Origin of the sequence: Calothrix sp. UHCC 0171 (genome assembly GCF_034931845.1) — a bacterium.
Classification (GTDB): Bacteria; Cyanobacteriota; Cyanobacteriia; order Cyanobacteriales; family Nostocaceae; genus Brunnivagina.
In genome coordinates, this window is sequence record NZ_JAYGHN010000002.1 from 1 (window position 1) to 57,671 (window position 57,671).

The 57,671-nt window shown below is 39.8% G+C and carries 48 protein-coding genes and 2 tRNA genes (1 of these 50 running past the window's edge); 18 read left to right on the top strand and 32 right to left on the bottom strand.

Annotated elements, in window-relative coordinates; translation table 11 throughout:
- Positions 1–569 precede the first annotated feature (569 nt).
- Positions 570–1,763: a Coenzyme F420 hydrogenase/dehydrogenase, beta subunit C-terminal domain gene (locus tag VB733_RS02030; RefSeq protein WP_323338448.1), complete on the bottom strand. Its 1,194-nt coding sequence runs from the start codon at positions 1,761–1,763 to the stop codon at positions 570–572.
- 229 nt (positions 1,764–1,992) lie between these two features.
- On the opposite strand from VB733_RS02030, the gene VB733_RS02035 reads away from it, so the two are divergent.
- Together VB733_RS02035 and VB733_RS02040 are read left to right on the top strand one after the other, a co-directional pair.
- Positions 1,993–3,117, top strand: a complete 1,125-nt coding sequence (locus VB733_RS02035; protein WP_323338449.1) for a site-2 protease family protein — start codon at positions 1,993–1,995, stop codon at positions 3,115–3,117.
- Between the two features lie 67 nt (positions 3,118–3,184).
- On the top strand, positions 3,185–3,334 hold the full coding sequence (locus VB733_RS02040; RefSeq protein WP_323338450.1) for a hypothetical protein: 150 nt from the start codon (positions 3,185–3,187) through the stop codon (positions 3,332–3,334).
- Between the two features lie 57 nt (positions 3,335–3,391).
- Here VB733_RS02040 and VB733_RS02045 read toward each other — a convergent pair whose 3' ends face one another.
- The 5 genes from VB733_RS02045 to VB733_RS02065 form a co-directional block, all read right to left on the bottom strand.
- A complete protein-coding gene (locus tag VB733_RS02045; protein ID WP_323338711.1) occupies positions 3,392–5,623 on the bottom strand; it encodes a transglycosylase SLT domain-containing protein in 2,232 nt (743 codons plus the stop codon).
- Between the two features lie 134 nt (positions 5,624–5,757).
- Positions 5,758–6,975: an NAD(P)/FAD-dependent oxidoreductase gene (locus VB733_RS02050; RefSeq protein WP_323338451.1), complete on the bottom strand. Its 1,218-nt coding sequence runs from the start codon at positions 6,973–6,975 to the stop codon at positions 5,758–5,760.
- A 146-nt stretch (positions 6,976–7,121) separates the two neighbouring features.
- Complete coding sequence (locus VB733_RS02055; RefSeq protein WP_323338452.1) at positions 7,122–9,755, bottom strand: DNA polymerase III subunit alpha; 2,634 nt, start codon at positions 9,753–9,755, stop codon at positions 7,122–7,124.
- Positions 9,756–9,929: 174 nt separating this feature from the next.
- Positions 9,930–10,364: a hypothetical protein gene (locus VB733_RS02060; protein ID WP_323338453.1), complete on the bottom strand. Its 435-nt coding sequence runs from the start codon at positions 10,362–10,364 to the stop codon at positions 9,930–9,932.
- Between the two features lie 238 nt (positions 10,365–10,602).
- Positions 10,603–11,088 carry a P pilus assembly/Cpx signaling pathway, periplasmic inhibitor/zinc-resistance associated protein gene (locus VB733_RS02065; protein WP_323338454.1) on the bottom strand — a complete coding sequence of 162 codons (486 nt, stop codon included), beginning with the start codon at positions 11,086–11,088 and terminating at the stop codon, positions 10,603–10,605.
- A gap of 225 nt (positions 11,089–11,313) precedes the next feature.
- Between VB733_RS02065 and VB733_RS02070 the strand changes: the two genes are divergently transcribed.
- Together VB733_RS02070 and VB733_RS02075 are read left to right on the top strand one after the other, a co-directional pair.
- Positions 11,314–12,522: a sensor histidine kinase gene (locus tag VB733_RS02070; protein WP_323338455.1), complete on the top strand. Its 1,209-nt coding sequence runs from the start codon at positions 11,314–11,316 to the stop codon at positions 12,520–12,522.
- Positions 12,523–12,560: 38 nt separating this feature from the next.
- Entirely contained in the window at positions 12,561–13,226 is a 666-nt protein-coding gene (locus VB733_RS02075; protein WP_323338456.1) for a response regulator transcription factor, read from the top strand.
- Positions 13,227–13,253: 27 nt separating this feature from the next.
- On the opposite strand, the gene VB733_RS02080 is transcribed toward VB733_RS02075, so the two are convergent.
- The 9 genes from VB733_RS02080 to VB733_RS02120 all read right to left on the bottom strand — a co-directional run bounded on the left by VB733_RS02080 (position 13,254) and on the right by VB733_RS02120 (position 20,286).
- On the bottom strand, positions 13,254–13,682 hold the full coding sequence (locus VB733_RS02080; protein ID WP_323338714.1) for a nucleoside deaminase: 429 nt from the start codon (positions 13,680–13,682) through the stop codon (positions 13,254–13,256).
- A 111-nt stretch (positions 13,683–13,793) separates the two neighbouring features.
- The gene (locus VB733_RS02085) at positions 13,794–14,066 is read right to left on the bottom strand and encodes a hypothetical protein (RefSeq protein ID WP_323338457.1); all 273 of its coding nucleotides are present in this window, start codon (positions 14,064–14,066) and stop codon (positions 13,794–13,796) included.
- Between the two features lie 178 nt (positions 14,067–14,244).
- On the bottom strand, positions 14,245–14,424 hold the full coding sequence (locus VB733_RS02090) for a hypothetical protein (RefSeq protein WP_323338458.1): 180 nt from the start codon (positions 14,422–14,424) through the stop codon (positions 14,245–14,247).
- Complete coding sequence (locus tag VB733_RS02095) at positions 14,411–15,469, bottom strand: hypothetical protein (protein WP_323338459.1); 1,059 nt, start codon at positions 15,467–15,469, stop codon at positions 14,411–14,413. Before VB733_RS02095 ends, VB733_RS02090 begins: the two co-directional genes overlap by 14 nt.
- 71 nt (positions 15,470–15,540) lie before the next feature.
- Positions 15,541–16,518 (bottom strand): GTP-binding protein, encoded by a 978-nt coding sequence (locus VB733_RS02100; RefSeq protein WP_323338460.1) that lies wholly within the window; start codon positions 16,516–16,518, stop codon positions 15,541–15,543.
- A gap of 117 nt (positions 16,519–16,635) precedes the next feature.
- Complete coding sequence (locus VB733_RS02105) at positions 16,636–17,544, bottom strand: alpha/beta hydrolase (protein WP_323338461.1); 909 nt, start codon at positions 17,542–17,544, stop codon at positions 16,636–16,638.
- 176 nt (positions 17,545–17,720) lie between these two features.
- Positions 17,721–18,146, bottom strand: coding sequence for a SufE family protein (locus VB733_RS02110; protein ID WP_096617673.1), 426 nt, complete (start codon positions 18,144–18,146; stop codon positions 17,721–17,723).
- A gap of 62 nt (positions 18,147–18,208) precedes the next feature.
- Positions 18,209–18,919, bottom strand: a complete 711-nt coding sequence (locus VB733_RS02115) for a polysaccharide deacetylase family protein (protein ID WP_323338462.1) — start codon at positions 18,917–18,919, stop codon at positions 18,209–18,211.
- Between the two features lie 254 nt (positions 18,920–19,173).
- On the bottom strand, positions 19,174–20,286 hold the full coding sequence (locus tag VB733_RS02120; RefSeq protein WP_323338463.1) for a glycosyltransferase family 2 protein: 1,113 nt from the start codon (positions 20,284–20,286) through the stop codon (positions 19,174–19,176).
- Positions 20,287–20,713: 427 nt separating this feature from the next.
- Here VB733_RS02120 and psaK point away from each other — a divergent pair, with 427 nt between their 5' ends.
- Entirely contained in the window at positions 20,714–20,980 is a 267-nt protein-coding gene (psaK, locus tag VB733_RS02125) for a photosystem I reaction center subunit PsaK (protein ID WP_323338464.1), read from the top strand.
- A gap of 191 nt (positions 20,981–21,171) precedes the next feature.
- Here the strand turns inward: psaK and VB733_RS02130 are convergent, their stop codons facing one another.
- Complete coding sequence (locus VB733_RS02130; RefSeq protein WP_323338465.1) at positions 21,172–21,522, bottom strand: hypothetical protein; 351 nt, start codon at positions 21,520–21,522, stop codon at positions 21,172–21,174.
- A gap of 418 nt (positions 21,523–21,940) precedes the next feature.
- Positions 21,941–23,029, bottom strand: coding sequence for a RuBisCO accumulation factor 1 (locus VB733_RS02135; RefSeq protein WP_323338466.1), 1,089 nt, complete (start codon positions 23,027–23,029; stop codon positions 21,941–21,943).
- A gap of 547 nt (positions 23,030–23,576) precedes the next feature.
- On the opposite strand from VB733_RS02135, the gene VB733_RS02140 reads away from it, so the two are divergent.
- Complete coding sequence (locus VB733_RS02140; RefSeq protein ID WP_323338467.1) at positions 23,577–24,521, top strand: response regulator; 945 nt, start codon at positions 23,577–23,579, stop codon at positions 24,519–24,521.
- 314 nt (positions 24,522–24,835) lie between these two features.
- Here the strand turns inward: VB733_RS02140 and VB733_RS02145 are convergent, their stop codons facing one another.
- Together VB733_RS02145 and VB733_RS02150 are read right to left on the bottom strand one after the other, a co-directional pair.
- A complete protein-coding gene (locus VB733_RS02145) occupies positions 24,836–26,983 on the bottom strand; it encodes a GumC family protein (protein WP_323338468.1) in 2,148 nt (715 codons plus the stop codon).
- Between the two features lie 89 nt (positions 26,984–27,072).
- Positions 27,073–28,473 (bottom strand): polysaccharide biosynthesis/export family protein, encoded by a 1,401-nt coding sequence (locus VB733_RS02150; RefSeq protein WP_323338469.1) that lies wholly within the window; start codon positions 28,471–28,473, stop codon positions 27,073–27,075.
- Positions 28,474–28,768: 295 nt separating this feature from the next.
- On the opposite strand from VB733_RS02150, the gene VB733_RS02155 reads away from it, so the two are divergent.
- The 5 genes from VB733_RS02155 (at position 28,769) to VB733_RS02175 (ending at position 34,012) form a co-directional block, all read left to right on the top strand.
- The gene (locus tag VB733_RS02155) at positions 28,769–29,812 is read left to right on the top strand and encodes an adenosine deaminase (protein ID WP_323338471.1); all 1,044 of its coding nucleotides are present in this window, start codon (positions 28,769–28,771) and stop codon (positions 29,810–29,812) included.
- Between the two features lie 234 nt (positions 29,813–30,046).
- Complete coding sequence (mutL, locus tag VB733_RS02160) at positions 30,047–31,936, top strand: DNA mismatch repair endonuclease MutL (protein ID WP_323338472.1); 1,890 nt, start codon at positions 30,047–30,049, stop codon at positions 31,934–31,936.
- Between the two features lie 146 nt (positions 31,937–32,082).
- Positions 32,083–32,163 (top strand) — tRNA-Tyr (locus VB733_RS02165).
- 97 nt (positions 32,164–32,260) lie between these two features.
- Positions 32,261–32,332 (top strand) — tRNA-Thr (locus VB733_RS02170).
- Between the two features lie 1,062 nt (positions 32,333–33,394).
- Positions 33,395–34,012: a TMEM165/GDT1 family protein gene (locus VB733_RS02175; RefSeq protein ID WP_323338473.1), complete on the top strand. Its 618-nt coding sequence runs from the start codon at positions 33,395–33,397 to the stop codon at positions 34,010–34,012.
- Positions 34,013–34,077: 65 nt separating this feature from the next.
- Here the strand turns inward: VB733_RS02175 and VB733_RS02180 are convergent, their stop codons facing one another.
- Positions 34,078–35,292, bottom strand: a complete 1,215-nt coding sequence (locus VB733_RS02180; protein ID WP_323338474.1) for a glycoside hydrolase family 10 protein — start codon at positions 35,290–35,292, stop codon at positions 34,078–34,080.
- Positions 35,293–35,626: 334 nt separating this feature from the next.
- On the opposite strand from VB733_RS02180, the gene VB733_RS02185 reads away from it, so the two are divergent.
- Entirely contained in the window at positions 35,627–36,124 is a 498-nt protein-coding gene (locus VB733_RS02185) for a hypothetical protein (protein WP_096618541.1), read from the top strand.
- A gap of 78 nt (positions 36,125–36,202) precedes the next feature.
- Here the strand turns inward: VB733_RS02185 and VB733_RS02190 are convergent, their stop codons facing one another.
- On the bottom strand, positions 36,203–36,748 hold the full coding sequence (locus VB733_RS02190) for a phycobiliprotein lyase (RefSeq protein ID WP_323338475.1): 546 nt from the start codon (positions 36,746–36,748) through the stop codon (positions 36,203–36,205).
- Positions 36,749–38,210: 1,462 nt separating this feature from the next.
- On the opposite strand from VB733_RS02190, the gene VB733_RS02195 reads away from it, so the two are divergent.
- Positions 38,211–39,317 carry a HEAT repeat domain-containing protein gene (locus VB733_RS02195; RefSeq protein WP_323338476.1) on the top strand — a complete coding sequence of 369 codons (1,107 nt, stop codon included), beginning with the start codon at positions 38,211–38,213 and terminating at the stop codon, positions 39,315–39,317.
- Positions 39,318–39,434: 117 nt separating this feature from the next.
- Here VB733_RS02195 and VB733_RS02200 read toward each other — a convergent pair whose 3' ends face one another.
- Both VB733_RS02200 and hoxU read right to left on the bottom strand, forming a co-directional pair.
- Positions 39,435–39,908: a peptidoglycan-binding protein gene (locus VB733_RS02200; RefSeq protein WP_323338477.1), complete on the bottom strand. Its 474-nt coding sequence runs from the start codon at positions 39,906–39,908 to the stop codon at positions 39,435–39,437.
- 107 nt (positions 39,909–40,015) lie between these two features.
- A complete protein-coding gene (hoxU, locus tag VB733_RS02205) occupies positions 40,016–40,732 on the bottom strand; it encodes a bidirectional hydrogenase complex protein HoxU (protein ID WP_323338478.1) in 717 nt (238 codons plus the stop codon).
- A 485-nt stretch (positions 40,733–41,217) separates the two neighbouring features.
- Here hoxU and VB733_RS02210 point away from each other — a divergent pair, with 485 nt between their 5' ends.
- Both VB733_RS02210 and VB733_RS02215 read left to right on the top strand, forming a co-directional pair.
- Entirely contained in the window at positions 41,218–41,766 is a 549-nt protein-coding gene (locus VB733_RS02210; RefSeq protein WP_323338479.1) for a hypothetical protein, read from the top strand.
- 324 nt (positions 41,767–42,090) lie between these two features.
- Entirely contained in the window at positions 42,091–43,107 is a 1,017-nt protein-coding gene (locus tag VB733_RS02215) for a GTPase (protein WP_323338480.1), read from the top strand.
- Between the two features lie 235 nt (positions 43,108–43,342).
- Here VB733_RS02215 and VB733_RS02220 read toward each other — a convergent pair whose 3' ends face one another.
- The 3 genes from VB733_RS02220 to alaS all read right to left on the bottom strand — a co-directional run bounded on the left by VB733_RS02220 (position 43,343) and on the right by alaS (position 46,501).
- On the bottom strand, positions 43,343–43,558 hold the full coding sequence (locus tag VB733_RS02220; RefSeq protein WP_323338481.1) for a type II toxin-antitoxin system HicA family toxin: 216 nt from the start codon (positions 43,556–43,558) through the stop codon (positions 43,343–43,345).
- Position 43,559: 1 nt separating this feature from the next.
- Entirely contained in the window at positions 43,560–43,787 is a 228-nt protein-coding gene (locus VB733_RS02225) for a type II toxin-antitoxin system HicB family antitoxin (protein ID WP_323338482.1), read from the bottom strand.
- A 68-nt stretch (positions 43,788–43,855) separates the two neighbouring features.
- A complete protein-coding gene (alaS, locus tag VB733_RS02230; protein WP_323338483.1) occupies positions 43,856–46,501 on the bottom strand; it encodes an alanine--tRNA ligase in 2,646 nt (881 codons plus the stop codon).
- 532 nt (positions 46,502–47,033) lie between these two features.
- Between alaS and VB733_RS02235 the strand changes: the two genes are divergently transcribed.
- Entirely contained in the window at positions 47,034–47,237 is a 204-nt protein-coding gene (locus VB733_RS02235; protein WP_323338484.1) for a heavy-metal-associated domain-containing protein, read from the top strand.
- A gap of 396 nt (positions 47,238–47,633) precedes the next feature.
- Positions 47,634–48,662: a diguanylate cyclase gene (locus VB733_RS02240; RefSeq protein WP_323338485.1), complete on the top strand. Its 1,029-nt coding sequence runs from the start codon at positions 47,634–47,636 to the stop codon at positions 48,660–48,662.
- A 36-nt stretch (positions 48,663–48,698) separates the two neighbouring features.
- Here VB733_RS02240 and VB733_RS02245 read toward each other — a convergent pair whose 3' ends face one another.
- From VB733_RS02245 to VB733_RS02270, 6 genes are all read right to left on the bottom strand, one after another.
- Complete coding sequence (locus tag VB733_RS02245) at positions 48,699–49,376, bottom strand: ATP-dependent Zn protease (RefSeq protein ID WP_323338486.1); 678 nt, start codon at positions 49,374–49,376, stop codon at positions 48,699–48,701.
- A 75-nt stretch (positions 49,377–49,451) separates the two neighbouring features.
- Positions 49,452–50,327: a formyltetrahydrofolate deformylase gene (purU, locus tag VB733_RS02250; protein WP_323338487.1), complete on the bottom strand. Its 876-nt coding sequence runs from the start codon at positions 50,325–50,327 to the stop codon at positions 49,452–49,454.
- Between the two features lie 965 nt (positions 50,328–51,292).
- A complete protein-coding gene (locus tag VB733_RS02255; protein ID WP_323338488.1) occupies positions 51,293–51,925 on the bottom strand; it encodes a DUF4340 domain-containing protein in 633 nt (210 codons plus the stop codon).
- A gap of 132 nt (positions 51,926–52,057) precedes the next feature.
- Positions 52,058–53,590: a GldG family protein gene (locus VB733_RS02260; RefSeq protein WP_323338489.1), complete on the bottom strand. Its 1,533-nt coding sequence runs from the start codon at positions 53,588–53,590 to the stop codon at positions 52,058–52,060.
- Between the two features lie 136 nt (positions 53,591–53,726).
- Positions 53,727–54,530, bottom strand: a complete 804-nt coding sequence (locus tag VB733_RS02265; RefSeq protein ID WP_323338490.1) for an ABC transporter permease — start codon at positions 54,528–54,530, stop codon at positions 53,727–53,729.
- Positions 54,531–55,559, bottom strand: coding sequence for an ABC transporter ATP-binding protein (locus VB733_RS02270; RefSeq protein WP_323338491.1), 1,029 nt, complete (start codon positions 55,557–55,559; stop codon positions 54,531–54,533).
- Positions 55,560–55,799: 240 nt separating this feature from the next.
- Here VB733_RS02270 and VB733_RS02275 point away from each other — a divergent pair, with 240 nt between their 5' ends.
- Positions 55,800–57,671, top strand: partial view of an S-layer homology domain-containing protein gene (locus tag VB733_RS02275; RefSeq protein WP_323338492.1) — the 5' portion only. It continues 210 nt past the right edge of the window; only the first 1,872 of its 2,082 coding nucleotides appear in the window; its start codon is at positions 55,800–55,802; its stop codon lies off the right edge, out of view.

Sequence of the window (57,671 nt, forward strand, 5' to 3'; positions counted from 1 at the left end):
CCCCCAGCTGCGATTGTAATTTGTGGTGCAGTCAAACGCAGCAAAATTCTCCAACTAACCAAACTCAATAAACTGAAGCTAGCAATACCAAGACTAATAAAAACTAATTTGGATATAGAATCAAGACTCTGAAAAAATTTCGGTAAAGTGGCAAAAGTCGGCTTTTTAAATATTGCCATATATTCACCTGTGGCATGTAAAAAATTTCCAGATAACTAATTAGTTATACCAAGTCCAGGTTAAGAAAAGGTTGTGCTGTGGATATTGCTATTTAAAATATCAAAGACACAGAAACACCTCCTTTTCTGCATCTTCCTCCAGGTTCGCCACTTTGACGGGACGGAAATCGACACCGTCAGTACAATTCGCAATTCGCAATACTCGCAGAGCGAGAAGCTAAAGCTACGCAATTCGCAATTAATGCCCACGGATAAATCCGGGGGCTTGTAGCTTGCTTATCCGCAGGAGTACCAAGCAATGTTTAAATATATCTGTCCATAAATTAATTTAGGGGCTTGTACCATTAAGGAATTATCAGTCAAGCGGAATCACTGCGTCTCTGCGTGAACCTATTCCGGTAACTTATACTGCTCGACAATTTTTTTGGCAAACTCTGGAACATGTGCTGCCAACTTCTCTGGATGATTACGTTTTACGTATAAATAATTACGGGTGAAGTGGGAATCTATGGAAAAACGCGCATACTCCAAACCCTTGGGACCAATTTTGTCAATGACTACACCCATGAGTTTTGCTGCCCACATTGGTAGAGTTACAGCTTTGTCGTAAGCAGGAATACTTTGCTGGACTGCTTCTTTGCGGTTTCCCTGGGAAGTGACAGGCTGTGTATCAATTTGCTCGTTGACTAAATCTAGCATTTCTTTACCTGTCTCGTTGCGAACAACAATCCACTGCCAACCGAAAGGTGCGCCCATATACCCAACTACTAAATCGGCTGTGGCATTGACATAGTCAAAACAACTCATACAGGATGGTGCAAAAACATCTTTGAGTTCTTTTGTATTTAAACCGAAGAAAGGGACTAGTTCAGTGGAACCATCTTCATGTTTGAAATGTACCCGGAAGTCTTGCATAAATTCGTAATACACGACTGTATCGGGTGATTTACTAGTTGTTTCCAGAAACTTTTGCAATCCAGCACGGGTGACATTATCGACGCAGGGTGTACCCAATACATACAGCTTTTCTAAGCCGAGTTTTTCTTCAACTGCCCGTAGCGCTTGAATTTGACAACCAACACCAATTACCAAAAGTCGCTTCATCCCGGATTTTTCAATTTCTTCTAAGACTGACAGGTTGGGGGATAAAGTTGGTTTATTTACTTTTGCTGCGAGTATTTCTTCGGGGGTTCTGGCAATTATTGGTTTGGGTTGAAATCTATCTTCTTTAGTATTTTGGACGCAGACAACTCCTTCCACGATGCCGCGATTGAGCATTTCAATGGCGATAGAACTGACTATACCCGTCCATTGCGCCCCTGCAATGGGTTGCTGCTTGCGTGCTGCCATCATTTCCTGATGTACACCAAAATATAACTCATCAGGACTTTCAATATTGCGATCGCGCCCGTGAACTTTTGTTTCTAACTCCTGAAATTGCTGGTTAATAAACGCGCAAGCTTCCTTGACATAGTGAACATAGTATGTATCACATAGCCCGCATTCGCTACATAATTCCTTGGCAGGACGACGGCTACCGGGTTTGAGGGCTTTCGCTTTGTTGTGAGGATAAACTGAGGTCATATTAACTAGATTTTCTTAACTAAGAAAATAAGATAGCTTAAGACGCTGCTTTGCACAAAGTTTAGAGCTATTTCTGGCTTTTAGGTGCTGCTGAGGTCGCATAACCGCACTCTTACGGACGGACACCACTACAGTTACAAATCTTAAAAATGCTTAACATTTCGTTACTATAAAGCTATCGAGAGAGGTGAGCAGAAGCCTCTCAATTTAGAAATTAAAGGTAAACGCCATGAATAGTACAATTCGTGTTGGCAACCTCTTCGGGATTCCTTTTTATATCCATCCGTCCTGGTTTTTAGTCCTGGGTTTGGTGACTTGGAGCTATGGTAGTGGACTAGGGGCGGCATTTCCTGGGTTAGGGAATGGATTAGCTTTGCTACTAGGCTTAATGACAGCCTTGATGTTATTCGCTTCCGTTGTTGCCCATGAACTGGGACATAGTTTTGTTGCCATTCGCCAAGGAATTGATGTCAAATCCATCACACTGTTCATATTTGGTGGTTTGGCAAGCTTAGAGAAAGATTCCAAAACCCCAGCAGAGGCTTTTTGGGTAGCGATCGCAGGTCCTCTAGTTAGCTTGTTGTTATTCACAGTCTTTACAGGTGTTGGTTTTGGGACTGGAGCATCTGGAGTCTTCTCGGCGATTTTGGGTGTATTAGCTTCTGTGAACTTGGCACTCTTCGCATTTAACCTGATTCCTGGCTTGCCTTTGGATGGCGGAAATATACTTAAAGCGATTGTGTGGAAAATTACAGGTAATCCCAATAAAGGAGTGGTTTTTGCCAGTCGAGTTGGACAAATCTTTGGTTGGGTAGCGATCGCTTCTGGTTTACTTCCACTACTATTAGTTGGTAGTTTTGGTAACTTCTGGAATTTGTTAATTGGTTTCTTCTTATTGCAAAATGCTGGAAATGCAGCCCAAGTTGCGCGGGTACAAGAACAACTCACAGGCTTAACTGCTGGTGATGCTGTAAGTAGTGTTAGCCCGGTTGTTTCTGCTCATCTGAGCCTCAGGGAGTTTGCTGACGAGCAAATTGTGAGTGGACAAAACTGGCAGCGATTTTTAGTCACCAACAATGATGGACAATTGGTAGGAGCGATATCTTTTGATAATATGCGTTCTATCCCCACGCAATTGTGGACAACAACTCAAATTCAAGATGTGATGCAACCAATTGCTGAATCTACCACAGTCCAAGCTGACAAACCTTTGTTGGAGGTGGTGCAGTTAATCGAACAACAAAAGCTGTCTGCACTAGCTGTGATTCGTGAGAATGGGGTATTGGTGGGAATCTTAGAAAAACCTGCAATTGTGAGTTTGCTTCAGAAAAGAACGCAACTAAACCCTGCCTAATCTCCAGTTAAGGAAATAACTTAATCACATAAGTTAAAGGTTAGAGATGTAGCGATGCTATGTCTCTATGTCTATTGAAATTTACACACAACCTGATAATTCCGGTGAGGAATCAATATACAAACAACGCCAAGATTATGATTTATCCATGCAGATTGATGTTGTGATTGAAAATCATAAATTTGGTAGTTTAAATGTAAGAGATTTGTTGCCTTAAGGGGACTGTTTGTAAAAAGGAGAAAGAATTAGTAAAACTTTCTCCTTCCTTTTAGCATTACTGCTGGGGTTTTGCAGATGGAGTTCCTGCTGTATCTCCTTGATGGGGTAATGTGGGATGTTTGCTGGAATATTTGGCAACAATCTGGGAAATTTCGGGATTGTACAAGCGCAAATAATTCCAATAGTTACCGAAAACTTGCCTCACATAGTTCTTGGTTTCATCAAAGGGTATGTTTTCCACAAAATCATCAGGATCGTCTTTTGGTAAACTAGTCAACCACTTGGAGACATTACCGGGTCCAGCATTGTAAGATGCGATCGCCAGTAATGAGTTCTCTTGGTATGAGTCGTGGGTATGTCCTAAGTACCAAGTTCCCAGCATAATATTGTCTTTGGGGTCTTCGAGGTTGATATTTTTGATATCCTGCTTAATCTGAGGTGCAATGAATTGTGCTGTTGATGGTATGACTTGCATTAAACCAGTTGCACCTGCGATCGATTTTGCTTTTTTCTCAAATCGCGATTCTTGACGGATTACTGCTGCGACTAACAGAGGATTGACTTTATGCACCTTTGACCATTTTTCAATTTCTTCGATATAGGGCAAAGGATAACGCGCTTGCCAATAAATCAACTGTTCGTGCAAAGCTTGATATTGCTCTGCGTCTTCAGGTGCGTCACGATCTTCTAATTTGGAAATGATATCAATTCCTTTGAGGTTTTCACCCTTTGCTAACCGCAATAATCCTTCAGTAAATTGTTCTGCTACTGTCGGTTGCATTTTATTCTGGAATTCAGTTTGCCATTGCAACCACGCATCCCGATCCTGTCCCAGTAGATATAACTCTTTGAAGGTTTCTGAACCTGCGGTGGGAACTGGACGCACCAATTCAACAATTTTGGGATTTAGTTGCCGGAGGTTGTTGAAGTTACCCACATCTAAGCCCAAAACGCCAGCCGATCGCCAAGCATAATAGGAGTATGGGTAATTACTCACTGTATACTCGTAGGCTTGTTTTGCTTCTGCCTGCTTACCAAGTTTAGTTGCCCATTTGCCGACCCAGAAGCCTGCACGTGGAGCTAAAATACTGTTGGGGTTATTAATGGCAATTGGTTCTGCCCACTGCCAAGCAGCTTTATAATCCTTGGCTTTAGCTTTATCCAGTGCAACTTTCCAGCGATATTCCGCAGCTTCTTTGCTATTCCCAAATTTGTCAATTAATAGTTTTCTTGCTGCTTCCACAGCCTTACTATCATTTTGCGCCTTGAGAAGTTCAATTTTTTTGACCAGTGCTGCTCCCGCACGTTCAGGGAATTTACTGACAACTGCATCAAGATAAGGTATGGCTTCTTGCTTACTCTTACTGGCTTCTGCCATCCGCAACCAGCCCATACCTGTTTCCCTGGCTTCTGGAAATTCTGTCACTAAGGCTTTATAAGCATTCAATGCATCTTCCCTTTGTCCCCCAACCTGCAAACCACGTCCAACACGATAGAGATTGCGGGGAGTCCGAGATGCCTTGCTATAAGCAGATGCAGCTTTACCAAATTCACTATTTTCCCAATATGCTGTTCCCAGAATTTCCCAATCTTCTGGTGTTAGCGTTGGTTCGCTAGCCAGTTGTTCTAATACAGGCACAATACCAGGTTGATCGAAGGCAAATTTTGCTAAAGCTAGCCGTAATTTTGGTTGGTTAGGATTTTGTTCGAGACGCTTACGAATTGTTTCCCAGGTGAGGGGATGGGAAGGAAATTGAGCGATCGCTTGATCCTGATATTCCTTAGTGCCAATCAAATATAAAGCTTTGGCAGTTGCTGGATGCTGGGGATAGTCCCTGACTACCTTTTGTCGTAAATCTGAAGCTTTGCCATCTTCACGCAAAAGTTCCTGGGCTTGCGCTTTCTTGAGCAAAACGTAAGGTGCAAGTAGCGGATAATCATTTTCCAGTCCGTCTAAGTATTTCAGAGCAGCTTTGGCATTCTTCTTTTCGAGCAAATCGCTGGCGAGAAGATACCTAGCACGGTTGTGATCGGCTGATTGTGAACCCTTGGCAATCGCTTCGAGCTTTGCGGCTCTTTCCTCCGGAGACTGTACTACCAAAGGCAATACAATTGATTTCGCTTTAGTTGCTTCGGTCAATAACTCGGTCTTATTTCTGCTCAATTTGAACAGATTACCCAAGTTTCTACCAATCTCCGGGGCTGAAACCATTGCTCCAGCCAGAAAGGCGCATAAACCAGCACCCACAATTAAAGAAATTTGCTTTTTTTGTAGCTTCTTCAGCATGATACCCGCTGAAAGTGACATGAATATCTTTGCAACTGTAGCATCACTAGGGGAAAAGAGAACCAATTCAATGATTGAGATTTTGTATGTATCAGAGATGGCTCATCCGAGTTGTGTAACTATACTGTGTGACTTTACTTTGATAGAGCTTCGATAATTGGACGTGCTAACCAATTAAAACCTACTTTCAATTGGTGGTCTAATGTGGGCATTCTATACAAGTAAGCCAGGCGACGTGCAAGGTATGCAAAATCACCATCTAGTTTTAACCCTAATCCAGTAAGTGTTGCATTATCAATGCCTAAAGCCATCATTTCGCCTAAGTGCTGATATCGAAATGGTAGCAAAGGACGATTGGTTAAACTTGCCCAGATATTCCAAGCTGTGTAATCTGCTTGTTGGAAAGCTGATTGGGCTGTTGCGGGAACTTGCTGTCCTTCAGCATCTTGACAGTCGGCGATGTCTCCCAAGGCAAAAATATGCGGGTAGTCAAGGACTTGCAGGGTGGGCTGAGTGCTGACTTGTCCGCGTTGATTTTGTTTGAGGGGTAAGTTGCGGACTATTTGATTGACACGGTTTCCTGCCGTCCAAATGACTAAATCGACGGGAATAGTATCGATTTGATTTTTGTATTCAAGGGAAATGTTGTCTTGGGTAATGGATTCGACTTTTGTTTCTAAATCGAGGAAAATACCCCGTTTATCCAGGGCTTTTTGAGCAGATTCGCGATTAAACTCTGGGGAGGTGCGTAAAATTTGGTCACTGACTTCGATTAGGCGAAATCTCCCTTTTTCACCAAGTCGATCAGATAATTTACATGCTAATTCGACACCACTGTAACCAGCACCAATAATCGCAATCCGAATTTTATCTAGATTTGATTGTGTGAGGATTCTCAGTCTTTCTTCTAATCGATAAGCATCAGTAATAGTTCGGAAGGGATAGGCATAGGAGGTTGCTCCGGGAACCATATCGAGGGGAGTTTCACCACCCAAGGCTAGAACTAGGCGATCGCAAGCAATATCAACTCCGTCGTGGAGATGCACATGCATGTTATCGATATCGATGCCGGAAACCGCAGCTTGGCAAAAGCGGATATTGGTATTTTGCAATATTTCGGCAAAAGGAGGAGCAATTTCCCAGGTTTGTAATTCTCCTGTGAGCAATTCGTATAAAAGCGGAGAAAACAGAAAGCGATCGCTTTGGTCAACTAAGACTATTTCTGGCTTTTGCTGTGATTGTGAATTGGATTCCCAAGGAAATTGGCTTAAGCGTAAGGCAGTATATAAACCGCCGAAGCCACCACCTAAAATACAAATTCGTGCAGGTTGTTGAGATAATGGTTGGGGCATTGGTAAATAATAGCTGTAGGGTGTAGGATTCAGAGGCTTGTGATTCCTATAACTAGTTTACTGATTTATCCTGGTCAGCTGCTATGAACAAGTTTTCTCAATTTTCTCTCTGGAACTTTTAATATTTGGCTGGGGTAAAAATTGGACTATGGCAGCCCATTTACTTGCAATAAATCTAATTGTCGCTCAAATATTTCATCTATTGGTAGCATTTGACCATCAACTGTCATAAATTTATGGTCTTTTGTGGCTCTAATTATCGAACCATTTTCTAATTCATAGGCAAATAGTTCTTGTTGTCCTCTATTGTGCCATTGGACAATTTCTTGCGTGTAGATATTGCCCAATTGATTCATAGTGTAAATAGAACAATGAATGCGCTTTTCCACGATTTCGCCAATGGGAATAAAGCCATATTCAACAGTGCAAATCTCCGTGTCATAGCTCAAACAATATTCAGCAAACTTCAGCATATCCTCAAATAATTTTTCCGCGACTTGTTTTTTTACTCCATTTTTGGTGGAACCGTCGATAAATTTTTCTTTCTGTTTCTGCATTTCCGAAACTTTCTTTTTACCCATTGCTCGACGCAACAAATCGGCTTCACCTAAGGAATACCCTGCCATATCTTGAGCAATTTTCATGATTTGCTCCTGATAAACCATAATGCCGTAGGTTTCATCTAAAATAGGTTCGAGAAAATTACTTTCATAATCAATTTCTTCGCGTCCATGTTTTCGATCAATAAAGTGGGGAATTAAACCAGCATCTAATGGTCCCGGTCTGTATAGTGCCAAAATTGAGGAAATATCTTCAATATTTGAGGGTTTCAAATCACGAACAATTTGTTTCATCCCCGAAGATTCTAACTGAAATACACCTTCTAATTCGCCTAATTCTAATAATTCATAGGTCTTTTTGACATCTTTGGGTAATTTTGCCGCATCTCCTCCTTTCGCCAGTATTTTCTGGGCTTTGCGTTCTTGGGCAGTAATATCATAAGGGTCGATGGGATAACCATGATTTTGTTCAATCAAATCGATTGCATTCTGAATCATGGTGAGATTTTTTAAACCCAAAAAGTCCATTTTTAAAAGACCAATTGAGTCTAAATCCTCCATATAATATTGAGTAATTACGGAACCATCATTATTTCTTTGTAAAGGAACAATTTCATCTAATGGTTCGGCAGAAATGACGACACCCGCAGCATGTACCCCAAAGGTTTTGTTAGTACCTTCAATCCGAATTGCCATATCTAGCCAATGCTTAACTCTGGGGTCATTATCATATCTTTCTTTAAATTCCGGTGCGGGAGTATCATCGGAAATCATTTTTTTCAAAGGCGCTGGTTTGCCCCTAGCAACGGGAATTAGTTTCGCCATTTTGTCAGCATCACCGTAGGGAACCCCTAACACTCTCGCCACATCTTTTAATACCGCTTTTGAAGTCATGCGGTTAAATGTGATAATTTGGGCAACTCGTTCTTTCCCATATTTCTTAGTGACATAATCAATGACTTTATCGCGTTGTTCAATACAAAAATCTGTATCAATATCCGGCATTGATTTTCGTTCTGGATTCAGGAAACGCTCGAATAATAATCCATGATGTACGGGGTCAATATTCGTTATTCCCATGGAAAAAGCAACTAGAGAACCTGCTGCACTTCCCCTACCTGGTCCCACAGGTATCTTATTGTCGCGAGCGAATTTGATGTAGTCCCATACTATTAAAAAATAGCCAGAGAATCCCATCTGTTGAATCATTTTTAATTCATATTCCATCCGCTCTTTATAAACTTGTTCGAGTTCGCTGCGATTTTTGCAACGTAGTTTTTCTAATAAACCTTGCCAAGCAACTTCTTCGACATAGGTATCTGTGGTATGACCTGCGGGAATCGGATAATTAGGAATACGAGGTTCCCCAAGGATATCCGTGTATGGTTCGACTTTATCAGCAACTTCTTCAGTATTACTAATGGCTTCTTCAATAACATCATTAGGTAAATGGTCGCGGAACAGTTTTCGCATTTCTTCTGCGGATTTTAAATATTCTGTTCCCGTATAACGCATTCGTTTATCTTCACTAATTAACGTTTTTGTTTGGATACATAATAAGGCATCATGTGCTTCCACGTCGTAGCAAGAGATAAAATGTGAATCGTTAGTTGCAACTAGTTTTATACCTAACTCTTTGGCTATTTTGACTATTTCAACATTAACAATCCGTTCTTCTTGTAAACCGTGGTCTTGAATTTCTAAATAGTAATCATCGCCAAATACATCTTTATACCATTGGGCAACTTTACGGGCTGCATCTGGTCTACCACTCATGATTGCTTGGGGTATTTCTCCACCCAAACATGCACTAGTGACAATCAAATCTTCGTGATATTTTTGTAGTAATTCTTTATTAATACAAGGGCGGGAAAATATACCTTTACCTTGCATCCCTTCCAGATGTGAAGTCGATGTTAATTTTACTAAATTTTTATAGCCTTGTGTATTTTTGGCTAATACAACTTGGTGATATTTAGGACGACGTTCCTGTTTGCTAATATCACCATTAATAATGTACATTTCATTGCCAATTATTGGCTTAATACTCTTACCACGACAAGTTTTAATTAATTCGACTGCACCATACATGACCCCATGGTCAGTAAGAGCGATCGCTTTCATTTCCAGAGCGATCGCACGTTCGATTAATGCAGGTAGCTGGCTCGCACCATCCAACAAACTGTAATCACTGTGAATATGTAAAGGTACAAATGACATGGCGATCGCATTATCCCAGTAAGAAACCTAAAGGTGAATAATACTACTTCCATTCTCCTTTAGGTCAACTAGTATATATGAATTAATGGAAGGATATAAGGCTGGGGAGATGAGGAGAACAATAGCCCAGCCTATTCCCAATCCTGCTGCCATCAGAGATTTGCTGATCTGAAATTATCGTTTACCGCTTTGACGGCTTTGTTGATATTGCTGAATTTCTTGTCTTTGTTGGCTTGTTAAAACATTATTAAAAATTTGCTGTTGCGAAGCGACAACAATTTGCCGGAGTTTTTGTCCTTGTTGCTGTGTCAATTTCAAGTCAGTGGTGATTTCCTGAGGGGTACGGCGTGCTTTCAAGGATGCTTCTAGTTGCTTACGCTGGGCAGGAGTTAAAACCTTATTGATGTCATTACGGACTTGCAGGTTAATTTTCTTAACTTGTTCTTGCTGTTGTGGTGTCAGTTTGATTTGGGGCGGTGGAGCAACAGTTGGTTGTTGATTTGCTTGGGCAATCTCCTGTGGTGCTTTGGCATGGGCTGTGTAAGGGACTACTGCTGTTAAGGAAAGTGCAAGAGCGCCTGCTAACAGTGATAGATTTTTAAATCTCATTATGTGCCTCGTGGATTTTTCCGACTTTGTTCTCACCATTATAGAAAGTGATTGACCAAAGCCATGTCAGAGAAAATCACTAATATATACTTTTTCGATGAAATTTATGACTATTTTTTGATGTTTCCGAAAATTGCATGATTTTGTGACTGCATTTAATAATACTTACGGTTCCTACTAATTCTCAGTAGAAACCGCAATCTCGAATTGATATTAAGGATTTACGCCATTATCGCCATTATTGTCCTTGACGTTGTTGGCGGCGATTACCTCTATTTTGACGTAATTGTTCTAATTTTTGCTTTTGTTCGGGGGTTAAAACACTATCCATTTGTGCTTTCGATGACTGCATAATCTGTTTGATTTGGGCTTTTTGCGCGTCGCTCAGGTTCAATTTAGCTTTTCCATTTCTTCTGCCTTCACGGTTTTGATATGCAGCTTGACGCTGTTGGCGTTGCTCAGGTGTGAGGACTTTATCAATTTCAGCCTTTGTATTTTGGCGAATCTGAGCCAGTTGAGATTTTTGGGAATCTGTCAATCCTAATTCTTGAGCAAACTTTTCAGAATAAGCTTTTTTATTTTTCTTGACAGGTTGTGCTTGAGCAACAGTTTGTGAATCGGAACGAGAGCGGAAGTTAAATACGTTAGCGTTAGCGGCAAAAGGAATAGCAGATAAACTAAAAGCAAATAAACCAGCTACGATAGATAAATTTTTGGTTTTCATTGGCTTGTCCTTGAGAAGTAGTTTGTTTGATGTCACAATCATAGATAGTTTGATGCAGATACAGCATTTGAGAAAAGTCACGAATATCACCGTGACTAATGTCATAGATACGAGAGTGACGAATTTGACTGGTAATTATTAGTAGTTATAAGTTATGAGTTATAAATTAGATATATATTTCAATCTAATAATTAAAATTTCTAATTTATCTTTTTACTATTTACTATGAGTCGTCCAATTCAATTTAATAATCATCCTTTTCGTTTTTTACTATATTTAGAGTGGATATTATTAGCGATCGCAGCTATTTCGGCAATTGTCCCCTATCCAATTTCGCGATATTCTAACTACACTGGATATCCTGGTTTAACAATTTTTTCCTTGATGATTTTTACAATTCTGGGGTTAAGATTACCAACCAATAAACAATTTCATAAAATCCTTTACACGGCGCTTCAAGTTATCCTCATTGTTGTCATTGCTTTATTTTGGGGAAAACCAGCACGAATATTTCCGGTGATTTTTTTAATTTTTGTGATTCGTAGTTGTTTGATTTTTGAGTTGCCGGGTAGGCTAGTAGTCACAAGTATTTCTTTCTCCCTATTTTTACTGACATTAAGGATACGTTTTTATCATTCACCGATACCAGCAATAGTCAATGAAAGGTTTAGATTTTTTGGATTAAATTTATCAATTTTATTTTTATTAACTTTAATTTTCACTTTGCTCTTAATGAATGCAGTTTTATCGGAAAGGCAAAGTCGAGAAAAACTAGCTGCTGCCAACAAGAAGCTACGAGAATATGCCCTCAGAATCGAAAATCAAGCAACCTTAGAAGAACGTAACCGGCTGGCAAGGGAAATTCATGATTCCTTGGGACATTCGCTAACAGCTTTGAATCTACAATTAGAAACAGGCTTAAAACTGTGGCAAGCGAATCCTACCAAAGCCGAGGGTTTTTTAACGCGAGCCAAAGAGCTTGGTTCCAAAGCGCTACAGGATGTGAGAGAATCAGTTTCGACTATGCGATCGCACCCGTGGCAAGGTGAATCACTTGAACAAGCAATCATTACTCTTTTAGAAGACTTAGAACACACAATTGGTGTCAAACCAACCTATAATATCAACTTTTCTGAGCAACTTTCCAGTGAAATTAGTGTTGCTGTTTATCGAATTATTCAGGAGTCATTAACAAATATTAGTAAATATGCCAATCCCCCAGAAGTCAAGTTAGAAATTTTAACTTCACCAACTGAACTATATTTACAAATTCAGGATACTGGGATTGGATTTGACTTAAACCAAAATACGACAGGATTTGGATTGCAAAGTATGCGCGATCGCACTGAAGCTTTAGGGGGAAAATTTAATATTGAAACTACCCCAGGTGAGGGTTGTAAAATACAAGTAAATATTCCAATTTATCATTTCTAATTATTTCTATTTATTAATCCTAAATTATCACTAAAAAAATGATTAAAGTCCTCATAGTTGATGACCAACATTTAATTCGTCAGGGGTTAAGAACATTACTAGAATTAGAACCTGATTTAGAAATTATCGGAGAAGCAGAAAATGGGCAAGAAGCACTGAATTTAATTAGGGAATTACAACCCGATGTTGTCTTAATGGATATGCGAATGCCAATTATGGATGGAGTGGCTGCAACACGAGAAATCCACAAAAACTTTGTCAAAGTCAAAGTATTAGTATTAACTACATTTGATGATCATGAATATGTGACGGCTGCTTTACAAAATGGGGCAATGGGTTATTTATTAAAAGACACTCCCTCAGAAGAACTAGCAGTCGCAATTCGGGCAGTATATAAAGGATATACGCAATTGGGACCAGGAATAGTCAAAAAACTCTTAACACAATTTCCAGCAAATTCTACAACTCCAGAAACATTACCACCGCCAAATTTAGCCGAATTAACTCCTCGCGAAAAAGATGTTTTAAAATTAATTGCCAGTGGTGCAAACAACCGTGAAATTGCCCAGCAACTATATATTTCTGAAGGAACAGTCAAAAATCATGTTACCAATATATTGAATCGGCTAAATCTGCGCGATCGCACTCAAGCGGCAATTTTTGCTAATTCTTATTTATCCTATTTAGGAGATACTTCTGAGTAATTAATACCCATTTTATTTAAACAAATATTATTTAAATAATTCCATACATTCTTTTCTCAAAATACCCGTTGTGACGCGAATATTCCTAAAACTTTGAGCAATCACCTCTTCACAGGAAATATGAATTTGCGATTGCTTGACTTCTACCAAATCTTGAATAGAAGCGCCATAAATTATTTCCGATATACCCGCCCAGACACATGCGGCGGCACACATTGGACAAGGTTCACCAGTAGTATAAATTTGATATCCTTCCAAAGAAGGATTTTTTAATTTGGCAGTTAATATGCGGATGGCGTTTATTTCTGCATGTGCCGAAGGATCATAATCCTGTCGTACTGTATTATGAGCAACAGCAACTATTTCACCATCTTTCACAATTACAGCACCATAGCTGGCATCACCTTTTTTCGCTGCTTCTAGCGCCACCCGCATAAAATATTCATGACTACTCATCACAATTACAGGTAAAAATTCGTAGAAAGTTAATAGCCAACTCAACTTACTTTGAGAGAGTTGCCAGATTATGAACAACGTTGTTCATAAGTTGATGATGGCTACTTCTTTTCACAAAAGGCTGGCTAGTGGCAATTTACCTGCTATTTGAAGTTTTGCTTTTACGCAAGTAGAACAACTACAACCCATACCATCAATAATTGGATTGGACTTGTTAAACATTCCTGGGGTAATAGTGGCAAAAATTGGATGTGCAGATACCAACTCTACACGTTGTGTGGGAGTGGAGTGCTGAACTATTCCTGCTGCTGCTGGGCTAACTATAAATAGCAGCGAAGCGAACATTACAGGCAAAGCAAATAAAATCTGTTTAGCTACCTTCATAATTAAACCCTAAAGAGGCATTTTTAAGATACGACTGGAACTTTTCCGATTGGAAAACAAAGGATTTGGAACTACTGTTGCTATCCTGTCTTAATAAACACTCAGCAACACTCTTCTGCGCTATTATAAACGCATTTTAACTGCTTCATGCAGTCTTACCCGGTTCAACCTCCAAGGCTTATGTGCCGACATTGAGAAAAAGCACATTGGCTACTTGCAGTTTTTCATCCCGGTGCTGTAATGTCAAATCCTCAGCATTCGCTAGTAGCGATCGCATTTTTAATGACAATGATTTGGTGTTATTGGGTTCCCTGGGAGCGACATTGGCAAGTGTGAAAATTTTTTCAACTTTTACCAAACCCTTTATTGCGTGATACTTTTGACCAAATGATGATTTCTCCGTTGTCTCCTCCAGCTGCCAGCAGTTTACCTTGAGGATGCCATGCTAAACAAGAGTAGCCATTGGAGATACCTGTGAGGACTTGGGAAACTGTTTTCGCTTTTTTCCACAGACATAACCAACCATCACTAGCGGCAGAGGCAAGCAGAAAACTACCTGGCGCAAAACCAATACCTTGAATAATATCAACGTGATTTGTTAAAACTCGCGCTTCCCAACCCAGAGATTCATCTGCCAACTTTTCCCAAACCACCATCCCTTCAACGCTGGAAGTTGCCAGCAACGGCGCGCCAATGGGTGCATTAATATCAGACCAAGCGATTTGACGAATTTTCCCAGGGAAACCGCGCATTACCCAAGGGTCGGGATTACCCCATTCCAGGACAGAAACCGACCGATCCATATTACCAGATGCTAAAAATCTACCATCAGCAGACCAGGCGATCGCCAGACTAACTGTGGGCATTGCCAATAAATATGGTTCCTCATCCCAATCTTCGCTAGTCCAAATTTTTACACCCTTGTTGCCACCGACAGCCAGGTGTTTACCGTCACCACTCCAATCTATTCCCAAAGGAGAGGAATCCTCAAAATTTAGAGTAGTAATCACTTCATTTTTTTCGGCATCCCAAATCTGTATATATGTTTTAATACAAAATGCCAATTGATTACCTTGAGGATTCCAAACCAGTTTATCAACCCAAGCGGGAGCATTGTCTAAATTCGCAATTAATTCGCCATCATGCCAAATCTTCACCCATCCATCCTGTCCACCAATAGCCAAAAATTTCCCATCATGGGAAAAGGCAACACAGTCAATAGATTTACTAGTGGCAGATTGTAAAATATTTAACTCTTCATTTTGCCACAAAGCCACCTCACCCGCCGCAGACACAGCAGCAAGTCTCGAATCCACAGGCGACCAAGCAACGGCTGTTACATAATCAGCAAGGGTTCCAAGATAATTTTGGGCAAATTCTAGATTAGTTGTGGAAGTAGTCATAGATTTTGGAGAGTGGGCTGTACTGAGTGGAACAGGTATATACAATTGCCCAACACCACTCAGCGATTCTTTTATGCCATACAACCAAGGAAATCAGCTTTTAGCTGTGCTTCGTCGAGGTTGCGTCCAATGAACACAAGTTCATTTTTACGGGTTTCGTTAGCTTTCCAGGGGCGATCGGGTTTACCTTCAAATAGCATGTGTACCCCTTGAAATACAAAGCGGGTATCCTCTCCGTCAATATGGAGAATACCTTTCATGCGGAAAATATCAGTTCCTTGGGTTTGTAATAATTCACCCATCCAAGTATTGAGTTTTTCACCATCAAGTGCCCCATGTTCCACCAACGCTACTGATGTTACAGTATCATCATGCTCGTGTTCGTGTTCTTCTTCCAAGAAACCAGGTTCAAGTTCTAAAGCACGTTCTAAGTCGAAAGCTTTTACACCCAATAACTCATCCATTGCCAATTCTGAATTGCGGGTGCGATAAATTTTTGCCATGATATTCATCGAACGAATCCGCTTTTCGAGTTCTTCCAATTCTTCTGGTTTAACTAAATCGGTTTTGTTCAACAAAATTACATCAGCAAAAGCAATTTGTTCCTGTGCTTCATCCGCATCCCAGTGTTGCCAAATATGCTTGGCATCAACAACGGTGACTACTGCATCTAGTTCTAATTTTTCCCGCATATCTTCATCAACAAAGAATGTTTGAATTACGGGCGCTGGGTCTGCAAGTCCAGTAGTTTCAATGACTAAATGGTCAAATTTATGACGGCGTTTCATCAAGTTGCCGATAATGCGAATTAAATCGCCGCGCACCGTACAACAGATACAACCGTTATTCATTTCAAATATTTCTTCGTCAGCGTCGATTACCAATTGGTTGTCGATACCAACTTCGCCAAACTCATTCACAATCACGGCTACTTTCTTCCCATGCTCGTGGGTAAGAATACGATTTAAAAGTGTGGTTTTGCCAGCACCCAGGTAGCCAGTCAATACTGTAACGGGAACTGTATTTGATATATCTGTTGTTGCTGTCATAAATATTTTCGCAGAGAAGTTTACTTTTTTGAGTTGAGATTTGATTTTCGCTCATTAATTATAGGAATGATTCCTAATCAATCATGATGTCTAGGTTTCCTGGCAACTATCCTGCAACTATATAGCTCGTAAAAATGGTGCGATCGCTGCAAATACTTCATGAGGATATTCCTCGTGCATTCCTAACGTACCCGGAAGTTTTACATCAATCACGTTATGTAATGCGGCTACAGCATCCATTTCTGCGCGCGATTTGGGGGGAGAGGATTCTCCAATAATGACCATCAGTGGTATCGCAAGACCACTTACAAGTTCTAAAAATTGGGATTGGCTGTGGACTGCATCGAGATTACCTGTCACAAATGCGGCAGGTGCATAACGTGCGCCAGGTTTTTGAGTATTGCGCCATTTATGTTGAATAAAATCCGGGGTGAGTTTACTAGTATTTACATATACGTGACGACTGTACATCCAACTGAGAAAAGATGGCAACGTGTTGAGTTTGTAAAGCAATTGTCCGATAATGGGAGTACGAATCAGGTTTTTACCACTTGTTGCCGTATCGCGACTTAATCCCATTGTTGGTAAAGGACCACGCCAAGTTGGGGCAATTAAGACAATACGAGAGAATAAATTGGGTCTTTTCTGAGCGAGTTTGAGGACATATGCGGAACTGTGCCCTGCTGCAACTACTGCAATGGGTTGATTACAAACAGATGTAATGAAATCTTCAAGAAACTGTTGATAAATAGCAGGTTGGTAGTCGAAAGGAAGACGGGAAGAGTCGCCAAAACCTGGGAAATCAACAGCAAAAGTTTGCAAGTAGGGAGATAGAAGTTTGGCGATACCAGCCATTTCCGATCGCATGGATACGGTGCTAAATGCTGGTAATAATAAAACAGGGGAACCGTTGCCAAGGGTTTCGTAAACTACGCGAACTTGTTGGTTTTCCCAGTTCCAAATGTATTCTTGAATATTTCCACCAATTTCCAGTTCGGTAGGTGCTGATAATAAATCGGTTGACATTAGGTATTTGTTAATTAGTTATTGGCTAGAGGTTATTTATTAACTAAACCTGAAGACTAAAGGAAGCGGTTTTTTAGGATTTAAGTATCTCAAATAATCACCACTTCTACCCGTCTCCATATCTTCGTATCCGCCTCAATCCTCTTAATTATTCTGCAACACCCTATTCTTTCCCCTTATCCTAATTCCAATGCTTTTTTTTGCATTGTTTTAAAAATATTGTAAAAACCATTGGCACGTGAGGGTGTGAGGCTAACATTTAAGCCTGTTTCTTGGATAAAATCCGGTGCTAGTTGGACTATTTCCTTAGGTGTTAACCCATTCAAGCCTTCAATTAACAACCCCACCAGTCCTTTGGTTAGTTGTGAGTCTGATTCTCCTTGATAGGTTACTTTGCCCTCTTCCAGTGTGGCTGTAACATAAACTTGGGAGACGCAACCAGCAACTTTGTTTTCGGGTACTTTGTCAGCTTCCGGAAATTCTTTGAGTTTGGTGCCATACCAGATTAGCTGTTCATAGCGCCGTTTCTGGTCTGTTGCACGTTGGAAGCGTTGGACAATTTTCGCCAGGTTTGGTGGCAATGATTCAATCGAAAACGACATAACAGCAGCGTTAACAGGTAATTAGATTGAGGACTATCACCTTGAGTTTAAATTATTTACTGCTAGTTTGTGTTGTTTCTCTGGGCAAGCATTTGCGAGACGGTGAGAAATTTGTAGCCTTGTGCTTGTAATTTGGTGATGATGATTTCTGTCGCGGCGATTGTGGCAGTGCGATCGCCTCCTCCATCATGTAACAATATAATTGCTCCGGGGGTAACATTCTCGACTACACGGTTAGCTATTAACTCTGGATTGTTTTCTTGGTAGTCTTTGGGGTCTAAATTCCACAATATATGTTTCTTGTGCATCCGATGGAGAATGTAAGGTAATGTAAACCGCTTATACCCAAATGGCGCACGAAAGAGGATTTCGTTTGTCACTCCTAATCTACGCAATAATTTATCTGTCTTCTTGATTTCTGCACTGACAAAAGCAGGTTGTTTCCAAATTAGTTGTTTATGGGAGTAGGAGTGATTTCCGATTTCATGACCACTCTCAACTAACATTTTTACTGTTTCTGGATGTGCTTCAATATTTTTACCGACTGTAAAAAAAGTTGCTTTGGCTTCTAATCTATTTAGGAGATTAATTAGCTGATTTGTATAAGGTGGATGGGGACCATCATCATAAGTTAAAGCCACCACCATTTCCTTTGTGTTTACTTTTAAGAAATATTCTCCAACTAATTGAATTTTTGCGGTTTTTGCGAGTTTATCTAATATATAAAGTGTCAATAATGTGATTACGATCAGACCAATAATGATGGTATGCATATAGCTTGATGATGTATTTATATGTATATCTGAAATTCTTCCAATTAAACAGAACTTACCCCAAACAAAAATAATTAAATTTTCCAGAGTGACTTTCATTATTTGTATTTTGCCCTGACTAGATAATGAATATTTTCAATTTTCTACGTCTTAATATGAGCAAATTTGAGATGTTTACTTGATAATTTTGAAAGAACTGGTTAATACATTTACATAGCAGGGTAAGTTCAGATTAAAGATTACCAATTATATTATTAATCCCGTCCAGTACGAACCCAACTTTTTTGTGGTTTCATCAGAAAAGACCAATATATACCCATGTTCCAAAACATGTAAAATGGTATTGATAATAACATTCTTGTTGGTAGTTCTGCACGTCCAAATTTCATCCAGGCACTAACAATTGCGATCAATATCAAAACTCCCTGGATGAGAGTAATTACAGGCAACCAAATAATTCCCAGTGCCATTGCCATCAAATAAGAAAAAACTGCACTAACAAACCATAACATCATTAGTAATGATATTGGCAAAACTGTTAAATCCAAAGCGATCGCAATTAAATCAAGTCTTTTTTGTAAAATTCCTGCTTTAATTAGTTTAGGGAACTGCGATCGCAATGTTTCTAAATGTCCATGAACCCATCGTGTTTTTTGGGTTTCTCCTGCTTTCTGTTGCTGAGGAAAGTACCCCGTGACTAATGCCTCTTCACAAAAAATTGGCGTATATCCAGCCAAGGTAAAATCTAATCCTAACTGTTTATCTTCAACAATATTACTGCTGGCAAAACTAACTTTATTAATCAGAAACCAGGGTACAGCCATTCCCGTACCCGTTAGGGAAGCTGATAATTTTAATCGGCGCATTCCACGTTGACGAACTAAGTTTTTCACTAAAAACGCCAGCGTTAACACTGCATGTCTAGGTGTAATTGGCTGTGGCGGCTTGAGAAGGTTGGTTGATTGTACAGGCAGATGATTGAAAATAGCCGTTTTTGCCAATTTTTCAACTGTTCCTGGATGAACAATACAATCAGCATCAATGAAGATTACAACTTCGGGCGGATTGGCTTTTATGTACTGCAAACCAAAGTCTAATGCATAACCTTTTCCTCTTCGCAATGTATCGTTTCTCTCGATAACTGTGACACCATATTCACGGGCTATTTTTGCAGTATCATCGGTGCAGTTATCAGCTACCACAATAACTCTATCCTTTATGGTTAACTGGCTTTTCAGACTTGAGAGTGTCATGCCAATACCAGAGGCTTCATTATGTGCTGGTATTAAAATACATACTGAAGGATATGGTATTTTGTCATAATTATGACTGCAATTATTCGGTAATAATGCGGTAATACATTCCACAAACAAAATGACCTCTGGAATTAAAAGTGATATCACAAATGAGGCATATAGCCCATATAAAAAAAATATCAGTAAATTTTGCAGCATCATCACCAACTAGGCAATATTACGGTTTCCAGCGATTATTATATTCATTTGTGTTATTAGTTAATTTATAGATATTGTGTAGCTTTTTTAAAGTTTTATCTACGATTAGTTGTTTAATAAAATTAATATTAAATTTTCCTAAGTGCAAAAAGATACATTGAAATTGACAATGCAAATATCTGAATTATGTAAAGGTCATAATTATGATGAAATATGTATGAAGTATTAAGACAAAATATTAACTAGTGATACAAAAACGAGATTTTGATTCGTGTTTTTTGATAAGACTTTCTCAAGCAATATTTTTTAAAAGATTAAACATCGCTAAGGAGAAAATCGCGTGCTGACATCGACTTTAATCGCTACAACTGCTGCTGCTACTCCTCTAGAATGGAGTCCAACTGTAGGGGGAATTATGCTTTTTTGCAATATTCTTGCTGTTGCTTTTGCGAAGGGAACCATTCAAATACCTAATGCTGGACCGGCAATGCCATCTGGTAACTTATTTGGCGGTTTTGGCTTGCCTGCTGTTTTAGCTACCACTAGCTTTGGTCATATCTTAGGAGTGGGCGTGATTTTGGGCTTGCATAGCTTGGGCAGAATTTAGTATTGAAGTGCTGACGATTGCGCGAATAATAAGTGATTGGTAGAAGACAGCGCTGGTGTTAGACAAAATAAGAAAAATAATGGAGTTGGACTAATTCCAACTCCACTTTTTGTGTTCTGTCTGTGTTCTGTAAATTTTCGGAATCGAAAATCCCCAAACTAAAATCCCAAAACTAAAATCTCAACTATCGATTAAACTGCCATTTGTGTCATTCCCCGCATTTGCCGCAGGGAGTTTAGACAGGAAGGACAGTCACAACCGAATAATGCGATCGCCGCATCGCTTTCTTCTTCAGTAAAGTGTAATTCGTTGACTTTTTCAGGAGCTATTTCTACAGTCTCTTGGTTAGCTGCCGATACATTTGTATTGTTCTGACGACGTTCGCAAACAAATTTAGGCTGTGCGGGCGATCGCATACAAGTCAAAGAGTCTTGTTTAATGACTTCATTTGCTTGTGCTGGTTGGGTCAACATTACCATTGACACAATCGAAGCGAACAATACAGGGCTAGAAAACAATGTGAGGGCAAATTTTCTATTCATCTACTTAAAAGGGTTATTGATTACAGATAGAGTTGGTTTCAACATTTTCACATCAGTGGGCTGTTGCTCAGTAGATTTTAGACAAACTTGCCGATTTCGTCATGTATATTACAGCGATAATACGTACAATTTTACTTTCACCCTGGTTGTTATACCAATTCACAATTCGCAATTCGCAATTCGCAATTAAAAAACTGAGATGCAGCAAAGCTTTCAGGATTTACATCTTTATCAGATTTTTCGTGAAATGGTATTAGGCTTTGATGAGCAAGTATTAGGCTGATTTTGTCTGGTTGCAAATTAGAGTATCAATCAACCCAAGCGGTGAAAATTTGGCTGGGAATATATTTAAGTCTAAGCCAGAGACTAAATTTATATCTGCCAAGTTCCCAACACATATTGATGTCAGGAGTCGGAGCTACTCATCAATTTGCCAAGAATCCTTGTTAAAGTCTTCATCTAAAACTTTCTTGGGACGGACGATTACCACAATTTTCCCTAATATTGTTAGTTCGGGGGAACTCTCAAACCATTGAAAATCGATTTCGCCGTTATTATCCACCACAAAATAACTACTATCATTCCATTCTCGTTGAGAGCGATCGCATACTACCAAAACATCTTCAACGGGAGAATTTACGGTTTGATTGGGCAATCGTTCGCTATTACATAAAATTACCACAGGGTCTTCGGCTGCTAACACCACTTGCCAACCAGGAAGAGGCACCCATGCTTGTTCTCCAACAATCCTCACCATGCGGAATGCGCCAATCTCTTCCACTATGGGTACAGCTTTGATATCTTCAGGTTTTAAAGGCATTTCCCCCACAATGGGTAAAATACGTGCTAACTCGGACGCTGATTCGAGGCGGTAAAGCGGTAATATTGGTGCGGGTTTTTTGGGCGTAACAGTAAAATCGGTTAGTAATTGTTCGATTTGCTTTCTGGCTTCGGGGGAATGGGCAAAACGTAAACCTTTGGCGATGAGACGGGAACGCTCCTGTAAATCGGAGTATTGACGGGCATATTTCCATGCTTGATAGGCAACGGCATCACCTGCATGTTTGGTAAATCCTTCAGGGGGATTGCGAAAGCGGGAAAAATCTTTAATTGCTCTGGCAATTTCCTTAGCTTCATCACAGTCTATTTTTTGGGCAAATGCTAGTTCTGTTGCGGATGCTCGTTCTTCTTGAGTTAACAAGCGAAACTCATACAAAACATCGCTGGCACGTTTGCTAAAATGCGATCGCACTTCTTCGGAAATTCCCACTTTCTCGGCGGAGCTAAAAACCTGTGAAGCGACAACTACCTGGTTTTGTTGAACTGGTTCAAAGCCAGTTTCTTCAAAGATGGTTTGGGGACTGTAACCCGATTTCTGCAATTGCGCGATCGCAATTCCCCACTCTACCCAATTACCTTGTTTTTGCCTGAGTTTCCTCAGCAGCTCCGTTGCTGCATTATCATTACTATTGCCTGGGTTTTGAGTATCGCGTGGTTGGTCGCTCATAACTGAAATTGCACTTAATCACTGGGCTTGAATACACCAAGTATTATTCTATGTTCTAAACAATACTATTTCTCTTAGTTTTTTCAGCGTTCCTGGATTTGTAGGTGAAATTTACGCATTAGTTTAAACATTAATTAAATATTAAACTGAATATCTATGCATATCTATGCATGTCACCATCTTTGCATCAGTATATGCACTGGAGACAACTCCCTATATTTCATGTATAAAATTATATGTATTATTTATAGAGAGATTAATTAATATAGAAAATCAGGATATTCCCCAAGTTAATACTTACAATGATCAACTAAGCTGAAGTATGGAATATAACCATATCATTAAAACAATTCGCAATTCGCAATACTCGCAGAGCGAGAAGCTAAAGCTACGCAATTCGCAATACTCGCAGAGCGAGAAGCTAAAGCTACGCAATTCGCAATTACGCTTTGTGACGGGGATTTTTACCCCGACACAAAACAAGCTGTCTGTAGAGACAGGGGAATTAAACCCCCAGGCTTTGTTAAAAACTTAAAAAAATTATCTTATGGATAATCTGATTCTTGAAACTGATAAAATTCCCAAACAATTGATGACTTCAGAAAAACCAAAAAAACTCAAATTATTAGTGGTTGACGATGAGCCAGATAATCTCGATTTGCTCTATCGTACCTTTCGTCGCGACTTTAATGTCCTCAAGGCTGATAGTGGTGTCAATGCTCTCCAGGTTCTAGCACAAGAAGGGGAAGTTGCAGTAATCATATCCGATCAAAGAATGCCGGAGATGAAGGGAACTGAGTTTCTCAGTAAAACGGTTCCCCAGTTTCCTGATACTGTCCGTATTATCCTCACTGGTTTTACCGATATTGAGGACTTAGTAGAAGCAATTAATGCTGGACAGGTTTACAAGTATATTACCAAACCTTGGGACCCAACAGAACTGAAGGCTGTAGTCCAACGTGCTGCGGAAACCTACGACTTACTCAAGCAACGAACCGAAGAACTACGTCGTGCCAATGCTCAAATGTCATTGTTGACATCATTAGTCAATGTGGTACAAATATCTTCCAGTCTTGAGGATACTCTCGTTCCTCTTGCTAGTGCTTTTGGTGATAGCTTTGCTGCGGATGCTTGTATTCTCCAGATGGTGGATGGTAAAACACTCACTTCACCCCAAGGGACTTACAGCAGCAATGGTACAATTAACAATTGGCTGGCTAGTGATCCATTAGTTAATCAAGCGATCGCTACTAAGCAAATCCAGGTGGCGGCAAATGTACCTAGTGATGAAAAATTAGCTGGGCTGCCGCATTATTCGGAAAGCGGTATTAAAGCACATTTAGCAATACCAATTATTTACCGCAGTCAAACCTTAGCGGTGCTTTCACTTCAGTGGAAACAACCCTTTACCTTACGTGAAGATGAACTCAAGCTCATTCACTCCTCTGTGCAATTAACCGCGATTGCGCTGATGGCAATTCATTGTAGCTAGAACTATCTGTCAATCATATCAATATATAACAAACCAACTTCTCACCCTGCTCAAAATTATTTATTGGGTAGGGATTTATATTAAAACAATTCGCAATTCGCAATTCGCAATTCGCAATTCGCAATACTCGCAGAGCGAGAAGCTAAAGCTACGCAATTCGCAATTACGCTTTGTGACGGGGATTTTACCCCGACACAAAACAAGCTGTCTATAGAGACAGGGGAATTAAACCCCAGGCTTTGTTAATACTAGTATTAAGTATTAATTGATACTTAACAAAAAGAGCGATCACCATCCTCATCAGCAAGCCTGAATTACTTTCTTCCGTTTGCTGCAACTTTATCTATTTCATCTACAGCCACGACTGGTTGAGGCGGAGCAACAATAATATCAGCACCGTTGACTATTGCACCTAGCAAGTCCATGTCTGACTCTGATAATTGCTCGATGGCTTCGCTAAATACGCTTTCTTGGGTGTAGTTGGGTCGTGCCACCATAATTATACCATCACTGTATGGCTGGATTAATAATGGGTCGTTGGATAACCCTAGGGGGCTAGTATCTAAGATAACAAAATCAAAACGTTGTTTTGCGTCTTCCATGAGTCGGCGAATTTCGCTTGATTCAATGATTGCGGCGGAATTACGGACTGGACCAGGGCTGGGGACAATGTATAAATTTTCGACTTGTGGGACGAGGCGGACACATTCGCTGGGGCTAGCATAATAACGTAATGGTTCAATTGTGGCGTTGGGGTCTACTGTTACACCTAAAGATTCACAGTAAGAGGGCGATCGCAAATCTGTTTCAATGATTAAAGTACGTTTACCAGCACGGGCTGATGCTATTCCTAAGTTGTAGGCACTAATGGTTTTACCTTCGGAACTACCAACACTAGTGATTAATACTACCTTTAAATTACTATTGCCAATTCGACGTAAGTTACTACGAAATTTCTCATAATATTCTAAGTATGGTGATTCGGGAGAAATTATTACTGGTAACTCTCCTTTCTCTAGGTCATCTACTGGTAGTAAAGGTAACTCTCCCAACAGGGCAACTTCTTTTTGTTTCAAGTTGTCGCGAATATCTTCTTGGGTTTTGAAAGTGCCTTCGAGGGAACCTAATAGGAATATAACTCCACCGCCAACAATAATTGCAAAGAATCCTCCTGCGCCTAAAGTCACGGGGACACTTTTCGGGGGTTTGACATCAGCAATGACGCGAGGGGGTCTAGCAATACTCAAACTGCTGACGGTTTCTGCTTCCGCAGTTTTGGCATCTGTGATTTTTAACTGCATTTGGTCGTAAACAGCTTTTTTGAGGAGTATCTGCTGTTCGAGACGATTTCTTTCTAGTTGTTTGTTGGGGATGAGGGAATATTCTTGACGAAGTTTTGCTTCTTGGCGAATTTCATTATTCAGTTGTTGGATAAGAGTATCGCGTTGTGTTTGCAGTGCAACTAATTGGTTGGCGAGTTCTTGGCGTGCGGGGTCTAAATTACTACGGGCACGTAGCGCCGCAACACTTGCTGGTAGAGGAGCAGCATTGCCACCACCACTGACAACTTCATTGGCGCGCTCTCGGAATAGTTTTTCCGAAGCTTCTTTTTGCCGCATCAACTGCACCATTGTTGGGTGTTGGGGACGCAAATCTTTTTTTAAAACTTCGATTTGGGAATCAACTTGAAAAATTTGCGATCGCAAGTTGTTTAAAATTGGGTCTGCACTCAATGCTGAAGAAACATAAGCATCGGTGGGAGTTAAGCCCAATTTGCTTTGCAAGCTACGAATTTGGGCATCAATGCCAATCAAAGTTTGTTGTAATAAACGTTGCTGGCTTTGACTTGTAGTGACGGCAGTTAACAAACTACCATTTTCGGCTGCTAAAATCGCTGGGCGTTCGACTCGATCATATGCTTCCAGCTTTTGCTCTGCGGCTTCAAGTTCTTTCTTTGCCTGTGGTAATCGTTCCTCAATTTTACCAATAATAGATTTGAGTTGACCTGTGTTCCTTTCTCCACTTAGTTTCACTGCCGCTTGCATTAAGATTTGTAAGACCTCTGCGGCTCGCTTTTGTTCAGTATCTTGATATTTAAGCTCAATAACATTAGACCCGGTTTCACCAGGTTTAGGTGCTTTCGGAAATTCAATGGCAATCATTGACGAAAGTTGCTTGGGCTTAAGTTTAGTTTTCTCAATAATTGCCCGTACGATTGGCTCGGAGAGTAAATCTTCTGGAGTTAACGTTTGCCCTTTTTGTTGAATTTCGCTACCAATCGCCGAAAATGAAATTGGCGGTCCAGAGTATGTCAATGCGGCATCTGCCAAATATTTGACAGGTGGTTCCGGTTGCATAGCCACCACCGTTGAACCCGCTACAACTAACGCGAAGCTAGCCAATCCAATCCACTTGTATTTTTCAAATGCAATGAGATAGCGTTTAACAATCGGTGGTGTCATTGTTTTAGTGGTGAATGCTGAGTGCTAAGTGGGAGACTGGGAGAGAGAAACTTAATTGAGAAACATGGATATCCCCATGTCTTTTGTCCCTAATTACTTCTCCCTCCGCCTAAGGTTTCAAAGAAACGAATAAACGATTGTACGTCAAAGAAAGGTCTAGTAATTGTACTTAGGACGTTAGTAATTTTACCCAGTAAGTTTCGACCTACCACAATAACATCATTATCTTGCAGTGGCACGTTTTGTGTTACATCTCCTTGAAGTGCCCTCTTCGCATCGATTCGCTGGGTGACAGCCTTTCCTCGTTCGGGATCAAAGCGAATTAAAGCAATGTCACGAAGGTTAGAATTTTCGGGATTAATTCCCGCGATCGCATCGACGAAACTGCTCCCATTTGGCAATGCTTGAGTGACTAAACCACCGGCGGCATAGTTAAGAATACGGATGCGGATTTGGGGTACAGCCAGGGAAGAACGGGCAATTAAATTGCGATCGTAACCATCATCGGTACCGACTTCTCGCCGGGGTATGACAATCGCATCACCATCTTGCAAACGTAAATTAGGCAAAGAACCACCATTTTGCAAAGATGCATATAAATTCAAATTTTGGGAAATTACTGTCCCATCCACCAATCTTCGCCGTACCTGTACCTGGCGCAAATCAGCCATCATTGTTGAACCACCTGCCGACAACAAAGCATCTGTAACACGGGGTATTGATGAAGTTGCTGGGTAAATTCCTGGTCGAAAAACTTCACCACTAACGGTTATTTGTACCGGGCGAGGAGAAAATAATGATACCGTTACAACTGGGTCTACAAGAATTTTGCTCAGTCCCAAACGTACTTTTTCTTGCGCTTCCTCCAATGTCAAACCCTTTACGGAAACAGTTCCCAATAAAGGTACGGTAATATTACCTTCGGGATTGACCTGCGACTGGAAATTTTGGTCGGGACGTTGATTAGTTAAAGATAACGCCACTACAGGGTTGACAACATATTGATTATATGCAATACGAATCCTTTCCTGTGCTTCTTGTAGCGATAGATTCTGCAACTGCACTGTCCCTAATAACGGGACAACAATATTTCCTTCCGGATTTATTTGGGCTTGAAAGCTCAAATCTGGAAAACGCTGTACTATGACGCTAATGGCATCCCCTTGCCCCAAGCGAAAGCGACCTGGAGGACGCTGTACTAGTATATTGATTGAATCTCCCACACCCAAATAGTAGCGATTGAACTGCGGGGAAATCCCGTCATTAAAATCTAATGGTGTAGACTCAATATTGGATGGGGGGGAAGCTGGTTGTAAAGGGGATTCTGTCTCCTCAGGTAAAACCGGAATTGGTTGCCCTGGCGGCGGCACTTGGGATAACTGGTTATTCTGAGCAAAAGCTGGTTGAGCTAAGGTTGCGAAGAAAACGCCTGCCTGAAGACTGGCAAAACAGAAAGCACGGAATGCAAGCATGTTCCAAATCTGAGCCATAAATATTTGGTGCAACATTGGTGTAACATTTGGTGTCCGTACAGCCAATTAGAAGTTTTACCCAACTATTAAGCTTTGGAGCGCCGAGAGGCTATTTTACTCTCGAAATCTAGAAAGTGTCTCCTAGCTGGAGCGGATATTTTATACAAAACCTCTATTTACTTATATTTTGGACTTGGCTGGAGCATCAAGTTGAGTTCTACCAACTTTCTTCACAAAAGATTTTTATAGGTATAGATTCTTTTTTTCCAGGTGTTTGTTAATATTAGTTAAATTTTTATTCAAAAAGACCACTATGGCTCTATATGCGGAATTGCATCGGCATCTTGGGGGTTCGGTAGTACCTCGCGTGTTATGGCGATACTTCCAGCGTCATTCTGAGGAAATGATTTCCCGCTTTAGTGACTATCCGGCGTTTGAAGAATTTTATACAAAACCCCGTAATACTCTTGATGAATATCTGGAATTACACACTTTAGTGGAAAGCGTGCAAACGGTAGAAACTTTGCCTTATTTTATTTATCGTTTGCTGCGGGGGGCTTATATTTTCGAGAATTTGGCATACTTGGAATTGCGTTATACTCCCTACCTACGGACTCCTGAACATTTGAGTCAAGGGGAACGGATTGATAAAATGGCGGAAATTGTGGATGTGGTGGGAAAAGCTAGCCAAATCCCTGAATATCCAATTGTCACAAGTCAAATCCTCTGTATGCACTCGCGTTTACCTTATGAGGTGAATAAGGCAATTGTTGATTTGGCTGTACAAAGTCAAAAATTCGTCTGCGCGGTAGATGTGGCGGGGGGCGATCGCTATTATGCTGAGAGGTTAGATGAATGGTTGCAGTTGTATGAATATGCCCTGTCTTTGGGTGTGAAGACAACCGGGCATCTCTACGAAACTACCGCCGGCTGCTATCCGGAGTTGATACCATTGTTGCAGCGAATTGGACATGGTATCCAAATTCCTTTACTGTATCCGGAATTATTACCAGATTTGGCACGTCGGGGACAATGTTTGGAGGTTTGTCCCACTACCTATATTAAGACGGGTACTTTGGATGATATTCGCCAGTTGAAGACGGTGTTTGATAAGTGTTTTGAAGCAGGTGTGGATATTGCCATTTGCACTGATAATGCGGGTTTACATAATGTGCGTTTGCCATTTGAATATGAAAATCTCTTGACTTACGACATTATTAGTTTTCAGCAGTTACAAGCTTGTCAAGATGCAGCTTTTAAACATGCATTTGCTTCACCTTACCAACAGCGCCCCGCGTCATTGTTGAGTGGGATGTTGAATCCGCCACCTGCGAAAGTAGCCGCAAATCGAGAATGATTGGGGAATTTGCAAAATAATATAATCACCACCTTTCTGTATCAGCCTCAATTATCTTCTGATGCAAGCAAATGCCTTGAATATATGAATTTGTTTCTATCTGTGTATTCTGCGGGTACACAGAGTTTTTTTTGATGGAGGGTTTATAGAACTTCTGCAATTTGTCATAAAAATTAAAACTTTGAAAATTTGAAAATCGGTATAGGTGTTTACTCATAACCTAAAATAAAGGTTATGGCATCCACGATTCAAACTTTACCCAACGAAGTCGTACATCTAATTGCGGCAGGCGAAGTAATTGACTCGTTTGCGGCTGTAGTGCGGGAATTAGTCGAAAATTCTCTTGATGCAGGTGCAAATCGAATAGTAGTGTATTTACATCCAGAGCAGTGGCGAGTTCGCGTAGTCGATAACGGTTGCGGAATGAACTACGAAGATTTACAAAATGCCGCGATCGCTCACAGTACGAGTAAAATACATCAAGGTGCAGATTTATGGAATGTTCGCAGTTTGGGGTTTCGTGGTGAAGCTTTACACAGTTTAACGACGTTGGCAAATTTAGAAATTTTCAGTCGGACTTCCCATCATACCTTTCTTCCCCATTTTACCCAGATTCCAACATCCAATAACACATCACGAAATGATGATGGATGTGGATGGAGAGTAGTATATGGTCAAGGTGGTAAAGTATTAGAAATCGAAGCAACTGCGATCGCACCTGGTACAGTAGTCACAGTCTCGAATCTATTTGGTAATTGTCCGGAAAGACGGCAGGGTTTACCAAATATCTCACAGCAAATGAAAGCTGTACAAGCAATTATTTACCAAATTGCCCTATGTCATCCCCAAGTTGCTTGGCAAATTTGGCAAAGCGATCGCATTTGGTTTAATCTGAGTCCAGCGACGACAATGGGGAAATTACTACCCCAAATATTACACCAAGTCCGTCAAGGTGATTTACACGAAGTTCAAGTTGAATTACCATCGCCTCAAACACAAACAGTCTTACAATTCACACCAGAATCAACGCCAGGGCTTGCACATCGTCAACTTTCTCCCCTACCCCTGCACAGCCTCCATCTAGTTGCAGGACTTCCTGATAGATGTCACCGTCATCGCCCCGACTGGGTGAGAATTGCGGTTAATAAACGTATGGTGAAAGTCTCAGAACTAGAACAAGCTGTATTTAGTGCCTTTCATCGTACATTACCACGCGATCGCTTTCCTGTGTGTTTGTTACATTTACAAATTTCTCCTGAACATATCAACTGGAATCGCAATCCCGCAAAAAGCGAAATTTATCTGAATCATCTCGAATTTTGGCAAGAACAAGTTACCCAAGCCATAGAACAATCCTTACGGATTAACTCCGATACCATTCACACATCGGTTCACACTAGCCGAGTGACTAAATTAATTAAAGTCGCCGAAGCCGAAAATTCCTACAATCCCAATCGTTCAATTCAACCTCAATCCCCAGAACATCACCAAATCAGCAATCGAGAGAATGGGAATCACGGTGAACCCAGGCGGGAAAATCAAGAAAATATTGAAAGACATCCAAATTCTCAATCTTGTCCACAACAATTATTGAAAGCAGTCGCCCAAATCAACAACATGTACATAGTTGTCGAACATCCAGGTGGACTCTGGTTAGTCGAACAACATATCGCCCACGAACGAGTATTATACGAACAAATATGCGATCGCTGGCAATTGATTGCGATCGAACCACCATTAATTTTATTTCAACTAACAGCCGCACAAGTCGAACAACTACAGCGTATCGGCTTAGATATCCAACCCTTTGGAGAAAAACTTTGGGCTGTACGTACTATTCCCGCAATGCTCAAAGAACGAAAAGATTGTCACGAAGCCATCTTAGAATTAAGTCAAGGTGGTGATTTAAAAGCTGCACAAGTCGCTGTTGCTTGTCGTAGCGCAATTCGTAATGGCACAGTTCTGACTTTACCAGAAATGCAAACCTTATTAGAACAGTGGCAAAATACCCGAAACCCCCGCACTTGTCCCCACGGTAGACCAATTTGTTTGTCTCTACCAGAATCATCCCTATCACGTTATTTTAAACGACATTGGGTAGTTGGAAAAAGTCATGGAATTTAAAAAATGCATATCGCATCATGTATAGTCGTGCCTCAAATAGTGGTTTGAGTCAATTTTTCAGCCCTTTCATTCCCAAATTCAAATTTCTTGGAAAAGCCCTTGTAATTAATAGAGATTGTGCTAAGATGTTTAATCGTGGACAGCAAGGGTCGATGCCCGAGTGGTTAATGGGGGCGGACTGTAAATCCGCTGCGAAAGCTACGCTGGTTCAAATCCAGCTCGGCCCACATCCAAACTGTTAGAAGTTAAAAGCTTTAAAAGGCTAATTTTTAATGTTACAATTAAATCCTAGCCTTTATGCTGACTTCAAGCTTTATTTCAATTGCCCATGTAGCTCAGTGGTAGAGCACACCCTTGGTAAGGGTGAGGTCACGAGTTCAATCCCCGTCATGGGCTTATTTAACTTTTGGTGATTTCTGGTAGTTAGGCAACTGCGGCAACTGCCGGTGTATTTTTTTCTTTTATCAATTTTAATATTTCTCCACACCAGTTTTAACATAATTATTAAGACGAAGCTGATGACTATGCAATTTCAAGGCTCTTTCAGTTGTCAGTAATTTCGACATGATATAGATGATGCGTGTGTAAATTCAATTACTAAATACTTACAGAATTTTTACTTAGGTGTCATAGTTACTTCACATTTATTTGATATAGTTAGATTAATGCAAACATTTAGTTTGCTCCTCACACCACACCATAGCTCCCTTTTCAATTTTGAATTAGGGGGCTTTTTTTATTGCTGTTGCTGTTGCTCTTGTGACAATACGGTTAAGCAAAAATGGCTATTAGCGGTTAGCTTGTAGCTTTTAGAATCAATAGCGTATAGACGATTAAGTCTTATTCTTACCCTTTTCCTCCCTAACCGAACTGTATTGGGTGTTATGATATCAATTCCAGTTCAGAAGTTATGGCTCATTTTTCTCTGTTTCGGATTATAAGCACGTAATTGTATCAATAATTATCCCAATTTGAGTTACCAATTTTTTGAGAATGAAAGATTATTTTTACACTAGTTATTTTCATTTTATTCTCATTATTTAAATTACTAATTTTCATTTTTCAATCATAATATTATCACTTGTATTCCAGTTCAATAAATCACAGTGCGATCGCTTTACTTTGAGCTTAAATATATGTATAGTTAGAATATTAAAATGAAGGGGAGTAGCTAGCTGACACATACAGATAACTAAAGATTAGTTCTGAAATTGTCAGTTCATTTGAGTCAACATACTGGTGATGAACCTGGTTCAAATGGCAAAGTTAACGTCAAAAGTTAAAAGTTAGTAATTAAGTAAATAAGTAAATATAATTAACTACTAACTAATAACAAATAAACAATAATTGCAAGCAAGACCTTCACTAAGTTCACACATATATCAATGTGTAGAGCTTGGTGAGGTCTTTGTTAGCTTCATCAAGCTCTCCACGCAACAACTCAAAAGGAGCTTGAGAGTGCTAACAGCCTTCACTGCGGGATTGACAGTTATTACTGCTTCAGAATTACTCGATAAAACATTTTTTATTGCTATGTATTTAGCCATGAAACATTCACGTTGGCTAATATTTAGTGCTGCGACATCAGCCTTAGCGGCAATGACAATACTTTCGGTAGCTCTAGGTCAATTCGCATCATTTTTACCTAAAAATATTGTACACCATTTAGAAATTGCTTTATTTCTAGGCTTCGGATTAAAATTAATTTATGATGCCTATAAGATGCCCGTAAAAAATAACTGCGATCGCATTCTGGAAGAGGCAGAAGAAGCAGTTGACAAAGCAGAAGGAAAACTCGTAACCCAAACTAATTGGGGAATCTGGCTCGAAGGATTTTTATTGACATTTATTGCTGAATGGGGTGACAGAACCCAACTTGCAACTATCTCCCTGGCAATTAACAACAACCCATTTGGAGTCACCGCAGGAGGCGTTTTAGGACATGCCATTTGTACCGTAATTGCTGTCACCTGTGGGAAAATGCTCTGTGGACGCATCACAGAACGTCAACTAACTTTTGTCGGTGGAGGTTTATTTATACTGTTTGGAATTTTGGCAATCTTTGAAAAAAATTAGGAACTAGAAATTAGGGATAAAGGTAAAATCAGAGATTACCTTTTCCCTTTTCCCCACTTCCCCCTCTAGGATTTCCAATCAGCTAATAAATTTGGATATTTCACTGGTGTCGGAAAAATTCCCCGTAAACTAGCTTGACGTTGTGGCATAGATTCTTTACTCATATTCCAGAGAGTTTCATAGAAAAAGAACGAGACACCAGCGAACTTGCGATCGCGTACACTTTTAACTTGTGTCTCTATCTGTTGCATCGGCACAAATTTACCCTTCAAGCCACTAATAATGCCAATACTTACGGGAATGTGACTACGTGCAGCTTTCACTTCTGGTCGTTCTAATTCGCTATTAAATACCTTTAAATCATTGCGGTATATTTGCAAAACTAATTCTTCAACTAATCCCATTCTTTCCCATCTTGCCCAATCTGCTAAATAAAAGTCATAGGAAAAGCGCTGTGGATTTGGTGCCACGGAAATTATGCAATCTTTTTTGACAGCTTTAACAGCCTTAAACACCTGCTTCATATAGTTGGTAATTTTGTTTGCCCGCCAACGTAACCATTCTGCGTCTTGAGGATTCTTTGGTGGCAATTTACCCCGATGTTCTTTTTTGTACATCGCTACCGTGTAGGAATCATATCCTAATTCCGCCGGCAAACCAAAATGGTCATCGAATTGAATCCCATCAACATCGTAATTTTTGACAATCTCGACAATTAAATCTTGGATAAATTGCTGGACATCAGGACGAAAAGGATTCAACCAGACGCGATCGTGAGTACCCTCTTTCCAAATTTGCGTACCATCTCGACGACTAGTTAACCACTGGGGACGACGTTTGGCTAGCTGCGAATCTGCGGGAGCCATAAACCCAAACTCAAACCAGGGAATCACTGTTAAACCCTTCTCATGTCCCTTTTCCACCACTTCTTTGAGCATGTCGCGCCCTTGTAACCCCGGTTCGGGATCGAGTCCTTTACCAATAACCCGTTCCGCAACCTTACTAGGATAAAGTGTCCAACCCCAGTTCCACACCGTTGGATACACAATATTGAAATTTAGATTTTTGAGACTTTGCAAAGCATTATCTAAGCGTTTTTTCTCAAACAGAACATTACTATCAATATTAGTTAACCATACTCCTCGCAATTCAGTTCTGGGCAAACGCGAAGCCATTTGTGCCGAAAGTGGCAAAGAAAAGAGCATCGTTATAGCCATACTCAAAGCCACTAACCCAGTCAAAAAACCTCGCTTGCGACTCCACTTGACAAACCAATTCATATGTAATTTTCGTGTAATTTTCGCAAAAATTCATTACTACCGCATGATAAAACTACGACTGTACATAATGCAAAGAAGTTGCATATTCTTTTCCCCATTAACTTTGTCCACTTCTAGTAATTAAGTAAATTCCTCAGCTAATACGTATCTTTTCGGTGTGGGGTCATGCACCTCACCCTCATCTTCCAGACCCTGATTAAAATCGACCTAAGGTTATCCCAAATACATGTCAACAAAATTACCCACTTGCCAAATTAAATTGCCAAACATATGGGTAATTTTGCTGATATTTTTATTAGTTTGCATTATTTTTTTAACAAACTCAGGGTGTGTGATGATAGGTTTAGTTAATTCACAAAACAGCGTGGTAAATACCACAGCAGCCATCAAGACACTGGCAAGAGCAATAATAGTTGCTGGTGGTGATTTTTCATTACTTTTAGCTTGCTGTAACTCTTCCAAACGACAGCAAGATGTTCTGAGTTTGTTAAAAGAATATTCACCAGTTGATATTGAGGAAATTATTATTCCCCCAAGTAGTGATACCCTATTCACAACTATTCGCACAAAAATTGGTTCGTCTCAACCCGAAGCGTTAATGATTAGAGGCTTGGAGTCGGTGACTGCCATTAATCAGCTAATTGTTTCCACAAACTTAATGCGCGATGAGTTACGAAAACAATTCCATTTCCCTCTAGTGTTGTGGGTTAATGACGATATTTTACGGAGACTTGTTTGGCTAGCACCCGACTTGAAAGATTGGGCGGCATGTACAATTAGATTTGATCTTAATCAAGCACAGTTAGCAAAAGCAGAACCGATTTCGGCTTAAAATTCAGTTTTTGCTACTATTAGAATTAATAATTAGGTTTATATTTATCCAAGAATTTTTGGATAAATATAAAATCGGCTATGAAGACATCACCCGTCTTTCTAAATACTGCCCAATCATAATTTCCTCACCTGCACGGGAAATGATCGTCTGACGAGTACGATAATTACTACCAATCAATTTAATCTCTTCCTCATACGTCGAACCACCATATTCGGTATGCAAATGCATAGTTTTTAATTCACGCATGAAATATTCCGCAGCTACGGGTTTAGATGTTGCAAACCCTCTATCTCGAAACAAAATATTTTCCCGAACCCCAAACACTGTTGAACCCGTCACAGGTTTTCTACCGGGTTTGGAATAGTTACTTATCCAACTGACTTGGGAACCGCAAACTAAAGCACTCGTATCAGCTAACTCATGCTTTTGAGCTAGTTGAACCAGTTCCGTGCTTCCTTTTTCTAAAAATGCGATCGCAATATCACTAATTACTTCTTCAACCTCACCACTCTTGAGGGTATAGTAGCGCCGCTCAGAACGCCAATTACCCTCTGTCTCTCGAAAAAAACTCTCTACCAACGATTCTAGGTCGTACTGTGCAATCTGTACAGGGGTTGTCATGAAGTCTAGTACCTCTTTCACTATGACACATTCACGAAGCTTAAATTGAGTCAAGCTCCTCACTCAGATAATTACAAATCTTAACATTAAAAAATGTTTAGTTTGTTCAAAATTGATCAATGGGAGATATATTTTGTGAACTAGAACTTGCAGTCTATGTATGATTGGAATGCCTGTTTCACGTATCGAAGGTGTACTTACATCGACTGCCAGTTTTTCTTCAACAAAGCTGTAAAAGTTGCGTAGCCTTGAGAAAATCCAGGTGGGTCTGGGATAAAATATTCTGGAAATTCTTGATAAGGTCGCCAAGGTTCTGATGAATTATGAATTATGCATTATGCCAGAGGTGCAAAGCGCAGTCGGTAGAACCTGGTAATTTCCATGTCATTTGACCAGTGGTCTCGTTGTTCATACTTGTTCTCCTTTTGTATTGGATAACTGTACAATTGATATTGATAACCACAATTAACGGTTACAATTTACGGTACAGTTTTTACGGATTGTGACAGACCACCAGAAAAAAGCTGTCAATCACGATACCTTTTTGCTTAAATTTGCTTGCTGAGATTTGTTACTGGGAATTGCTAGTACAAGAACACAGAATAGAAGACAGAATCAATAATCCTTGAACTGAAAGGCTTTTAGTTACGATGAGCAATGGATTTTTCATTTCAGCCTAGATTACTTTTTTATGACTTTTTGTGACAGCGATCGCCTGCAAACACCAAAACTATAGTTTCGCCAGATCAAAAAAAACATCACCTACAGGGCTAATCTAAAACTAATTCCCAAGAACTGTATGTCCATGCAAGTAGTGCAACTTTGGGGCAAGTGCATTTCTGCAAATCTTTATCCTGAGAATGATTTATTAAGCAAACTTGACACAGCAGTACAAATATACTATAAGTATATTGGCATTAAGGGAGTTTTAGTTTCTCGGCAAATAAGTAGGATGATACTAAATGCTTAAATTGAAGAAAGTAGGTTTCTTTGCACTTCAGATTTAGTTGATAAATCGCCCCTAATTAAGACCGATTTAAATACTCACATATTGATCAGATTGTATTGCTGAGTACAGAATATAAAAGTATTTAAAATACCAATTATTTTTTGATTATTTTGAGGAAATTTTCCGTAATTTAAATTTTGGAACTGTATTATTATCAGAGGTTCTATTTTCTATCATCAGAGATAATTTTACTTAGTAGAAAGCAATCACGATTTTCTGAGCTTTTAGACTTACTTGATTCTTGTTTACTGAGATTTCTTGCCAGAAAAGTGTTCTAAATTTGATACAAGCTGCATACCAAAGAGAAACAGGACTTATAACAGGAAAGACTCAACTAAAAAATCTCGATCTTCGTTATTAATGATTAATTTAGTGAGATTGATTGGAAATTGGCACTAGTTTCAGATGGATACGGGAATATGAAAATTAAAGCGTCAGGGAGCAATAAACTTGATGAAAAATATTGTGAAACCGTTGCGATCGCTATTTTTCAGAAAATTACGCATTAAAAAGTCACAAACTCAGGATTTACAAGCCCAAAACTCACAAGCCCAAGATTCACATCTTAGTTCGGATACTGTTACTATTTTATTGCCAATGGAAAATGAAGTTCAAAATGCGGTATCTGCTTTAATTGCGGCTTTGAACGAACCAGAATTATGCTACAGCGCCGTTATCGCATTGGGAAACATTGGTATTGCCGCAGAAGCCTCTGTTCCTGCTTTGCTAAATACTTTACAAAATGAAAGTGTTACTATTCGCGTCACTGTGATTGAATCACTTTGTAAGATTGGTTTAACGAAAACAATTCCTTCATTAATTTTAGCTTTAGAGGATACATCTCCAGAAGTGCGTGCTAGTGCTGCTTTTGCATTGGGTTGTTTTCATCAAAAAGCGAAAGCTGCTGTCGAGCCACTAATTCTCACTTTACATGATCAAGATGATTGGGTCAGAACAAATGCTGCTGAAGCTTTGAGTCGAATAAAAGATGCCAAAATTGCTATTCCGGCTTTAATTCTGGCTTTACAAGATAGTTATCCCAGAGTTCGGAGTAAAGCTGCTTTAGCATTAGCAAATATTGGCAAACCCAGTGAGGTAATTCCTGCTTTAGTTGCTATTTTTGCAGATCAAGATGCACGGGTTCGTGCTGCTGTAGCTGATGCTTTAGGTTCTTTTGGTGAGGAAGGAAAAATTGCTGCTTGTGTTTTAGTTTCTGCTTTGGAAGATAGTAATGTTTATGTTCGTATTAATACTGCGAAAGCATTAATTAAAATGGGTTTGAAAATTCCCACAAGTATGGGTATTTTGATGGATGTATTTGAGAGTGAAGATAATCAAGTTTGTGTGAATGCAGCATTAAACTTGGGTATTATTGCTTTGAATATTCAAGAAAAAGCTAGTAAATTATCGATTGTGGAACTGGAACAGGTTATCTCTAGTTTGACTGCCTTTTGTGATGTTTTGCAAGTCAAGAATTTTGATTCAACAGAGTTTGTTTTGGTATTGCTGAATGATGCATTGAAATGCTTGAGAAGGGAGAGAAAGAGTAGGGGTAAATAAAAGAGGGCAGTAACCATAAACGTTAATTGTCTCATCCTTATAATCGGTAATTTCTCTCAAGAATTTAGTAAATTTACCTACCCAAAAATCCCATTATATCTTCGCAATTACTATTTCTTAATCAACACTGACAAAAGTGGCAATGTCACATAAAGCTTTCCAAGTTTGATTGCCAATTATTCCATCAACTGCCAACTTTCGGGTGCGTTGAACGTTTTTAATTGCATTTTCTGTATTGATGCCAAAATCCCCATCAACTGCACCACCATACAAACCATTATCTTTTAGGACTTCCTGAACCATCGCGACTAATTCGCTTTTAATCCCGCGACGCAATAAAGGTTTACCTACAGGCGCTTTTGCATGGAGAGACTTCCAAACCATTTCATCAGCAATACCAGTTTGTTTGAGAAAAAATTGATACTGCACAGTTTCAACAGCATGTTCAGTTTCCGAGCCAAAAATACCATTTATAGGAAATCTATCGACTCCTGGAAGTCTGGGGTTCAATAATTTTTGTAGTTCTTTGACTTTTTCACCCTCCGAACCGATTTTTAACGTGGGGAAGCTACCGGAAATTTCTGCTGGCATAATTTTGACCTGCGTGCATTTTTATTTACTACCCCATCGTCTTTTGAATGCGTTCCGGAAGTTTTGGATAAGATGACAACTATACTATTGCGAAACTATTGCTAATTTTACGAAAACCATTGTTTTTTCTCCCTTGCTGTCACAATAAATTGAATGCGATCGCGCTGATGTACCATTTCACCCACACTAGAACCTTTGTCAAAAATCGCACCTGTTGGACAAGCATTAACGCATTTACCACAGGATGTACAACTTAGAGAAGTTCCCCAAGGTTGGTTGACATCGGTGATAACGTGGGAGTTTTTCCCCCTGCCCGCCATATCCCAAGTATGCGCTCCTTCAATTTCATCACAAACACGTACACAGCGAGTACAAAGGACACATCGGTTATGGTCAACACCAAAGCGATCGTGGGAAATATCTACCTGACGTTGAGGAAATTGGTATTCTAAACGGACATGATTCATCCCCATTTCAATTGCTAAATCTTGTAATTCACAATTGCCATTGGCGACACAGACTGAGCAAACATGATTACCTTCTGCAAACAACATTTCCACAATTGTGCGTCGGTATTTCTGCAATCTTTCTGTATTAGTTTTTACTTCTATCCCTTCAGCCACTTGCGTCACACAAGCTGGTGAAAGCTTATTACTACCTGCAATTTCTACCAAACATAACCGACAAGCACCAATATCAGAAACACCTTCTAAATGGCAAAGTGTGGGAATATGAATACCTGCATCCTGTGCTGCTTGGAGAATCGTTTCTTCCTCACGCGCACTAATTAATTGGTCATTGATTATTAAAGTTTTTACCGCCATTTAGTCACCTCAAATTGAAAATTTGTAGGATAGATAATTAGTGTTTAGCTTCTACTAGAAAACTTGGGGAAATGGGTTCACCAGCTATATGGAAAATATCTAAATCAGAAGAATATTTCTGTGCAACCTTATTTCATACTAATAGATACAAGGAGACATTTATCAAAAAAAATCTATATGAAATAAAGTTAAGATAAGTGAAGCTTGATGCAGGATACCGATTAGAAAACTGCTGGATTGGCGATCGCACTTGCTTCAATCTCAATAAACGCAATAATTCCTGGCTTACATAGCCTGTACTGAAACTAGATAACTCCCGCATTTTCCCCTAAAACCGAACAAATGCGATCGCACTGTGTAAATACGGTTACTTAGCATTTTTAAGCAGGTTATAACTGTTACAAGAAAATTGTTATCAAGAACATATGAGTTTACTTAATAAAATCACGGGCAGTTTACAGCAGTCAGGAAAGTTTATTCAAGGAATGCTTGAAGATTATATTTCTTTTGCTCCACAATCAAAAGAATTGATATTGAAGAAAAAAACGGTTTTGTCACTTTGCCAACAAGCAGAGTCGAGGGTTGAGCAAATAAAAAGTTTAGAACCAGACACAGAGGAAGGATTAATTGCCACAGTTGAGGTTAATAAAATTCAAATAAAATTGCATTTTATGCCTGAAAAAATTACCTTACATAAAGATTATTTGCAAGGTGAAATTCGTTTGTTAAATCCTCCTAAATTCGAAACTGAGTCACTGATATATCGTTCCTTAATTGCCGGGTGGCAGATATTTTTAGGAGGTAAAATACCTAATGGAGTTTTACCGGAAGAAGTCAGAGTCGAGAAAGATAAAATATACTATAAACTTCCTCGTCAGCAATTACAGTTAATAGATATTCTTTTTCATACCCTTGAAAGTAATTCTGCTTTATTTACAAATGTTAAACAAGGAGAGTTAACTATTCAGAGTTCAGTCACCTTGAATTGGAGCGATTTAAAATTGCAAAATATCTTACAACTTTTGCAGAAATGAAATAGTTTTAAACCTATTGCCAATGAAATTTTAATATTACAGGGGAAGCCGTCAAATTCGGATTATTGCGATCGCTCGACTTTTAACACAGTCGCTACAAGAATTCTGAGTTTTTATGAATTATCTACTTTGCATCGTAACTCAACACAAGATTTCTGGTTTATAAGAACATTTAATGTTGGGTTATACTTCATTTCACCCAACCTACTGAAATTCTAAATTTAGTGACTATCCTGCGGGAACTACCGGCTAAATTAAGTTTGAGATTAATTTTTATAACCTCGTTGGGTATCTTAATGATAGTAGTAATCTTAGAAAAAAGATATGACTGAGAATAGCACTAGAAATAATCCAATTGAGATGGCTCAAGAAATGGCTCAAGCGGCTAAAGCTGCACTACAATCTTTTATCGAAAAGATAAAATCTGCCCAGCGTCAAAAATTTGTTTTCCTTTTAGTTGGACGAACAGGAGTCGGTAAGTCAAGTACCGTGAATTCACTGATGGGTAAGGAAATCGCTCAAGTAGGAGATGATGAAGCAACAACAATGGATGTTAAAGCATATGACGGAGAAATTAATAATATTGAATTTACTATTTTTGATACACCAGGATTATGTGACGATGTAGAAGAGGCAGGGAATGATAAAAATTACTTAGAATTGATGCAATCAAAAGTAAGCGAACTAGACTTAATGTGGTTTGTTAGTCGTCTTGATGAGACAAGGGTGACAGGTGATGAGAAACGAGGAATTAAGCTGATTTCAGAAGCATTTACGCCTAAGATATGGGAACACGCTATTATTGTTTTTACTTATGCTAATTCTGTTAAGCCGGAGAAATATAAAGAAAAATTAGCAAAAAGAACAGAATTGATTAGAAAAGAAATTTCCAAATTTACCGATGATGAAATAGCCAATAATATTCCGTCTTTAGCTGTAGATAATGAATGTAGGACAACCCCAGATGGTAAAGAGTGGTTAGGAGAACTTTACACGCAAATTTTTGCTAGGATGAACGAAAAAGGCATATTACCTTTTTTAATTGCTACAGCAGATAGAATAAATAAATCAAGAAAAAATCAAGAATCCAAAGACCCGAACTGGCGATTTTATGGTGAAGATGAACAATGTGTAGGTGTAGGTGCACAATATGAAATTCCAAAAATAAACTTTGATGACATACAAAAAAATATAATTAAAAAAAAGATGATTGATGCTGGAATTATTCCTGCTCTCATGTTAGGAGGTGCGGCAATAGGTAGTGTATTTGGTCCAGTTGGAACTGTAATTGGAGGTGCTGTTGGTGCTGCCGTTGGTTGCGTAAGCTGGCTTTGGGATTAATCAATTATGATAGCGGATTTATCAAAAGTTCGATGAGATTGTCTGTAAGGATTCGATGGTTTTAATAATAAAAAACTTAGGAATATAATGGAAGCATCTTGCTCCCTACTGCATCCAAAATACATACAAAAAAGCGGGCAAGATGCCCGCACTACAAAAACCTAACCCAATCCAGAAATCAAATCATTCTTAACTTGCCCGATCGCACTATCCAATTTACTGGCATCTCGTCCTTCTAATCAACCTCAAAAAGAATACGAGAAAGTCCCGATTGACGAATAATTGACCGTAAAGTACCTGTTTTCAATTCATCATAATCTGGTACAGGAACAGTTACAGTTGAACCTTCGATTTGTAATTGCATAATAATATGGCTACCACGTTGACGTACCTGGATAAAACCATTTTGCTCAAGGATTTTACAGACTTCCCTACCTGAAAGAATACGCAATTTACCCAACGCTCACTTCTAAGCGTGTTACAAATACTTCCGTATGTACCCTCTCTTCAATCTCAGAGCTAGATGCAGTTTCAAAAAATAATTCTACTGCTTCGACTAAATTATCCCTTGCTTCTTCAATTGTTTTACCTTGACTAGCAATATCTAATTCTGGGCAAAGTGCAACGTACCAGTCATCTTCACGTTCAACGATCGCAGTAAATTGTTTTTTCTGTTTCATTTTCTGTCTTTGATTATATAAAGTATTGTAGATGCTGAAAAGCGGGCAAGATGCCCGCACTACAAAAACTAACCTAAACCAGAAATCAAATCATTCTTAGCTTGCTCGATCGCACTATCCAATTTACTGGCATCTCGTCCCCCTGCTTGGGCTAAATTTGGTTTTCCACCGCCTCCACCACCGCAAATTTTGGCAATTCCCCCAATAAATTTACCTGCAAGAAGTCCTTTTTTATTCACGTCTGCACCGAAGGCAGCAACTAAGCTAACTTTTCCTTCTTCCGGCACTGAACCAAGAACGACGGCAGCATTTGTACCGAGTTTTTGCTGCAATCTTTCCCCTGCGGTTTGTAATGATGCTGCGTCAACGTTATCTATGCGGGCAACAAGTATTTTAAATGCGCCGATGGTTTCCGCATTTGCTAACAAACTGTCGGATTTGGCGATCGCAAGTTCTCCTTTCAAGCTACCGACTTCTTTTTGCAAGTTTTTGACTTCGTTTTGCAATCCAGTGATTCTTTCGGAAATTTCGTCGGGTTTGACTTTAAAGCGATCGCTCAAATCTTTAACAACTTTATCCCGGACATTTAGGTAGTCTAAAATTGCGCTACCGGAAACCGCTTCAATTCGGCGGACACCGGAGGAAATTCCCGTTTCGGAGATAATTTTAAATACACCTATTTCCGCAGTATTACTGACGTGAGTTCCTCCGCATAATTCCATGGAAACGCCTGCAAAATCAATTACCCGGACTTCATCGCCGTATTTTTCCCCAAACATGGCGGTAGCGCCTTTTTCTTTTGCTTCTGCTAAGGGTAAGACTTCGATTTTGGCGGGATATGCCTCGGCAATCCAGGTGTTTACTTGTTCTTCGACTTGTTGGACTTCTTCGAGTGTGAGTGCGCGAGGACAATTAAAGTCGAACCGCAAGCGATCGAAACTTACTAAGGAACCCGCTTGAGAAATGCCGTCATCGACAATTTTCTTCAATGCTGCTTGTAATAGGTGCGTTGCGGTATGGTTTGCTTGGGCACGACGACGACAGGCGCGATCAATTTGAGCCGTGACAGTGTCTCCGACTCGGATTGTTCCCCGTTCCACTCGTCCAAAATGCACAAAAAAGTCGGATTCTTTTTTCACATCTTCGATGCGGATAACGATTCCGTCACCGGAAATGTAACCCCTGTCGCCGATTTGTCCCCCTGATTCTGCGTAGAAGGGGGTTTTGTCGAGGAGAATTTGGATTTCGGTTCCGGCTTCGGCTTCTTCTTCGGCAACTCCATTGATTAAAATGGCTTCAACTTTGGAGGTAGCGACGGGTTCTGTATAACCGACGAAATCAGTGACTGTAATATGTTCGGCTAATTTGTCGAGGGTTCCCTGGACGGTTAAATCAATGGTTTCATGGGCATCTCGTCCCATTTGTTTTTGTTTTTCCATCTCCTCAACAAAGCCAGTTTCATCGATCGCCAAACCGTTTTCTGTGGCAATTTCGGCGGTAAGTTCTTGGGGAAAACCGTAGGTGTCGTAGAGTTTGAAGACATCAACACCGCTAATTGTAGTTTGATTTTCCTGTTTGGCTTTATTAATGATGTCTTCGAGTAATTTTTCACCCCGTTCTAAGGTTTTGAGGAAGTTGCTTTCTTCCCGTTGCAATTCAGCTTTGATGGCATTTTCCCGCTTCCTGACTCCAGGATAAGCAGATTCTGAGAGTGCAATTGCGGTTTCGGCGACTTGGGTAGTGAATTCCCCGGAAATGCCCACTAATCTCCCATGACGGACAACACGACGAATCAAACGACGTAAAATATAACCCCGTCCCGTATTGGAGGCGCGGATTTCATCGGCAATCATGTGGACAACTGAGCGAATATGGTCGCCGATGACTTTTAATGATATTTTGGTTTTCTCGTCAGCTTTGGTATATTCAATCCCGGCAATGTCCGCCGCAGTTTTGATGATGGGGAATATTAAATCAGTTTCGTAGTTGTTGGGGACTTGTTGGAGAATTTGTGCCATTCTCTCTAAACCCATCCCCGTATCTATATTCTTATTGGTAAGTGGGGTTAAGTTTCCGGCTGCATCTTTGTTGTATTGCATGAACACCAGGTTATAAAACTCGATAAACCGGGTGTCATCTTCTAAGTCGATATTGTCGTCCCCAAGTTCGGGATGGAAGTCGTAGTATATCTCCGAACAAGGACCGCAGGGACCAGTGGGACCAGATTCCCAAAAGTTATCTTTTTTACCCATGCGTTGAATCCGCTTTACAGTGACACCTATTTGATCGCGCCAAATTGCAAAAGCTTCGTCGTCTTCTTCAAAAACGCTGACTACCAAACGTTCTTTGGGTAAACCAAATACTTGCGTAGAGATTTCCCAACCCCAAGCGATCGCTTGTTCTTTAAAATAATCACCAAAACTAAAATTACCCAACATTTCAAAAAATGTGTGGTGACGCTTAGTCACACCGACATTTTCAATATCGTTGGTGCGGATACATTTTTGCGAAGTCGTCGCCCGTTTAAATTCCGGAGTGCGCTGTCCTAAGAATATCGGTTTAAATGGTAGCATCCCCGCAATCGTCAGCAGTACCGTAGGGTCTTCTGGCACGAGAGAGGCACTTGGTAGCACTTGGTGTCCGCGTTGTGCAAAGAAGTCAAGGAATTTTTGGCGAATGTCGCTACCACTTAGGTACTGTGAGTTGGAAGACATGGGACTTTTATTAACTAGGGAATGGGCATTAAGCATTGGGAAGGGAGTCGGTTATGGCAACTCCCTGATTGGGCATGGAGATAGTTAATTGACTCCGAGACTAATATCGTTTAGTTATCTCCGATGGAAAAACTACAGCCCATGCCCTATTCCCAATATTCTATTTATGACAAAGTATGCCGTAGAGAAGCCTCTCAATGCCATAAAATCAATAAAATTATTTTTTAGTCATTTGCCGACTCGGTGATTTCATCGGTACTTTGCCATATCTTGACATTTTTATGGAAGTCATAACCATATATGTCCCAATAATCAAGAGTATTGTGACACTAAGGAAGTTGCACAGTCTTCCCACTTTCGGGTGATGTAACGGTTACGTTAGCTTCATTAAGATAATACAGTTCTGAGTCATTACTTAGCGATCGCTAATCACATAACTACTAGATTTATATTTCGATTTCCGCAATTTCCCGTACATTGGTTGCATTTACTCAAATTTTTCGCCAAATTTTTACTGAGGTCGTTTTCTTTTATGGCACTAAAATTAAATGTTCCCGATATTTCTTGTAATCATTGTGCTGAGACAATTACTGAATCAATTCAGGTTGTAGAGCCAAATGCGAAGATAAATATAGATGTGAATGCAAAAACTGTAATTGTAGAATCGTCGGCATCGGCAGAGTCGATTAGACAGGCAATTGTTGCAGCTGGCTACACCATAGATGTTGAACAATAGTTATCTGAACTACAATTTTTGCCAACATCTGGGAATTTTCGATTGTGTTTGTCCAAGATATTATTTACTTGCTAATTACGTAAGAATGAGTATTACAAGGAAAATACAGTAGTATATTTATACTTCGTAAGATTATTCAGTATTTTTACTGTTTAAAAAAAATAAGTAAAAGCCGACAGTAGGTAGCATAAGAATTAACCCCGATAGTTAGAGGAGATATTAGATTATCAAGAGGTGACTAAAATTAGAAATAGCTCAGGGTACTAGCGGTAATAACTGAGAATATGGGGTATTACCCCTCAGTAAAAACCCGTTTGTATTCAGTAATTACAAGGAGTGCTAGTAGATTTGATAGTGTTTATTCTGATTAAGTAGAAACAGGGCAGAAAGCAAAGCATGAACATATCCATTCTGGTCTTTGGAAGCGATCGCTTTTTCGCAACACTTCCGGATCGGAGTCGCGATCATAGCGCTTTTAAGATTGAAATTATCGCCAATTTGAATCAGGCTGTAGCTCGCATTCAACATGCGCCACCTGATGTCATCATTGTGCAAGCTAGCTTGGATGGCAGCATGGGATTGTGCTGTTGGCTCAAAGAACAGACAAAGTTATCGTGGATCCATTGCATCCTTCTAGAAGATCGCAGCCATGTACTAGCAGAACGTAGTCATCGTGGTTATTCCTGGGAATCCGAAATGGTTTCCGCAGCATTACGTCAAGGTGCTGATGCTTATATATGGTGGCTTCCAGAAAATGCCAATAGTGATTCGTTGGTAGAATCCTCTGCTAGAGGAAACTTACTGCTTGCTCAATTGACGGTAGGCTTACGAAAAGCACACAAATATCGCGATCTGATTCGCACAAACGATTTATTAAGCGCCATCGCCTTATCAGATGCGCTGACAGAATTAAATAATCGTCGTGCTTTGGAATGGGATTTACCCCGGCAAATTAACAAAGCACGGACTCAAAATTCACCTTTGAGTTTAATTATTCTGGACGTAGATTACTTTAAAAAAGTTAATGACACCTACGGACATTTAGTTGGTGACAGACTACTACAACTGTTATGTATGCGGTTGAAGAAAAATTTGCGCTTTCATGAAACACCTTTCCGCTATGGGGGAGAGGAATTTGTCATTATTTTAGATAATACAACTTGTAAAGAAGCGCTAGTGGTGGCAAAGCGCCTCAACCGTATCGTCAGTGAACAGCCATTTGCGATCAATAATACCCTGGCAATTAAAGTCACCATTAGCTTGGGAACAGTTTGTTTGTGTGATGACGACGATGCTAAAGGTATTAGCTTGTTGCACCGTGCTGACGAGTATTTATTAGAAGCAAAAGCATCAGGACGCGATCGCGTTATCGGTTGTGATGCCCATGTATCCCATCGATCGCATTTGCGAGCTGTTTCATCTTAAGTCATGGGAATTGGACAAAAAATATTGAGCCAAAGATTATGATTCAACACTCAATACATTAATACATTCCTCAACCGATGCACGTTGCTGCATAGTTGTGACTAAGGTTTGATAGGCTAACCAATTTTCTTCGATGATAGTTTTTGCTTGCAGGGCAGAAAATCTTTGTTTTTGCTCGCAAGTAGATTCCACAAAACCTAAACTCTTCAATACTCCTGCCAGCTTGGTTTTATCATCCTTACCCCCTTCGGCATTACTATAAACTATTGTTTCTGCGGCAATACCTGCCATCCATACCGTACAATATCGATCCAACATTTGGGCGGTAATTTTTCCCTGCTGAAGTTGTGTTGCTAACTGAGCATCATTAAAACTCACGCCGCCTTGTCCAGTTTGTCCTTGTTTTAAAGCTTCCCAAGCGCTGAGAGTGTAGCCAGTAATGGGAATGCCTAACTTGTAAGCTACCAAAAAATGCCCCGCTTCATGATGGGCAATACGTTCTCGATGTGCTGGTGAAAATCCCGCAACCCAATCAATAAATACGTTTCCCCCTTTACCTTGAAGTGCAAAGCTATCGAGGGTGGCAATACCTAGAATGGTAAAAGTGGCAACGGCTGGGACTGCTGGTGATAAGTTGATTAATGGTCCAAGTAGAGTTGATATGGTCATTAAGAAAATAGATATAGCAACTAAATTTAAAGCTGTTTGACTCATTGATGTCTGAGATTGGGAATTTATGAGTGTGTCTTAATCTTTCTTAATTATGCATTCAGTTCAGGTTTTCTGACTTTACTCAAATACTACTGTGCGATTACCATACACTAAAACACGATTTTGCAAATGCGATCGCACAGCCCTTGCCAAGACAACTCGTTCCAAATCCTTACCTTTGCGAATCAAATCTGCAACTTCGTCACGATGGCTAACCCGCACCACATCTTGCTCAATAATTGGTCCAGCATCCAAATCTGATGTGACATAATGTGCTGTCGCCCCAATAATTTTGACACCACGTTCAAAGGCTTTATGGTAAGGGTTTGCACCGACAAAAGCAGGTAAAAATGAATGATGGATATTAATTACTTGGGGGAACTGAGCCACAAAATCTGCGCTTAAAATCTGCATGTACTTTGCCAATATGACTAAGTCTATGTTGTATTGCCGCAATACTTCAAGTTGTTGGGTTTCTTGTGCGACTTTGTTTTCTTTTGTGACTGGAATATGATGGTAATCAATTCCAAATTGGTCTGCCACAAATTTTAAATTGGGATGATTGCTGATAATTAGAGGTATTTCCGCCGCAAACTCTCGTGCCCGATGTCGCCAAATTAAATCGTAGAGACAATGGTCTTGTTTACTCACCCAGATGGCAATTCGTGGGACAGTATCCGAAAAATGCAGTTCCCATTTAGCTTTTAACGGTTGAGCGAACACTTCGTGACGCTTGGCGAACTCATTAAATGTAGGTGCAATCAAATCGCGGGATAAGTTAAACCCTTCTAATTGCCATTCTAAACGGGTTAAGAACAATCCAGCCGCAAAATCTGTATGTTGATCGGCGTGAATTATATTACCTCCATTTGCATAAATAAAATTGGCGATTTTCGCAACTAGCCCTTTGTGATCAGGACAGGAAATTAGTAGAGTAGCTGTTGGACTTGTCATCAAATTATATTTATTTGCCGATTATTTACCTAATTTTTCTACTATATAAGGTTGTTTGCACAATATTTTTTGAACGTAACTTATTCTACGTATTTATCTGCCAGTAAAAAGCGTCACTTTTACAAAATCATGCTTCCAGCCAAAAATACAACATCATTAATGCTCATTATGTAGTTAATTTTACTGAAAAGCCTATGAAAAAGTTATTATAAAGCTAAATAAAACTTGGTAAAAGTAATTGTTTGAACTATATATATTGTGACAGCAATGTAACATATTTACGTAGATAATCTCATGTCAATTTTTAAAAATAGGTTTACAATGAGACAATAACTAAATCAAAATCTTCTGATTAAAATTTTGTATAATATGTAACTTATTGTGTTTAACGCTTGGGAAAAGAGTAGAGGATTATGCTCGACCAACTGTTTGTTGACAACATCACAATAATATTTTGATACGTAAACAGAGTTTCTTTTTCAGTTACTTGAGGTTTGAGATTTTCAAATTTGATATCAGTAGATGAGTAACTCAATAGGTGCTGCTTCTGTCACAGTTTAATTATTGCAGTATTGTGAATTATGATGTATTTGTTGTTAGCTTTTTATACTTTGTTAGCTGCCTTATTCTTTAAGGAATGGTTATTTTTTTTTATAAATGATCCAGAGATGAGTGTGCAAACGCGCTATATTTCTTGTGTGATATTAGTGATCGCAACTATTTTCTGGCCTCTAATTGTGCCGCTTGCTTATTTAGAATTATTGAAGTTCCACAAAAAACATAAACCAATCATCGACCTGCTTATTTCTTTACCTAATGCAAAAGTAATTGAGAATCATAGGTATTTTCAAGAAAAGATAACTGAATCTTGAAATTTACATTCCTATTTTTGAGTCATTCAAGTGCTGTATTGACTTATAAAGTGCGATGGGAAGCAAGATTAAAAATTGAAAGTTGTTGATTTTTTAGGGTGATGGAGTGAAAGTTGGTACAGGTAAAGGTGTAGAATTTGGCATTTGATTATTGGGCGGAGTATTGTTTGTTTGTTGCCATTCTGACAATTCCCGATTCACAGCATTACTGAAATCTTTGGAGACTAATAATACATTTATTTTGCCATCGGCTTGATTGCTATTTTTAGTTTGAGCATATAAAAAACGGTCGTTAAAATCAGGCTTACCCAAAATTAATTGATAATTTTTCTGGTTTTTGAGCTTAATTTCAATAGTTGCCATCGGTTGATCTAAACCGAATTCATTTAATTGGTTACTAGAAGCATCAATAACACGCTCAATTTTTCCTTGGACTAGCAAATCCATTAGATAAGATACGGATGCATTGTTTGCAGGTGAGGATACCGGCGATTTCAAAAGCCATTTTGGAGGGTTGGGACTAGTGCTGTGTTCAATAGTAATATTGAGATTACCTTGATTAATATTTAGCGATCGCACATCATCAGCAGTAAAGGTAAAAATCTGCTGTTTGTTTTCTTGTGACTCCTGACGTTGTGTCAACCCTTGACTTTCCAAAAAGTAGACAACGCTACCCAAACCCAACGCCATCAATAGCAATATTAAAGTTGTTCGTTGTAGTTTCATGAATAGTTAATGGGTATTTAATTAGGTATTTAATCGATTCGTAAACGCAAACTGTAAAGTTACATAACTTATTACTATTTCTCCCCCTCTCCCCCTCTCCCCCTCATCATCCGGTATTCAGGAGATGAAAAATTATCTTCTTTGCCACCACAGTAAACCTGCGCTGAGAAAACCCAGAAAAGGCAAAATTAATAGTGATGAGATTTGCAGCAGTATTGCTTGTGCTGTGGATAGATTAATACGTCGGTTTTTTGCTTCTTTTGGTCGAATCGAAAGGGGTTGTTGATCTTGTTGACTTAGCCAAGTGACAGAGTTGAGGAATACATCTCCATTAAGTTGTTGCTGAAATAAACCATCAGTCACAAAGTCTGAGTTTCCAATTACGACTAGACGGGATTCTTTGTTAGGTGTGGATGCATTGACTTTTTTAGTCAAAGCGATACCTAAATTAAGTGGTCCCTTAATATCTTTACCTTCGTTAAATTCTAGTTTTTCGCTTTTTTGGTCGCTTTCAGCCCAGGAATCGGGGAATGGTTTTGTAAGTAGTAATGGAGTGCTTTGGACACCGTTGACGGGGGTTGTAGCGATCGGGCGGGCAAAATTATAGTACGAGATGCTATTGCCAAAGTCTTTGGTGATGGGATGGTTGCCGTATTGGGTGACAATGATAACGGCTGGACCATACTTACCTGCGGGCTGTACAGCCAAGCGATTATCTAGTTTTACACCCCAGGCGTTGAGTAGGGGATCGAGTTTGGGGTTGGTATCGGGGTCTATCATCAGAAAGACATTTCCGCCACGATTGAGGTAGTCTTGTATGGCTTGGGCTTCGTTGTCGAAGAGGGCACGTTTTGCACCTGCAATAATAATGACGTTGGCATCTTCGGGAATTTTGCCTTGTTCTGCCAGGTTTAGCGGCTCGGTAGTGAAGTTTTTATCATTTAGGGCTTGAACTGCTTGGGAAATGGCATTTTCGCCCGGTGTCAGTTGATATTCTCCATGTCCTTGGAGAAAGTAAGCTTTGGTGGCTTTACCGGAGATAACTTGTTCTAAGCGGTTAGTCAGGCGAATTTCCGAAAGGCGATCGCTTTGATTAACTACTTGTACTAGTTTACGTTCTTGATTACTTTCTAAATAAACTTCACCTGGTTGTTTGACTCCAAATTGGCGGGCGAGAACAGGTCTAGCTTGGGGATCAATATACTCAAATTGAAATTTATCACTTTGACGACGATAATTTTCGAGTAAGTCACGGTCTTGAGGATTTTGATTAACATCAAATATGGATACTTTGACTGGTTGAGATAATTTTTTGACTAGTTCAAGGGTTTGGGGCGCGAGGCTAAATAATTTTGCTTCGGTTAAATCTGTTCGGAAGTGGTAGCGACTTCCTAAAAAATTAATTAGTCCCAATATTGCTAATACAGCTACTGTTGCTAATAATGCGTTTGTTCCTGCTTGGGTAGAACGTTTTGCCCACCACTTAGTTGTCTGACTTTGCCAGATAAACCAAGCAATGATAATAATGATTCCAGGGATTAAAAATAATAGTGGAGTAATTCCCCATTTCCCACTAATTAAACCGATGACTAAGCCTGTAGTTAGGAGGAAGGGACCAAGTAAAAATAATAGTTTCCAAGTTCTTTTGGGTTTAATTTGTTTCATTATTTAGCTATGATTTATTAATTATTGTTTATTTAGTTATTAAAGACAGAGAATATAGGCATTTTCTTTATTTATTGTCAATAGTAAATCAATACCTAATGCCCATATTTCATTTGTCAAATTCTCCAAAAGATAATTATTGCCTTTGGAAACGTAACGCATCTATTGATTGTGCTGTGAGGAAAATTCCTAAAACAATATAGCTAAAAAATAAGATTAAACTACTAGTGTCGAAGATGCCTTGAATGAGATTATTGTAATGTTTCAAGAGCGATAAATGACCGAGGACATCTCCTGCGAATCCGCCGATGTTTGTGGCAATTAAATCGACAAATAATAGTAATAGAATTACTGCAAAGGTCAAAACTGCGGATAGGATTGTACTATCAGTCAACGAAGAAATAAACATACCGATAGATAGAATTGCCCCTGCTAGCAAAATTAACGCTAAATGACCCAGAAAAATTATTCCCGGTGATATCGCCGGACTGGCTGCACTCAAAACAATAGCTTCAAATATCATCATTGGTACTACCATCGCTATGAAAAATGTTAGCACTCCCAATAACTTACCTACTGCAACAGCCCAATTCGTGATTGGTGATGTGGCAAGTAATTCTAGGGTTCCGCGTTTACGCTCTTCAGCATATAAACTCATTGATAAAACTGGCAGTATAAATAACAGTAACCAACCCATTCTGTCGAGGAAGGCTCGGACAAATTCGTAAGGAACATCAAAGGGAGGAACCGAACCGGGAAATTGCTGTCCTTGGATATCCAAATTATTTACAAACTGAAGGATATCTTGGAGAATGATGACGAAAAATAAACCCGCCAAAAACCAAAAAATTCCCGCGATCGCATATGCTAATGGTGACACAAAGTAGCTTTGTAATTCTCGCCGATAAATGGCAATAATGTTACTGAATATGACACCCATTTATTCGCCTTCTCCTTCTGCGGTTTCGGTTGATTCGACTGTAGATTCTTCTGTTTCTCTGATTTCTAGAGTTTTCTCTTCAGTCGTTAGCTGTAAAAACACATCTTCCAGGGTAGCGCTAACACGACGCATTTCGTATAACTGAAAACCTGCTTGCAGTAATATAGCTGCAATATCACTCCCAGGTTCACTTCCTGGTTGTGTGATGACTCGCAAACAAGTGCGGTTTTGCGGCAGTGGGATTCCGTTGGCTCCCACAGTTGGAATTGATTCTACCAAAATCACGTCTACTAATTGCTGCAACACCTGTTTGGCTAAATTTGCCTCGCCACTAATTTCTAATTCGTACCCAGAACCGCCTGTGAGCTGCGTCATCAGGTTTTCTGGAGTGTTTGTGGCAACGACTTTACCTTTGTTAATAATGGCAATACGGTTGCATGTCATGCTGACTTCCGGCAAAATATGTGTCGAAAGTACGATTGTGTGGCTTCCTGCTAAACTTTTGATTAAATTCCGCACATCGATGATTTGTCGGGGATCAAGTCCGACTGTAGGTTCATCGAGAATGATTGCTGGGGGATCATGAACTATTGCTTGGGCAATACCGACTCGTTGTTTGTAGCCTTTGGAAAGTTTGCGAATGATTGTGTGACGACGATCGCTCAAATTACACTTTTCTAAAGCTATTTTAACTTTTTCTGGGCGATCGCCTGCGGGAACTCCTTTGATTCTGGCGACGAAATCCAAAAACCCTTCTATTGTCATTTCGGGATATAAGGGAGGGTTTTCTGGTAAATAACCAATACGTTGACGTACTGAGAGGGAATTTTCATGGACATCAAAACCAGCAATCTTAGCTGTACCATTTGTAGCTGGTAGGTATCCAGATAAAATCCGCATAGTTGTGGTTTTACCCGCACCATTGGGACCTAAAAATCCCAAGATTTCGCCTTCCTCGACGTTAAATGTCACGTCGGTAATGGCTGCGGTAGAGCCGTATATTTTACTTAAATGCTCAACTTCAATCATCAGCTTGGGTGATTTTGCTAGTGAATTTGCTAGTTTGTGAGACTGCCTGACATATTAAGTTACCATCGATACTACAAAATTTACAAAAAAGCGCCTGGCTATCGGTTTGCAGTACGTCAATTTTTATGGACTAGCACTTTGGGGAAGTATAAACATCAACTTTTTTGGTCTTTATAATTTATCCTTGTACCTGTATCCTCTCCTGTGAATCTTTAAATTGTTTCCCTGCCCCCATTCCTTATGAACTCCCTCGTTGCCACAATCTACGTCAATCCCGTGACTGGAAATGATGCCAATGCTGGGTCACGGTTAGCGCCCTTGAAAACGATTACTCGTGCTATCCAAGGTGTAAAATCAAAGCATCCAGCAATGATTCAACTTGCACCTGGTACTTATAGTGCTGCGAGTGGCGAAAAATTCCCGTTGATTATTCCCCAGGGCGTAAGTTTGGTGGGAAATGAGTCAAATCAGGGGCAAGAAATTGTTATTTCTGGAAGTGGCGAATACAACAGTCCCACTTTTGGCTGGCAAAATATTACTTTGTTGCTGCTCGAAGATACCAGTTTGCTGGGAACGACGGTGATAAATAGCATTGTTAAAGGAACTGGGGTTTGGATTGAGTCTACGAATCCGACTTTGGCAAATAATACTTTTACTAATTGTGGTAGGGAAGGTTTGTTTGTAAGCGGGAATGCGAAACCGGCAATTATCGATAATCTAATTATCCAAAACAATGCTGGTGGCATCGTATTTTCCCGAAATAGCAAGGGCGAAATTTTACGAAATACTTTTCAAAAAAATGGCTTGGGCTTGGCTATTAGTGATACCGCCGCCCCATTAGTCGCAAATAATCAACTTAGTCATAATCAAATTGCGATCGCATTATCTCGCGATACTCGTCCAATCCTACGCAATAATCTTGTCGAAAACAATCCTCTGGGTGGTTTATTAATCAACGGCAATGCGATTCCCGATTTAGGGAACTCCCAACATCCGGCGGGGAATACCTTTCGAGATAATGGTGATTTTGATATTCAAAATATCACTACCAATAAGTTGCTCTCCGCAGGCAACTTTGTGAATCCGGTTCGGGTGAGAGGTTTAATTGAATTTGTTGCCACTACCGATGAGAAAGTCGCAACAAACAGGATTTTTCCTGATATTAATGGACATTGGGCGGCTGAATTTATCGAAACCTTAGTCAAAAAAGGTTCGATGACTGGTTTAGAGGATGGGACATTTGCCCCGAATGCACCCATAAATCGCGCCCAATTTGCGACTGTGATTGCCCAGGCTTTTCAGGTACAGACAAAAAATCAAATTCCGAATTTTAGTGATATCGCCAGAGACTTTTGGGCTGCACCTGCCATCGCTGCGACTGTAAACGCAGGCTTCCTCAATGGTTTCCCTGATGAGACTTTTCGCCCCAATCTAAATGTAACTAAGTGTCAAGCCATATCTGCCATCGCCAACGGGTTGAAGTTGCGCGGCAATAATCCCCATGTAATTTCAATTTACAGCGATCGCACCCAAATTCCCCACGATACAATTCAGGCGATCGCCATCGCTACACAAAACCTATTAGTTGTCAACCATCCCCAACGGGAACAACTCGAACCATTAAGAGATATTACCCGTGCCGAAGTCGCCACCCTAATTTATCAAGGTTTGGTGACACAAGGAATTTTAAAACCCATAATTTCGCCCTACATTGTGACTCCGCCTGCCGACATAACTTCATTTACAGATGTGGTGGGGCATTGGGCAGAAATTTTCATTTGCTCTCTAGCAAGTCTGAACTTAAGTAACGGTTTTGCCGATGGTTCCTACCAACCCAATCAACCAATGACACGGGCAGAATATGCAGAATTAGTCGCAGCAGCATTTCATCCACCAGCCAAACGTGGGATTCCCGACTTTGTGGATATTCCCCCGGAATCTCCGACATATCAAGCAGTCAGACTAGCAGCCAGTGGAGGATTTGTCGGCGGATTTAGCGATCGCACTTTTCGCCCCAATCAAAATGTACAACGATTGCAAGTAATTGTTTCCCTAGTGAGTGGACTCGGACTATCTCTAGCCAAAACTAAAACTGATAAAGATAAATTAGAA

Coding starts and splice junctions, on each gene's coding strand:
- VB733_RS02225 (WP_323338482.1), bottom strand. CDS start 43,787: ATGAAACAGAAAAAACAATTTACTGCGATCGTTGAACGTGAAGATGAC.
- VB733_RS02105 (WP_323338461.1), bottom strand. CDS start 17,544: ATGTCAACCGATTTATTATCAGCACCTACCGAACTGGAAATTGGTGGA.
- VB733_RS02130 (WP_323338465.1), bottom strand. CDS start 21,522: ATGAATAGAAAATTTGCCCTCACATTGTTTTCTAGCCCTGTATTGTTC.
- VB733_RS02140 (WP_323338467.1), top strand. CDS start 23,577: ATGGATAATCTGATTCTTGAAACTGATAAAATTCCCAAACAATTGATG.
- VB733_RS02075 (WP_323338456.1), top strand. CDS start 12,561: ATGATTAAAGTCCTCATAGTTGATGACCAACATTTAATTCGTCAGGGG.
- VB733_RS02110 (WP_096617673.1), bottom strand. CDS start 18,146: ATGTCGTTTTCGATTGAATCATTGCCACCAAACCTGGCGAAAATTGTC.
- VB733_RS02200 (WP_323338477.1), bottom strand. CDS start 39,908: ATGCCAGCAGAAATTTCCGGTAGCTTCCCCACGTTAAAAATCGGTTCG.
- VB733_RS02180 (WP_323338474.1), bottom strand. CDS start 35,292: ATGAATTGGTTTGTCAAGTGGAGTCGCAAGCGAGGTTTTTTGACTGGG.
- VB733_RS02070 (WP_323338455.1), top strand. CDS start 11,314: ATGAGTCGTCCAATTCAATTTAATAATCATCCTTTTCGTTTTTTACTA.
- VB733_RS02255 (WP_323338488.1), bottom strand. CDS start 51,925: ATGAAACTACAACGAACAACTTTAATATTGCTATTGATGGCGTTGGGT.
- VB733_RS02100 (WP_323338460.1), bottom strand. CDS start 16,518: ATGACAGCAACAACAGATATATCAAATACAGTTCCCGTTACAGTATTG.
- VB733_RS02040 (WP_323338450.1), top strand. CDS start 3,185: ATGTCTATTGAAATTTACACACAACCTGATAATTCCGGTGAGGAATCA.
- VB733_RS02065 (WP_323338454.1), bottom strand. CDS start 11,088: ATGAAAACCAAAAATTTATCTATCGTAGCTGGTTTATTTGCTTTTAGT.
- purU (WP_323338487.1), bottom strand. CDS start 50,327: ATGACAAGTCCAACAGCTACTCTACTAATTTCCTGTCCTGATCACAAA.
- VB733_RS02265 (WP_323338490.1), bottom strand. CDS start 54,530: ATGGGTGTCATATTCAGTAACATTATTGCCATTTATCGGCGAGAATTA.
- VB733_RS02270 (WP_323338491.1), bottom strand. CDS start 55,559: ATGATTGAAGTTGAGCATTTAAGTAAAATATACGGCTCTACCGCAGCC.
- VB733_RS02085 (WP_323338457.1), bottom strand. CDS start 14,066: ATGAAGGTAGCTAAACAGATTTTATTTGCTTTGCCTGTAATGTTCGCT.
- VB733_RS02095 (WP_323338459.1), bottom strand. CDS start 15,469: ATGACTACTTCCACAACTAATCTAGAATTTGCCCAAAATTATCTTGGA.
- VB733_RS02155 (WP_323338471.1), top strand. CDS start 28,769: ATGGCTCTATATGCGGAATTGCATCGGCATCTTGGGGGTTCGGTAGTA.
- VB733_RS02195 (WP_323338476.1), top strand. CDS start 38,211: ATGAAAAATATTGTGAAACCGTTGCGATCGCTATTTTTCAGAAAATTA.
- VB733_RS02030 (WP_323338448.1), bottom strand. CDS start 1,763: ATGACCTCAGTTTATCCTCACAACAAAGCGAAAGCCCTCAAACCCGGT.
- VB733_RS02045 (WP_323338711.1), bottom strand. CDS start 5,623: ATGCTGAAGAAGCTACAAAAAAAGCAAATTTCTTTAATTGTGGGTGCT.
- VB733_RS02260 (WP_323338489.1), bottom strand. CDS start 53,590: ATGAAACAAATTAAACCCAAAAGAACTTGGAAACTATTATTTTTACTT.
- VB733_RS02185 (WP_096618541.1), top strand. CDS start 35,627: ATGATAGGTTTAGTTAATTCACAAAACAGCGTGGTAAATACCACAGCA.
- VB733_RS02060 (WP_323338453.1), bottom strand. CDS start 10,364: ATGAGATTTAAAAATCTATCACTGTTAGCAGGCGCTCTTGCACTTTCC.
- VB733_RS02150 (WP_323338469.1), bottom strand. CDS start 28,473: ATGGCTCAGATTTGGAACATGCTTGCATTCCGTGCTTTCTGTTTTGCC.
- VB733_RS02145 (WP_323338468.1), bottom strand. CDS start 26,983: ATGACACCACCGATTGTTAAACGCTATCTCATTGCATTTGAAAAATAC.
- hoxU (WP_323338478.1), bottom strand. CDS start 40,732: ATGGCGGTAAAAACTTTAATAATCAATGACCAATTAATTAGTGCGCGT.
- VB733_RS02050 (WP_323338451.1), bottom strand. CDS start 6,975: ATGCCCCAACCATTATCTCAACAACCTGCACGAATTTGTATTTTAGGT.
- alaS (WP_323338483.1), bottom strand. CDS start 46,501: ATGTCTTCCAACTCACAGTACCTAAGTGGTAGCGACATTCGCCAAAAA.
- mutL (WP_323338472.1), top strand. CDS start 30,047: ATGGCATCCACGATTCAAACTTTACCCAACGAAGTCGTACATCTAATT.
- VB733_RS02035 (WP_323338449.1), top strand. CDS start 1,993: ATGAATAGTACAATTCGTGTTGGCAACCTCTTCGGGATTCCTTTTTAT.
- VB733_RS02135 (WP_323338466.1), bottom strand. CDS start 23,029: ATGAGCGACCAACCACGCGATACTCAAAACCCAGGCAATAGTAATGAT.
- VB733_RS02055 (WP_323338452.1), bottom strand. CDS start 9,755: ATGTCATTTGTACCTTTACATATTCACAGTGATTACAGTTTGTTGGAT.
- VB733_RS02115 (WP_323338462.1), bottom strand. CDS start 18,919: ATGCATACCATCATTATTGGTCTGATCGTAATCACATTATTGACACTT.
- VB733_RS02240 (WP_323338485.1), top strand. CDS start 47,634: ATGAACATATCCATTCTGGTCTTTGGAAGCGATCGCTTTTTCGCAACA.
- VB733_RS02215 (WP_323338480.1), top strand. CDS start 42,091: ATGACTGAGAATAGCACTAGAAATAATCCAATTGAGATGGCTCAAGAA.
- VB733_RS02235 (WP_323338484.1), top strand. CDS start 47,034: ATGGCACTAAAATTAAATGTTCCCGATATTTCTTGTAATCATTGTGCT.
- VB733_RS02080 (WP_323338714.1), bottom strand. CDS start 13,682: ATGAGTAGTCATGAATATTTTATGCGGGTGGCGCTAGAAGCAGCGAAA.
- VB733_RS02210 (WP_323338479.1), top strand. CDS start 41,218: ATGCTTGAAGATTATATTTCTTTTGCTCCACAATCAAAAGAATTGATA.
- VB733_RS02245 (WP_323338486.1), bottom strand. CDS start 49,376: ATGAGTCAAACAGCTTTAAATTTAGTTGCTATATCTATTTTCTTAATG.
- VB733_RS02190 (WP_323338475.1), bottom strand. CDS start 36,748: ATGACAACCCCTGTACAGATTGCACAGTACGACCTAGAATCGTTGGTA.